The organism is Polynucleobacter sp. UK-Kesae-W10 (assembly GCF_018881575.1).
Taxonomy (GTDB): Bacteria; Pseudomonadota; Gammaproteobacteria; order Burkholderiales; family Burkholderiaceae; genus Polynucleobacter.
Window position 1 is genome coordinate 114,913 of sequence record NZ_JACVQB010000006.1, and the last position, 56,209, is coordinate 171,121.

Below are 56,209 nucleotides of genomic sequence, written 5' to 3' on the forward strand. Positions count from 1 at the left end.
CTGGGCCACTTCTGTAGGATCGGTGACATGTTTCTCTGCAAACTTTTTCACTTGATTGAGTACGGCGGTTTTTAATCCAGAGAAAGAAAAATCCAGATCACCTGAATGCAGCATAGGCCTTGGTAAATCAAATACTCCTGGCCGACCTTTTTCAGCCAACTTAGAAATCGCTGCGCCACCTGGGTAATCCAGCCCCAATAATTTGGCGGTTTTATCGAATGCTTCGCCAGCCGCATCATCCAAGGTTTCACCTAACAGTTCGTATTGACCAATGCCCGATACCTTCATGAGTTGGGTATGACCCCCAGAGACCAAAAGGGCGATAAACGGAAATTGCGGCGCGGTTTGCCCTAAAAGCGGCGAAAGGAGGTGGCCTTCGAGGTGATGAACCCCAATCGAGGGCAAATTGAGGCCCTGGGCAAGTGATTTGGCAAAGGCGCTGCCAACTAGAAGGGCGCCTGCCAGACCGGGCCCCTGAGTGAAGGCCACAGCATCAATATCGGCCAATGTGAGCCCAGATTGGGCCAAAGATTGGTCCAAAAGGGGCAAAACCCGACGAATATGGTCTCTTGAGGCCAGTTCAGGGACTACTCCCCCGTAATCCCGGTGCATAGCGATCTGAGAGTGCAAACCCTGGCCCAGAATGCCTAAAAACGCAGGTTTGCCCTCTTCCCAGGGGGTGGTGTTGTATAAAGCCACCCCGGTTTCGTCACAAGAAGTTTCTATTCCTAAAACAATCATTTTTTTGCTTGGTCGTGCTAGAATCGCAATTCAGTTAATTTTTCGATATCTATCGAGCATATACGAGTTAAATAAGTATGACTACAGTCCGCCTCCGCGAAAACGAACCATTTGAAGTGGCATTGCGCCGTTTCAAGCGCACCATTGAAAAAAATGGTCTTTTGACAGACTTGCGTGCCCGCGAGTTTTACGAGAAGCCAACGGCTGAGCGTAAGCGTAAAAAGGCTGCTGCTGCAAAACGCCATTACAAGCGTATTCGCAGCCAAATGTTGCCTAAGAAGCTTTACTAATAGAATTTAAAAGCTCTCTTCACCGAGAAGCTTTGAAACCCGCTGACGGTGAAACGCAGCGGGTTTTTGCTTTTTGAATTACTCAACGTAAGCTATATAGCTAGATACATTCAACATCAGGAATAAAGCCATGAGTCTGAAAGATCAAATTACCGAAGATATGAAATCTGCAATGCGCGCTAAAGAGGTTGCACGTCTTGGCACGATTCGCCTTTTATTGGCCGCCATCAAACAACGTGAAGTAGATGATCGCATTGTGCTCGATGATGCAGCCATTATTTCTACCATCGAAAAAATGATCAAGCAGCGCAAAGATTCCATCTCTCAGTTTGAAAAAGCGGGGCGCGATGACTTGGTTGCCGTAGAGTCTGCAGAGATGGTGATTTTGCAAGCGTACTTGCCAGCACAAATGTCAGATGCGGAAGTTGAAGCTGCAGTAGCTGCAGCAGTAGCGTCTACTGGCGCCGCAGGCCCGCAGGATATGGGCAAAGTCATTGGTGTTCTGAAGGGGCAGTTGGCTGGTAAGGCGGATATGGGCAAAGTCTCCGGCTTGGTTAAAGCCGCACTGGCGAAGTAAGTTTAAAAACATTTAGGCCAATCAGAAAAATAGTTTCATACTCATCGTATGGCACTCATTCCACAATCCTTCATTGCTGATCTTTTAAATCGGGTCGACATCGTGGATGTAGTTGGGCAGCACGTTAAGTTAAAAAAGGCTGGCGCAAACTATCAAGGTCTGTGCCCCTTTCATTCTGAGAAATCCCCTTCTTTTTCTGTCTCACCAACCAAGCAGTTCTATCACTGTTTTGGTTGCGGGGCTCATGGCTCAGCGATTAGCTTTCTCATGGAGTACTCTGGTCTTGGCTATGTAGATGCGATTGAAGAATTGGCGCGTTCTGCTGGTTTAGATGTGCCGCGCGAAGAGCGTACTGCTAATGATGTGGCAAGACAGCAGCAGACAATGGCCTTAAGTGAAGTCATGAGCGCAGCTGCGGATTGGTATCGTCAACAACTGAAAAATAGTCCGCGTGCTGTTGAATATCTCAAGGGGCGCGGTCTTACTGGTGAGATTGCAAAGCGTTATGCGCTAGGTTATGCCCCTGATGGTTGGCAAGGTCTTGAGGCGGTATTTGGGACCTATGCTAATGATGAAGTGGCTAAGACCCTGCTAGATGGTGGGCTGATCATCCAGGGCGAGCAAGCTGAGGGCGGCCAGCCCGTCAAACGCTACGATCGTTTTCGGGATCGCGTCATGTTCCCGATTCGCAATCCAAAGGGCCAAACCATTGGCTTTGGTGGCCGCATCTTGGATCAAGGTGAGCCTAAATATTTAAATTCTCCAGAGACGCCACTTTTTTCTAAAGGCAACACGCTCTACGGTTTATTTGAAGCAAGACAAGCCATTCGTGCCCAAGAATATGTTTTGGTGTGCGAGGGATATATGGATGTGGTGGCACTCGCACAATTGGGTTTCCCGAATGCAGTGGCTACTTTGGGTACGGCATGTACTGCTAACCATGTGCGCATGCTATTACGTCAGACCGATAAAATCGTATTCTCTTTTGATGGGGATGCTGCTGGGCAACGCGCAGCACAGCGTGCACTCGAAGCTTGCTTGCCACTCATCTCTGACGATAAAGAAATTCGCTTCTTGTTTTTGCCTACAGAGCATGACCCCGATAGTTATGTGCGCGCTTATGGCGCACCTGCTTTTGAAAAAGCAATTAAAGAGGCGATGTCGATCTCTAGTTTCTTTTTCAAAATTGCCAGTGAAGGTCATGACTTAACGACCCCAGAAGGCAGGGCCCATACGCATCATGCGGCTAAACCCCTTTTGCTATCAATGCCACCGATTGCATTGCGCACCCAAATCCTGCGTGAGTTAGCTATCCGAACTAACACCACGCCGGCAGAGCTTGAGGCATTTTGTGGTCTTACAGTAGTGCCTGCACCAGTACAGGTATCTTCATATCAAGCTGCGCAAGCAAGGGCGCAAAATAATCCAAGCAACTATGCTGGCAATAGCAATCGACAAGGTGCCCCTTGGCAAGCATCCAAAGGTTCTGCTAAACGTGTCGCCACACAAAACATCGAGCCACCCAAAGCGCCAACAGATTTAGCAGAGCAAATGTTGCGCGTCTTGATTCAGTTTCCGCATTTAGGAAAAGCGCTCGATAGCAATCAGCGCGCCTTGGTATTAAAAGCGGCTGAGCAAAGATCGGCTAACGCATTGGCGCTCATGAAAGATCTCTTATTGCAATGCGACTTAGTAGAATTGATTCCCGGTGAGGGCGGTAAACCGGATAGTTTTGGTGGAGGTGCTTTTGCGATGTTCCAAGATCAGCTATCTCGTAGTGAGCTGGCCCCGATGTATGAAGTACTTCGTAAAAGAGTCATGGGTTCTGATTTGGAGCTCGATGGCGCGGTAGCGGACCTGCAAGGGAGTCTAAAAAAGCTGGAGTTAGCTCAGCTCAAGCAGGAAATGACAGAAATCGCCCAAAAGATTGCTGGAGGCACAGCCAATGACCTTGATCGTGCCCGTTATCGTGAATTGGGCGAAAAGCTCAAATCCGCCTAAGAATTTACTGATACACCCCTAGAAATCCCCGAAAAATACCCCATATTTTTAGGTAATCAGGGGTTAAAAAAGTCGCAATCGACTATAATCCTCTGTTCCCAAGAAAAAAACGAATTAATTCAGCCACTTGCGCTTTATTTTCATGAAATTTGGGGTAAGTGGACCACGGGGCTGTGCTTCATCAGTCAAGACCAACAACAGTAATGTGAGTAAGTGCTAATAAATGCCGAATATCAAGACCAAAAAACCAGCTAAACCAGTAGTTAAGGCTAAGGCTCCCGTTAAACCAGCACCTAAAGCAAAGACACCGGCTAAGCCAGTGAAAGCTGCTGCTAAGCCAGCACCTAAGGCGAAGACTCCAGCCAAACCTGTGAAGGCTGCTGCTAAACCAGCACCTAAGGCGAAGACTCCAGTCAAACCTGTCAAGGCTGCTGCTAAACCAGCACCCAAAGCAAAGGCACCAGTGAAGCCAGTGAAAGCGGCCGCTAAGCCAGTAAAGGCAGCAGCAAAACCTGTAGCGAAAGCAAAGACTCCCGCTAAGCCAGCGCCAAAAGTGCCAGCGAAGCCAGTGAAGGCGGTTGCTAAACCCGCCCCAAAAGCACCAGTAAAAGCAACTGCTCCAGCTAAGCCTGTTAAGGCTGCTGCTCCTGCAAAGCCTGTGAAAGCAGAAGTCAAAGAGCCTGCTAAGAAGACAAAAGCAGAAGAGGCTAAAGAAGCAAAAGAGTTAAAGGGTAAGAAGGCTAAAGCTACTGAAGAAGTAGTAGTGGTGGTTGAAGAAGAGAAGAAGCGTGGCCGTAAGGCAAAGGCGGATGCTCCTGCTGATGCTGCCGAGCCAGTGTTGACCGACCGTCAAAAGGCTCGTGAGCGTAAAGCGAAAGAAAAGGCGCTCTTAAAAGAATTCGCGGCACAACAGTTGGGTACTGAAGAGCAACAAGAATTACGTCGTGCTCGCTTGAAGACATTGATCAAGATGGGTATGTCCAAGGGTTACTTAACCCATGGTGAGATGAATGACGTGATGTCTGATGAGTTGTCTGATGCGGATGCATTGGAAACTTTGATTAGCTTATTAAACGACATCGGTATTACCGTTTATGAACAAGCTCCTGATGCTGAAACCTTAATTCTGTCGGATAACGCGTCTGCTGCAGCGTCTGAAGAAGAGGCGGAAGAAGAGGCGGAAGCAGCGCTTTCTACAGTTGATTCAGAATTCGGTCGTACAACTGACCCGGTACGTATGTATATGCGTGAAATGGGTACAGTCGATTTGTTGACTCGCGAAGGCGAGATTGTTATTGCCAAGAAGATTGAGGCTGGTCTCAAAGACATGGTGATGGCATTGGCGGCATGTCCTGTCACGATTGCCGAAATTTTGACGAACGTAGACAAGATTGCTTCCGGCGAAATGGAGATTGACCAGTTTGTTGATGGTTTGGTCGATCCCAATGCTGAAGATATTAAGCTGGGACCAGAAGAGCCAGAAGTCGATCCCGATGCTGAAGAGGGTGATGAAGAAGGTGGTGAAGATGAAGGCGGCGGTGGCGGCGGTGGCGCTGCAACAGCCAATGCCAAGCAGTTGGAAGAACTCAAGCAAATCTCCTTAGAGAAGTTTGCAATCGTGCGCGCTCAAGCCGACAAAATGCGTCGTGCATTTGATAAAGACGGTTACAACTGTCCTGCTTATATCAAGGCGCAAGATGCGATTCGTGCCGAGTTGTTAGGTTTCCGTTTAACTGCTAAGAGCGTTGAGAAGCTATGCGACACCATGCGTTCCCAGGTGGATCAAGTTTGGAAACTCGAGCGCGGTATCGTGAGCTTATTAGTTGACAAAGTTGGCGTTAATCGCGGTGAAGTATTAAAAGACTTCCTGAAGATGTCCATGAACCTCACTTGGACCGACAAGTTACTCAAAGAGAACAAGCCTTACAGCGCACTCTTGCAACGTAATGTTCCGGCAATTCAAGAACTGCAACAGAAATTGATCGACATCCAGAAGAATGTTGTCATTCCGTTACCAGAGTTGAAAGAAGTCAATAAGCAAATGATTGCAGGCGAGAAACGTGCTCGCGAAGCGAAGCGTGAGATGACAGTAGCCAACTTACGTTTGGTGATCTCTATTGCTAAGAAATACACCAATCGTGGTTTGCAGTTCTTGGATTTGATTCAAGAGGGTAATATTGGCTTGATGAAGGCGGTAGATAAGTTTGAATACCGTCGTGGCTATAAGTTCTCTACCTATGCAACATGGTGGATTCGTCAAGCAATTACCCGTTCGATTGCTGACCAGGCGCGTACGATCCGTATCCCTGTTCACATGATCGAGACTATTAATAAGATGAATCGTATCAGCCGTCAAATCTTGCAAGAAACTGGTCATGAGCCAGATGCTGCTACTTTGGCCCTGAAGATGGAAATTCCTGAAGATAAGATTCGTAAGATCATGAAGATTGCTAAAGAGCCAATCTCCATGGAAACACCAATTGGTGATGACGAAGATTCACATTTGGGCGACTTCATCGAAGATGGAAATACCTTGGCTCCAGCTGAAGCTGCATTGCATGACTCTATGCGCGATGTAGTGAAAGATGTGTTGGATTCATTGACACCACGTGAGGCAAAAGTATTGCGTATGCGTTTCGGTGTTGAGATGAGTACTGACCACACTCTCGAAGAAGTCGGTAAGCAGTTTGACGTTACTCGTGAGCGTATTCGTCAAATTGAGGCGAAGGCCCTGAGAAAAATGCGCCACCCAAGCCGTAGTGACAAACTCAAGACCTTCCTCGAAGAAGATTGAACCAAAGACTAACGGGCCCATAGCTCAGTTGGTTAGAGCAGAGGACTCATAATCCTTTGGTCCCAGGTTCAAGTCCTGGTGGGCCCACCAGTAATGCAAACAACTTAGGAAGAAATTCCTAAGTTGTTTTTCTTTCTGTGCAATAAGGTGTGTAAGCAATCTCCACACATCTTCCGCTGCAACCCCAATAGATATATAGGTCTGCCATTAGAGCAACGAACTAATTGTTGCCCATGATTTGTAAGTGCTCAAGGACTGCTATCGGCTATTAATTGACATTTGAAAGCCGTGGGTTGCAACACTCTGTAGTGTAAAAAGAAGCCATAGACTCGGGTAATGACTTGAGTCCAGCTAATACAACTGCTTTTGAGATGGTTCAAGCTACCAAATTGATCTCTAAACAGCTCGGCCTGTTGGAGTAGTTTCAAGTAAAAATACACAGCCGAAGACTCAACCTTATTGTGTTCGACCTGGCCTCTTCATGACATCAGGAACTACTTTGAATAGATGCGCAGCACAATGTCTTTAACTATAGTCTTGTGAGCCTGGGTGCCGGCAATGGGATTTTCTTCCAAAAAAGGGGTGATTATTGCGGTTAGAGATGTTCGGTTAAGGAACGGCCACTCTTCTTCAGAAATATCGCGTATGGTTCCGGTAGTGTTGCGCTGAATACAGGCTCTAACGTACGGATACAAAACCTTAGAATAGGAGGAGTAGAACTCTGGTTTGCTTGCATTTTGATAGTACAAGGACAGAGTCTCTTTTTTAGCTGCTATTGGCTTTTGATTCCACTCAGCAAATGTTTGGTCAATCATTTTGTCAGCAGCCATATCTAGGGTCACTTCAGGCCCTAGACCTTCTAGCAATGTAATTAATGAATTTAGTCTTCGGCGAACTTTTCGTATTAACAAACTTGCAAAGATACTATCAACAGAAGGGAAGTGGTGATATATCGCTCCAACTGAGACAAAAGCCTTTTTGGCTATCGACTGGACGTCGATCTTTTTCGATGGAGTCTGGACCATTAAATCCTCAACTGCATCAAGTATTTTCTCGACGCGTACCTGGCTGCGATCTTGCTTGGATTCGTTAGTAAGGTAGTAATCAGAATTGCTCATAAATTTTAGATCTGAATGGATTTAAGTAATTCTATCGGCAAATTACAAAACATTCAGAAATTAATACCGAATGAATTCGATATATAGGTTGATAAGCCTTTACTTATATGGGTTTTTAGTAAATTCATTACCGAATAAAAATACGCTAATTTTGACGAAAAGTGTGAGTAATATTCTTACATAGAAACAGTATGACCGGAGCGAGAATTGAAAAAAATTATCGTAGGTTTAGCAGCAATGGGCATTTTTGGGTATGTAAATGCTCAAACAAAGGATGAGATTTACAAAAACCTAGCTCAAAAAATTCAACACAGTCAATCGAACTTGCAAACAAGTTTGGTCCGAGCATCCACGTGGCCTGTTCCAAGTATTGATGGTGGTGAAGCGGCTGCTCTGGCAGCGGTTGATCGAATGGAGCAGTCGCAGAGAGGTAGCCAAATGCAGTTAACTCAAATGTATATGCAGTACTGCCAGTAACAAAAAATGAACATCAAAATAAGTAAAGAACCCGATGCTAATCCTGATGCAGACTCCAATGTCAATGCTGAGGCAAAGATAGATTCTGGTCTTTGGGCCATTCTTTCGATGGCTGCATTGCATGGCATTTCAGCTGATGCCTCCAAAATCACTCATGATTTTGGCGCCAAGCTGACAAATCAGCAAATACTGTTGGCTGCTCGTGATCTCGGTATGACTGCGAAGCTTATTAAGCAGGATGTTAGTCGGATGAATAAAGCCCCCTTGCCGGCTGTTGCCATTAGTAAAGAGGGTGAATATTTCATCGTTGCAAAGCTCATTGAAGAAAAGCTGCTGATTCAGCATCCAGGGCAGGCGCCGTTACTAATCACTTTGGATGAATTATTTTCTTTGTGGACTGGTGAATTCATATTTTTTACGAGCAAGGCGAGCTTTGCTGGCGCAATGGCGCGCTTTGATTTCACTTGGTTTATTCCGGCTATTGTGAAATACCGAAAATTATTGGGTGAAATATTGATCATTTCACTCGCATTACAGCTTGTTGCCCTAATTACTCCAATGTTTTTCCAGGTCGTGATGGATAAGGTTTTGGTCAATCATGCAATGAAAACTCTCAATGTCATTGCTATAGGCTTAATTTGCTCCATGGTATTTGAGGCCGCCCTCAATGGCATTAGAACCTGGGTCTTTGCGCATACCAGCTCTAAGATTGATGTGGAGTTAGGTGCAAGACTATTTCGTCATCTTCTCAATCTTCCCATTTCCTATTTCCAATCTCGTAGGGTAGGCGACTCTGTCGCTCGTATTCGAGAGTTAGAAAACATACGCTCGTTTTTAACTGGCAATGCCATGACTGTGGTTTTGGACATACTCTTTTCGTTCATCTTTCTGGCGGTCATGTTCTGGTATAGCCCTTTGCTAACCTTAGTTGTCCTCATATCAATACCCTTATATGTAGTCATTTCGCTTTTCTGTACCCCAATCATTCGTGATCGTTTAAATGAGAAATTTAATAAAGGCGCAGAAAACCAATCTTTTTTAGTGGAAACCATCAGCGGCATTGATACGGTGAAGTCAATGGCAGTTGAGCCACGATGGGTTCAAAAATGGGATCAGCAATTGGCGGGGTATGTCACTGCAGGTTTATCGGTAACCAATGTGTCAACTGTTGCAAGTGGCACTGTCGGCCTTATTAGCAAGGTCGTTACCGCGCTCATTATGTGGATTGGTGCAGGTCTTGTCATTGATAACAAATTAACCGTGGGTGAGTTAATCGCATTTAATATGCTTGCCACCCAGGTTTCTAGTCCAATCTTGCGATTGGCTCAGCTATGGAATGACTTTCAGCAGGTGGGCATCTCTATGAGCCGCTTGGGAGATATTCTTAATACGCATACGGAGATAGATGGTCAGAAAACTCGCCTTTCTCGCCTACAAGGAGCTATTAGTTTTGAAGGTGTTTCTTTCCGTTATCGGGCGGATGGAGTAGAAGTTCTCAGGAATGTGAATTTATCAGTATCCCCGGGGGAAGTCATTGGCATTGTTGGCCGCTCTGGTTCGGGTAAAAGTACCCTCACAAAATTGGCGCAGCGTTTATATGTCCCTGATCGAGGAAAAGTCTTGGTGGATGGCCAAAATATTGCCATCATAGATACGGCCTCATTGCGTCAGCAGATCGGTGTTGTTCTTCAAGAAAATACTCTGTTTAATCGTTCCGTTAGAGACAATATTGCCTTAAGTAATCCTAGCCTACCTTTTGAGGCTATCGTAGCCGCTGCGACGTTAGCAGGTGCACACGAGTTTATCTGTGAGCTCCCCGAAGGATATGACACCATGATTGGTGAGCATGGCACAGGTTTATCTGGTGGGCAGCGGCAACGTATTGCGATTGCTCGGGCCCTAATCACCAATCCTCGCATCTTGATTTTTGATGAGGCAACCAGTGCGCTTGACTATGAATCAGAAAAAATTATTCAAGACAATATGCGCTCTATTTGTCAGGATCGTACGGTTCTGATAATTGCGCATCGTTTATCAGCCGTACGCGATGCTAATCGCATCATCGTGATGGATAAGGGTCAAATTGTTGAAATAGGTTCACATCAAGAGCTATTAGAAAATCATGCAGGCATCTACCATCATCTTCATCATTTGCAAGATGGAGGCAAATCATGAGCTTGCGCCATCGAACAGAAGCAATCAAAGAGCTACTTGGGCGCTATCGCGAATCCTTTCTTTTTTGGTGGGAGCGTCGAAAACAATTGGATCTTCCGGATCTCAGAGCTCATGAAGCAGAGTTCTTGCCGGCAGCGCTTTCTTTGCAGGCTACACCAGTCTCGCCAGCGGGACGATGGGTGGCGCGTATTCTCATTGGCTTCATTTTTTTGATTCTATTGTGGTCAATATTTGGGAAGGTCGACATTATTGTCAATGGTCAAGGAAAGATCATTGCTGGGGGTTATACAAAAACCATTGCCTCAGTAGAAACGGCAAAAGTAATAGGACTCTTTGTTGAAGAAGGCCAGCATGTTAAGGCTGGAGATCTTCTCATTGAGTTAGATGCAAGAGGCGCTGATAGTGATCGTAATAAGGCAGAGGGAGATCGTCAATTAGCGCTATTACAAATGGAGCGTTCTAAAGCGCTCCTGAGTGCCATTCAAACAAGTACTCCTCCAACATTAGCCCCGATTCAGGGGGTAGATGAGGCGCACTATCAAAGTGCAGTAAGCCACATGAATGATCAATGGGGTGAATATTCTGCTAAACGAGCAAGGATTGCATCTCAAGTGAAGCGATATAGCGCTGCTTTACCTCTGGCTACACGTCGTGCTAATAACTACGCTGAATTGGCTAAGGATCACGATGTCTCTGAGCATGCTTATTTAGAAAAAGAGCAAGCACGTATTGAAATTTTGGGGCAGTTAGATGACGCTAAGACACAATTAGCATCACTGACTTCAGAGACCCGTAAAACACTACAAGACGAACTCTATCAAGCCACTCGTATTTGGTCTGGTGCAGCACAAGATGTCAACAAAGCGGCTGCACATAGTGAGCAGTTACGAATAATGGCCCCTGTTGATGGCACTATCCAGCAGTTAGCAGTTCACACCATTGGTGGCGTAGTGCCAGCAGCGCAAACAATTATGGTCCTAGTGCCGGACAGTCAGAATGTTGAATTAGAAGCCTATATTGAAAACAAAGATATTGGTTTCCTGAGAGATGGCCAAAAGGCACAGGTCAAAATTGACGCATATGAGTACACCAAGTACGGGACTGTTCCCGCAATAGTGAGTCATGTATCGAGAGATGCAATTGATTTTTCAAACAATGGTTCTGGATCGGTTTCCAATAAAGACCCGCAAACTAATAAAGAGGGTCCTAAAGGATTGCTTTATGCCGTTAAGGTCACCATTGATAAGCCAAGCATAGTAGTGGATGGCAAAGATATGCCATTAACCCCAGGCATGACTGCTAATGTTGAAATTAAAACAGGCGAACGTCGCATTATCGAGTATGTCCTCTCTCCTTTAATTACCCATGGTCGGGAGAGCTTGCATGAACGCTAAGCTACTTCATTTGATTTGGCCCTTCGTGTTTAGTGTTGCACAAGCCTCGCAAGATGTCGGCGTTCCTGATCTATGGATTGACCCCTTAGGGGCTGCCCCTCCAGTGTTGGCAAAGGGACCTTTTTTGCCTGATCAATCTCCCATTGTGTGTCCTGCACAGGTAGATCTAAATCAGCCCTTGGCTTTAAGTGAAGTTATCGACTTAGGTTTATGTAATAACCCGCAGATTAAGCAAGCTTGGGCAAATATCAAAATTCAAACCGGTGCTGTGGGTGAATCCCGCGCTGCATATTTACCAACATTAAATGCATCTTTGAGTCCGCAGCAAACTCAAGTTAATTACCCTCAGGCGACATATGCCAACAGTATTACTAATGGACAAAGTACATATGCCAATCTGAATTGGCGCTTATTTGACTTCGGCGGCAGGGGAGCAAATCGCGCATCAGCAAATTTATTACTGCAATCAGCGCTTGCTGCTCATGACGCTAGTATGCAGAAAGCTATGTCTACCATTATTGGTAATTATTTTGACACCTTAACTTCACAGGCTACTGTTAAAAGTAAAGAGTTATCTGTGCAATATGCACAGGCTGCATTGGACGCCACAATCCGGCGCGAGAATCAAGGAGTATCTGCTAAGAGCGATACTCTACAAGCTCAAACAGCCCTTTCAAAAGCGCAACTTGCTAGCAACCGAGCTCAAGGTGAATATCGTAAGACTCTGGCGAGCCTCATTTTTGCCATGGGTTTAAGTGCACAAACCAAAATAACAGTGCAGGAGCCGCAAGAGCAAACTCATAAACAAACCCAAAAAGATTTGGACGAGTGGTTACAGGCTGCGCAAAAAGAACATCCAGCCATTAAGGCGGCAAAGGCTAAATGGGGATCTGCTCAAGAAAAAATTACTACCGCTCGCTCGGAAGGTTTGCCAACTATCGATTTTTCAGGGAATTTTTATAAAAACGGTTACCCCAATCAAGGCTTGCAAGCGGTTAATTCAAATACGACTTCAGTTGGATTTGTTATCAATATCCCATTATTTGAGGGTTTTAGTAGAACTTATAAAATTCGAGGCGCTCAAGCCCAGGCCGAGAAAGCTGGGGCCGAGATGGAAGAGGTCGAACATCAAATTCTGATGGAAATTGTGAAGTCGTATTCAGACACAAGTTCATCCATTGTTAATTTGGATGCTTCTGAAAAGTTATTGCAGTCTGCCAACTCTGCCGTTCAATCCTCGGTCAAGAGATACAGCCTAGGGGCTGCTGATATTTTGGAATTACTCTCAACACAAACTGCCTTGGCAGAAGCTCAGCAGGAAAAAATTCGGTGTATTTCCGAATGGCGCTCATCACGTTTAAGACTATTGGCAAGTGCTGGGCTATTAGGAAAAGGGGGTATGCAATGATGCCTCCCTCCTGAAACTACGCAAACGGATTGTCTTAATCAACATAATTCATTTATAAGGAGTCTCAAATGACTACAACAACTGCAACGTATTCACCAACGGCTGTTTATACCGCTGGTATGACAGTGACGGAAAATGGAATTACTTATCAAGCAAACTATTGGGTGAGCGGTTCAGACCCAGCATTAAATAGTGGTACCTCTAGTTCAGGGCAGCCTTGGACTATCATCGCCGGTGGACCTACTAACCCTGCTTACTCGGCAACAGGGGTGTATACCGCTGGTCAGACGGTCACTCTGAATGGCGTCATTTATAAGGCCAATTATTGGGTTCAGGGTAAGGACCCGTCTAAAAATAATGGCGCGGCAAATACAGGTCAGCCTTGGACGGTTGTTTCCAGTGGATCTACAACTCCACCTGTAGTAACCCCGCCTGTGGTAACACCACCAGTGGTAACGCCGCCAGTAGTAACGCCTCCAGTAACTAGCGCTACAGATCCACTCATCTACTCTGCGACGGCTGTGTATACGGCCGGCCAACTAGTTACCTTTAACGGTAATACCTATAAAGCAAACTGGTGGGTCAGTGGAAGCGATCCCTCCACCCATAACGGAGGTTCAAGTTCTGGCCAACCTTGGACGCTGGTTGGGCCTACCAAAATTACGGCTCCTAATGCACCTATCAATTTAACGATGACAGGTGAGACAAATACCGCCGTTGGTTTATCGTGGGCAAGTGGTGGAGGTTTGCCAACAAGCTATATTGTTTTTCAGAATGGCGTGCAGGTAGCAACTACAAAAGATACAGCCATTGCAATCAATGGATTGAACCCTAGCACGACTTATACATTCTCGGTCGAAGCAGTGAATGCCCAAGGCGTATCCCCAAACACTACAAGTCTGACAACCACCACATTAACCGCTGCTCCAGCTGGACCAGTATTCTCGCCTTATGTTGATATGACATTGAACCCTGGTGAAAACATTGTCCAAATGGCCGCTACAGCGGGATTGAAAGCGTTGACGATGGCTTTTATCCAAAGCAATGGTAAAGGAGGAATTGGGTGGGCTGGTATCGATACTATTGCTAATGACTCGTTTCCAAATGGAGATAGCGTGCTTGCCGATGTGAAAGGCTTGCAAGCGGAATTAGTAAAAGTAACTATCTCATTTGGCGGTGCTGCAGGCATAGATCCGGCTGTAGCAGCTACATCGGCTACTCAACTCCAGGCTGAATATCAATCCGTTATTGATCGCTATGGTGTCAATTCACTCGATTTTGATATTGAAGGAGCGGCTATCGATAATGTCGCTGCTAATAAGTTGCGTGATCAAGCCTTGAAGGCTTTAGAGGCCGCTAATCCTGGCTTACAAGTAACCTATACCATTCCTGTTTTGCCTCAGGGCTTAGTAGACAATGGGCTGAATTTACTGAAGCAAGCCAAGGCTGATGGTGTGCGTATTGATATCGCCAATATCATGACAATGGATTACGGCACAACTGTCGATAATGGCGGCAAAATGGGTCAAGATGCCATTGATGCAATCAAGGCCACTGAAGTGCAGCTGAATAACTTAGGTATGCAATCTACCAAAATCGGAGCTACTGCACTGATCGGGGTGAATGACATTACCAGTGAAGTGTTTACGCTTGCTGATGCACAACAATTGGCTAGTTATGCGGCCACTGATGCAAGGGTAGCTGAACTCTCAATGTGGTCTTTGAACCGAGATAATGGTTCGGGTGCGGGTTCTACAACATCAAATGCAACCAATAGCTCATTGGCACAATCCCAATTTCAGTTTGCATCGATATTAGGCGGTCACAAATAGAATTAAAGCTAGCAAATGAATGGCCCAAAGAGAAATCTTTGGGCCATTTTCTATCTGAACCACTACACAAAACGCTACACACCGATAATCAGGCGCTGTAACCTCTTGAAATCCTAGAGGTTTTCTTTGGATATCTGCTCTCATAATCCTTTGGTCCCAGGTTCAAGTCCTGGTGGGCCCACCAATGAAATCAACGACTTAGGAAGAAATTCCTAAGTCGTTTTTCTATTTGTGTAGTTGGTGTGTAGCAAATATCACCAGTAGACCCCAATAGATATATGGCGCTAGCTCGGAGCAATGAACTACTTGTTGCCCTTGGTTTGTAAGTGCTCAAGGGCTGCTTTCGGCCAATAGGAGACCTTTAAACTATTGGAGGTAACACCCTTCTAAGGCGTAGGTCGCACGTTCGAATCGTGCTGGGCAGGCCAACTATCACCCTAGACTCATCCAAAGCAGCCATTTAGGTATTCACGACAAACCTCACCTGTTGTCCAATTTTGCTAAAACTTGTCCAAAAAGCCACATTCTTCTCCAGAATGTAGCAAGGGTGAGAAAGGCAAGCCCACAGACTTATATATGAATATAAGGGTGCTTGCGACGCTAACTTAAGTTTTGAAATCTAAGGCCTGGTTTAGGTGCATGGGCATCATGCTAGGTCTACGGTTTACTGTTAAATTAAGGTGCATTAGCTTTTGGGCTAATTTCTTAATCCTTTCCTTTCGGTGTACATGAAATCTCTTCACTCCATTCCAAATATTCGTTTAATTCTTTTGATATGTCTTGGTGGACTGGCTTCAACGAGTCAGGTAATGGCAGCAGCCTGTTCAACCTCGGTTTCTCCATACGCTGTTGATTGCGATGGCTCAAACGTAACTTGGACTGCGGGGTCCTTGGTAATAAACTCTGGAGTCACGCTATTGGATACGGGAAATTTTATTATTAATAACTCCTCCAGCACTTTTACCAATAATGGAACTATAGTCAATACTAGAAATGGCGACAATGCCTTTGTGACTACGGGTTCTGTTACATCAGTTACTAACAATGGCAATATCACAGGTTCTTTTTCTGCTTTTCAAAATAATGGCTCTGGAGTGCTGGGAACGTTTACCAACAATGGAACCCTGACGAGTGCAAGTTATGGGTTATATAACGGCGGAACAATAACAAACTTTGTAAATACATCCGTGATTACTGGTGGAAGCTACTCCATCTACAATGATAGAACTATAGACGTATTAACAAATAGTGGAACCCTTTCAGGAGGCGTTCAAAATTCCAGCACGATTAATACCCTGAACAACTCCGGAACAATTACAGGGACAGTAAGAGTTAGTGGCGGGTTTGGGTTCAGCGGTAGTGTTATAGGGACCCTGAATAACACCGGAACAATTACTGGTGGAGTTTTAATGATTAACGGAATGAGCAGTCCTGTTATGGGGACTCTGAATAACTTACAAGGCGCATCAAGCTCAGCCCTGACTTATTCAGGCAAGCTTCCAACGAACTACAATATCATCATCAACAGCCCTAGTAACTTTGGTCGGTTGGCAGTAAGTAGTGCATCAGGTATCACTACCTTTGGAATCTATACTGGTTCGATTGTTGCTAATGGTACCTATGCTGCAGTCTTATCAGGCCTTTCGGCTGGAAACCTAACGGCAACCACAGGGACTTTTGGTACTGGTACTTGGACTTTAAGCAATAGTTCTGGAAGTATTTGGGATTTAATTCTTGCTGGTTATGTTGTAGTTCCAACTGGCCCCTCCACCGCCGACACCCAACAATCCTTAGTCAACACTGCCTCAGCATTACAAAACATCTACACCCTCCAAAACACAGTGTTAGCTAATAGCTTCTCTTATGACTGTAATGAGTTTGGGGTTAATAATATTTGTGTGTCTGCTGGCGGGCGTAATACTGCAGTATCAGCAGCCAATGGTTTAAATAACACCAGTGCATTATTGATTGCCGCATATCGTCCTCATCCAAATTATCGTATTGGAGCTTATGCTGACCAGAACTTATCGGTTAACAATGCAGGTAGCACAGTTAATTTAGGAAATAACACACCACTGATTGGTTTATTTGGTGCTTGGAATGAGCGCTTAGATGGCACTGGTGCCGAGGTAAAAGTCTCTGCTGCCTATGGGCAAAAGAATACGACTGTGACTCGTGGAGTAGTCGGCACTGGTACAGCAGCTTCAGAGGCTGGCTCAGGCTCATCCCAGCTCAATAGTCAAGGCGCACAAGTGATGGCTAAGTATGGTTTTGGAATCATTGAGGATGTCATTGTGTCTCCATATATTGGCATGCGCTATACACAGAACAATATGGGGGGTTATACCGAGGGTGCATCAAGCTCAGTAACAGCCCCGCTAACTTACTCAGCACTCAATACCAATGCGACTACTGCCTTGGCTGGAGTAGGGGCTAGCTATAAAGTTATCCCAGCAGTTACTACCTTTGCCAGTGTTGGTGTAGAAACTGATACTAATACAGCCAATGGTTCTTATTACGGTACTAACAGCAATATTGCTGGTTTAACTCCTGTGAACTTTAACTCTAACCCTGTCAAGACCCGACCAACTGCTACGCTTGGTGCTTATTACAATATTGAGAAGAATCAAAGATTAGGCATCACTGGCATTTATAGGCAAGAGCCATTCCAAGCGGTTCAAACAACTACTGTGATGGCAACTTATACGGTTGGTTTGTAAGCGGTTAGCAAGCAAACTTTATAGAAGACCCGCTTCGGCGGGTTTTTCTTTGCGTGTCCGCTTTGGGTCGTTAGCAGCCCATTTCTATACAAGCGTTACTTAAAGTAACGCTCAGTGACCAAAAAGTACTTTGGAGCAACGAGGTGTTAGATGGTTGTTCCAAATATCCTGTGGTTATGAAAACCAAAGACCGAGAGACCACTTCTTTTAAATCCACAAATTTGCTTACACATTTGCTTACACGTCGACACTGACCACCCGCAGAGCCCCTGTTTATAATGGTCTACCTTGGGTGTCTGCTCTCATAATCCTTTGGTCCCAGGTTCAAGTCCTGGTGGGCCCACCAGTAATGCAAACAGCTTAGGAAGAAATTCCTAAGTTGTTTTTTTATTGAGTATTCATTTTATGAGTGAAACTCAAAAATGAGGGCTGGGATAGATTTGTTGAGAGAGATTTTTACCATTCTTATCAACTTTTACTAAAACCATATCGCCAACGTTCACCACTTTCCCTGCGTAAGCTTGAATATTGACGTGATGGGTTACCAAAATAAGAGGTATTTTGGGATGTTCATTGAGTTGTTTTTGAATCAATTTTTCTAAGGCTTGGGTTTGTTGTTTTTCAAGACTCATATCATCAAAAAAAGAGCCTAGCGCTGGAGAAGTGATTACTGCACCCTTGTTTAAAAGTGTTGCAGTGTCAAGGCAGCGACACCACGGGCTACTGAACACTCTTGCGGAGTTAATGCCTTGACTGCTAAGCCATTGACCAATGATGGCCGCCTGCTTTTTCCCTTGATTGCCCAAATTTCTTTGGGTGGAGCAATTCTCTAATTGGTAACCTGCTGGATCGCCGTATCCTGGGGCATCAGCATGGCGCATTAGCAGAACATGCTGCCCATCCGTCAGGGCGCTAGCTAGATTTGCCATTGCAGGTGAAGCAAGCAATCCTAGTAATGCACCTACTAGCAAAGGGGTGATTAGCTTATGTAATTTCATATTGTTGGCGTTTAATCGATGCTCAGTGTATTCAAAATTCTGAAATGATGCAGGATGACGTTGCGTGCATTGATGTCTCGGCAGACGCGCCCTATTTGTGTCACACTGATTTGGCCATTTGACTAAAAAATAAACGTACGGAGCTACATATGAATATCAGCAAAAAGCAGTTACTCATTGCATTATCTGTGGCAAGCCTCCTGTCTCTCGCGGCATGCCAGTCTATGGAGCAAGGCACTGGGCAAAAAGCGAGTGCGACATTGGATTCAAAATCGGGATCGCAGGCTAAAGGTGAAGTGAATTTTGTTTGGCAAGGCCATGACGTCTTGATCAACGGAAAATTCTCAGGATTAAAGCCAAACTCTGAGCAGGGCTTTCACGTTCATGAGAAGGGGGATTGTTCTGCGCCAGATGCAACAAGTGCAGGTGGTCACTTTAATCCTGAAACAAAGATGCATGGCATGCCTGATAGCGGCATGAATCACGCTGGAGATTTGCCAAATATCAAATCGGATGCAAATGGTAATGCTGTGTACTCAGCGAAGTTGCATGGTTTTTCAGTCAATACAGGCCCAACAGGAATTGTGGGTCGCGCTGTGGTAGTTCATAGAGACCCGGATGACTACAAGTCACAACCTGCTGGTAACTCCGGCCCACGCATTGCGTGTGGCGTTATTAAGTAAATTGGTGGTTGTCGTAATCAATATGGATGGAATGTATCCATACAGTCACCTTGGTAATGTAGGGTGACTGTATGAAGCTAATTCATAGGATTCGTCAGTTTTATGATGACATTGTGAGTGTCATCAGAGCAAATCTACGTTGACTCGCCAAAGACTCTGTAAGTATTTAGAGTCATTGAGTCTACTGAGATCCTAACCCCAAGAGAGCCAGATCCAGCACGCACGGGCAATTTTCGCAGGCCAATATCCATCGCCTTAATTTGATGATATTTGGCGCATGCCTCAATAATTCGGGTCATTACTCTTTCTTGAGTCTCGTAATGACCATCCTCTGCCAGTCTATCAATCTCAATTATTAAGGGATCGTAGTCAAAAACATTCTCCATCGCATCCTCTGAGATCAGTACTAGGGATGCATCAATCCAGAGGGTGAGGTCTAAAAGATGTTGCTTAGGAATAATTGCTCCCGGCCCATAGGTACCAATTTGGGCTTGGAGTTTAAGATCTCGTAATTCGATAGATGCTAAGGACATATACAACCTTTATTCAATTGAGCTATGGAAGGCTAGATTAGGTATTTCAAGTCAATATTTTTCTGAAAGTTAAATTAATGCGCGGGCTTGATACTGCTTTTGTTTTCAGCAGTGCATGTTGCCAAAATTGTTGGGTAGGACTGCGCATGATTAAAGTGCTGCCATTTTCTAAATAGAGGGAGACAATCGTCTTATCGTGTTTGTGCCGAAAGGCAAACTTGCGCTTGGCACCGAGACTTAAAGATGCTATCGGGGCGACTGGATCAAGCTCCTTCTCATCATCGCTATGCCAGCCCATGCCATCGTCGCCATCATGATAAAAATTAAGTAGGCATGAATTGAAGTTCGACTGAACCAATTCTTCTAATTGGTTCTTGAGCGATAGGAGCTCGGAAGTCCATGCTTGAGGAATCTTTTTGACGCCGGAGTAGGTGTAAGAGCAGTTGGGGTCTCCAACCCAGGCAACCAAGCGACGCGTGATGATCTTTTTGCCAAACATGATCAGTTGTTCTGGCTCCCATACAACCGATGTCTCAAGCCGTCTCATGAAGTGAGTGCTTTCATGCTCAGACAATAAATTCGGTACGTACTCTGTGAGTCCATCCTTGGGCAATATATTGAGCCCACATTCAACGTGTTTTGAGTCAAATAATGAGCTTTGCATGATGGAGGGGGTGGATGTGGCAAGCGCCATATCAATAAAAACTCTAGAATAGCCTTAAATTCAATTTCCTGGAGCGGTGCATTCGTGAATCAATATCTCTATACCTCTCTCATCAGTATGCAAGGCTCTAATCATGAAGGCTCCTGATAAACGATGCTGTGGCTCTGGCGTTTGCATTATTAATGATGCAGGTGAGTGCTGGTGTGGCCAAGTATGGAATGGTGAAAAAATGGCAGCGCCTAGCTTAAAGCTCAAGCCAATTCAACCTCCCATCCAAAATGCAGCTCAGGATCAGGAAGAGCCGGGTACTGAATGACTCAAATGGTTGTCTGATCTAAAGATTCAATCAATAAAATTACAGGAGATATTCATGATTCAAAAACTACGTATCAAGCTTGCTCGTTGGATTTTGGGAAAGCACTGTCCTTGCTATCAAATGGGCTATCACAATATGGTTGATTTTCAGCAGCGCAGCGCTGATCAGCTAGCTAAAGCCCAAGAGCGTAATAAGACTCAGTAAACCCCATTCACTTTGGCCATTGACATGACCGTGAAACGTTGGCAAATGCGCAGAAATTGTGCGTTGACACCAAAGCAATTACTGCAGTTCTACATTGTGTTGGTCTGCCTTTCGCTCATCGTGGCCACTGGGTTTTATTTGGCCGGAGTGTGGATGATTCCTATCTTTACCGCCTTGGAGCTCAGTGCGGTAACTATTGGCTTTTTCATCTACTGTAGACATGCGCTTGATAGCGAAACGATTGAGATTGATGGCAAGCGACTCATCGTGAAAAAGTTTATTGGCTACAAAGAAACGCTTTATGAATTCAATACTCAATGGGCAAAGATAGAGCAACCACTTGAGGGCGCTAAAACTTTTCAGATTCGCCAGTCAGACCTTGGCGTCGAGTTAGGCCAGTTTCTTCGCCATGAACAACAGATAGCTTTAATTCGGCAGGTCCGCGCTCATCTGGGGTGAGCGAGCATTACTCAGCCGCCATGCCATGATGATGCAAGAGAAAATCTGAATACAGAGCAAGAAATAGCCCAAGCTCTTCAATATGAAAAAGTAGTTTGCAAAAGGTGAAAGCATGACCGGCATGCCATCTTGCAAGGCGGTCTCCCTTAAGTAATCCATGCGAGGTATCAACAAATAGCTTGTAAAGGCAACCGAAAAAATAAAGCATAGCGATGGCAGGCGCACTCCTTTGAGTTGCTTAGTGCCGCGTTTAATTAACAGATTAGAGAGACTTAAGATTAGAAATGCACACCCCAGAAAATAGTATGAGAGGTGCTGTATTAAGAGGTCAGCAAGCATCCCCGCCGCCTGGGCATCTTCCATAGAGAGATAGGCAGCGATGCACCCAAGAGCTTGAGCGAGGGTAGCACCCGCCATGAGGTGGCTCAATATCTCTAGACAGTGAAGTGAGAGTGGGTAGCGGGTGCTGGGTTCTTCAACCATGGGGTAATAAGGGTTAATTAGTGCGATGCAGCACGAAGTTCGAATCAGTTTCATACTAGCCCCAATCTAATTTTTATGTCAAAAACACCATGGAAGTCACCAAAGCAGTCAAAGTAGCCCTTAATACTTTGGTTGATATCGCCAGTCACTCTAGAAATGGCCAGCTTGTCCCCGTTCCGGAGATTGCCAAAAGATTGCATCTATCGATTAGTCGTATTGAGCTCTTGCTGCGACCGCTACGAGAGTCGGGCATCGTTATTGGCATCAAAGGCCGATCAGGCGGCTATCAATTATTAAAAGACCCCCGCATGATTACGATAAAAGATATCGTTCTGGCGATGAATCTCATTAAAAAAAGAAAAGTAGAAGTGTCTGATATTGCAAAAGACCTGTATCAGTCACTAGAGGTATACATGATGAATTGCATTTCTAACGTTACCTTGGTTTCTACGATTAAAGATTACATTCCAAGCTTTAGTGAGGCACAAACTGCACCCGAGAGAAAGCCTTATTTTTCAGCTCAGTCTGAGTCAAGCTCAAAACAAGAAAAAAGAATGAGGGGGGAGATTCAAAAAGTCCTCAAGACCTCATTTAAGAAAGCGGAGGAGACTCCGCGTGGACCTAACTCTATCTTTAACTTTGCTGACTATCTGAATAAAAACTCACCAGTTAATTAAATCGAAAAAGTAATCTGACGTGAACGGCAAAGAGGTCTCGTATCCTGATTTAGCCTTTGTGGATATAGAAACCACGGGGTCCCATTTTGACCGCGACCGCATTACCGAGATTGGCATCAAAACACTATCTCAGGGCGGTGTTCGCATCTGGGAGCGCTTAATCAACCCCCAAACCTTCATTCCCCAAAATATTCAAAGGCTGACAGGCATCTCTCCGCAGATGGTTGAGCATCAGCCCGCATTTGATGAGATTGCAAGAGAGTTGAAAGAGGAGTTAGAGGGAAAAATATTCGTAGCTCACAATGCCCGATTTGATTATGGCTTTATTAAAGCGGCCTTTAAGAGAATCGGTATCGACTTTAAGCCGAAAGTCCTATGTACGGTCAAGCTCTCAAGGCTACTCTTTCCGGATCAGACACGCCACAATCTAGATACCATCATTCAGACTCATGGTCTTGAGGTCAGTGCTCGCCATCGCGCACTAGGTGATGCGGATTTATTGCTGCAGTTTTGGCGAGTATGCGAATCCAAGTTTGGAAAAGAAAAAATCAATGAGGCGATCAATCAATTGGTGGGCAATCCTAGTCTGCCGCCAAATATTGACAAGGCATTAATTGACGCTATTCCCGATGCGCCCGGCTGCTATATCTTTTATGGGGAAAATCAAACCCCGCTCTATATCGGCAAGAGCATTTCCTTGCGCAGTAGGGTGATAGGACACTTTCAAGGTGCTTTAACGCAACGCAAGGAAATGAAACTCTCTTTACAAGTTCGAGACATTGATTGGATTGAAACTAGTGGAGAGCTTGGCGCCCTCATTCTGGAATCGAGATTAATTAAAGAGCGTATGCCCAGTATGAACATTAAGTTACGTCGCTCAAAAGATCTCTGTGGCTGGAGTCTGGTTGAAGATAGCTCTGGCGTTTTGATGCCCACATTGGTAACGCAGCATCAATTAGCCCCTGGTTTGCAGGAGAACTTATATGGCTTGTTTTATAGCAAGCGTGAGGCGCACTCTTATTTGAAGGCGATCGCTAAAAAATATCATTTATGCGAGGCATTACTGGGGCTGGAGAAGAGAGTTGAGGGTAAATCTTGCTTTGGTTACCAAGTAAAGCAGTGCGGAGGCGCTTGTTTAAACCTGACTCCAATCACTTTACATAATTTACAGCTAAAGACGGCATTAGAGCTCTTTAAGGTGCAGGTTTGGCCTTATGCTGGACCAATTGCCATTAAAGAAGGTGGTGAGATGATCGTGCTGGATAAATGGTGTTATCTCGGTACTGCCATTAATCAAGATGAGCTTTATGAGTTAGCAGCATCGGGTGAGGTCGAGTTTGATCTGGATATTTATAAGATAGTAAAAAAGGCTTTATCGGGGTCTTATAAAAAGCAAGTAATGCCCATTCACGCTCAATAGAGATTCAAAGTAAATTCATGACAACTGCGATCTACTGGTTTAGGAATGATCTTCGCCTAGAAGATAACCCGGCATTGATGGCGGCCTGCGAGAGCGCAGAATTATTATTGCCCATCTATATTCATGATAAGCGTTTGGAGCGCAATACCGAGTGGGACTTCCCAAGAGTGGGCGTCCACCGCCGAGCATTTTTACAAGAATCTACTAATGACTTGAGATTGCAGCTGAGACTGCTTGGATCCGATTTAATGGAGTTATCGGGTAACTTCACAGAAGTATTTGAAAAGCTGAAAGTCGAGCTAGGCATAAGCCAAATTTACTGCGAACACATTGAGGCTCCTGAAGAATTAGAGCAAATCAGTGCCTTGCGTAATCTGGGGTTTGAAGTGAGCTCTCTATGGCAGTCAAGCATGCTGGATATAGAGGCATTGCCATTTGAGCCAAAGCAGATGCCTGATATCTTTACGCAATTTCGTCAGCAAATCGAAAAGAAAGGCCTTCGGTTCACAGATCCCATGGGTAGGATCAAGGCCCTCCCGCCTTTGCCAACTGGGGATTTAGATAGATTAGATTCAATGAGTCATTCTTCCGCTACGAAGACGCTGTTTTCTGGCGGAGCGAGTGGTGCACATGCTCACATTGGGCAGTACTTTGAGCGTCATCTTGTAGATACCTATAAGCAAACTCGTAATCAATTGATAGGTATGGATTACTCCAGTAAATTTTCTCCTTGGCTTGCCCTAGGAGCCTGCTCGGCAAGATCGATTGCTCAAAAACTGGCTGAGTATGAAACTCGCTATGGGGCTAATGATGGTACCTATTGGCTTTGGTTCGAGCTGCTATGGCGTGATTACTTTCGATTCTTACACTTTAAATATGGCTCAAGGCTATATGGCTCAAAAGGCTTGAGTGATACCAAGAGTCACCCATTTGATGATATGAAATTTAAGCAATGGGCCAGTGGAAATACTGGCAATCCTTTTATTGATGCTGGTATGCGTGAATTAAAGAAAACGGGATTTCTCTCAAACCGTATGCGTCAAATTGTCGCCAGTTACTGGATTTACGATATGAAGGGTGATTGGCGCTCTGGTGCCGCCTGGTTTGAATCCCACCTCATTGACTACGATGTGTATAGCAATCAAGGAAATTGGTTATACATTGCTGGTAAGGGTACTGATCCTCGAGGTGGCAGACCGTTTAATACTGCTAGGCAAGTCAAGGATCATGATGCGGACGGAAGCTATCAAAGCAAGTGGTTGCAAGATGCTGTGTAGTGCGCGGGTAAGTGATTGTGATTACTGCGACAATCATGTCTAGAAAAATCTCGGTACCCGGTCATTAACTCAGGCCCTCAAAATAGAATTTTAAAATATGAATATCAATGCAGATTACAGTCAGCGAGTAGTGATTCAGCATCATGACTTGCCTTGGATCCCAAGTCCAGAAGTCGGAGTTGAAAGGCGCATGCTCGATCGCATTGGTGATGAGGTAGCAAAGGCAACCTCAATCGTGCGTTATCAACCAGGCTCAAAATTTCAAACGCATACCCATCAATTTGGCGAAGAAATTTTGGTCTTAGATGGTATTTTCAGTGACGAGACTGGTGACTATCCTGCCGGTTCTTACATCATGAATCCCCCAGGATCCTCCCACGCTCCATTTAGCGATGTGGGCTGTACGCTGTTTGTAAAGCTCAGACACCTTGGACCCGATCAAGTGGAGCGCGAGATTGTCGATACCAACGCATCACCTTGGTATCAGGGGATGGTGCCGGGTCTGAATGTGATGCCTTTAATGCGGCAGGGCAGTGGATCTACCTTGGTTCGCTGGGCCCCACAAACGTATTTCAATCCCCACAAGCATTACGGTGGCGAAGAAATTTTTGTAGTAGATGGTGTATTTGAGGATGAGCATGGACGCTACCCAGCTGGCTCATGGATCAGAAGTCCTCACATGAGCTTGCATCAACCTTTTAGCAAAGAAGGTTGCACCATCTTTGTAAAAACCGGGCACTTACTTTAATTGCTTTGTAGCCTTAGGTCATTCTATAAGCATCCCAATTTTCATTTATAGTACTTAGCTCACGTGTTACGAATTTGCTTATTTCTATATCTATAAAGGTATACCTATGCCAAAGTTTGCCGCCAACTTAACGATGATGTTCAACGAGTATGAATTTCCTGCTCGCTTTGCTGCCGCTGCGAAAGCAGGATTTGAGGCCGTAGAGTTTCTTTTCCCTTATGACTACAGTCCTGCCGATGTCAGCAATTGGATTACTGAAAATAAACTCAAAAATATTCTCTTTAATCTTCCGCCGGGGGATTGGGCTGCCGGTGAGCGTGGGATTGCAGCTCTGCCTGGTCGTGAAGCGGAGTTTCGTGCTGGTGTAGCTAAGGCAATTGAATATGCCTTAGCGCTAGGAACACCTCAGTTGCATATGATGGCCGGTTTAGTACCTCCTGGCGCTGATCTTGCGCAATGTCGTAAAACTTACCTAGCCAATATGAAGTTTGCCGCTCAAGAACTAGCAAAGCACAAGCTCAGTTTATTGCTTGAGCCCATCAATACCCGAGATATGCCAGGTTACTTCTTAAATACTCAAGCGCAAGCGCATGAGTTGCGCGCTGAATGTGGCGCACCCAATGTTAAAGTGCAGATGGATTTCTATCACGCTCAAATTATGGAGGGTGACTTGACCACGACCTTTAAAAAGTATTTCAACGATATTGGTCACACACAGATTGCTAGTGTGCCCGCCAGAAATGAGCCTGATGATGGTGAAGTCAATTACGCATACCTATTTAAGTTACTCGATGACATGGGTTACGAGGGTTGGGTTGGTTGCGAATATCGCCCCAAAGGAAAAACAGAGGATGGCTTGGGGTGGTTCAAGCAATATAAGTAATGCTAAAGCAACCTATACGGTTGTTTTAAAGATATGATTGCTTGAAGTTGATTAGAAAAACCTGCTGCGGCAGGTTTTTTTGTGATGAAGCTATACATTCATGCATCAGGAGTAAGCATCTTGCACCAAGTTGATGAATTTTCCTAAAGAGAGTAGGGTTCTTCCTTAGACAATCAGTCTGGTAATTATAAAAACCAATTAGGAGGCAACAATGAGTTCAGCATCAATGAGTGGGCCGGTCTCTTCAGCGAGCCCTTTAAAGTCTAAGTGGGTGCAGTTAGCTTTAGGCGTCATCTGTATGATGGCAATTTCAAGTCCCCAATATGTATGGGCTTTGTTTACTAAACCCATTATGGGTCAGTTGGGCGTTACCTTAACTGAGTTGCAGGTCACTTTTTCCATACTGATTGTTTTACAAACGTTCTTTTCCCCGTTCCAGGGCTACTTAGTTGATAAGTTTGGTCCACGTTTATTACTCTCGATTGGTACGATTCTCACTGGTCTAAGCTGGGTACTTTCAGCTAACCTCACTACCGTTTCGCATCTGTACATTACCTATGGAGTTTTAGGTGGCCTAGGTACCGGCATTGTTTACATCGGTGTGGTTGGTTTGATGGTGCGCTGGTTCCCAAGCAATCGTGGTTTTGCAGTAGGTATGGTTGCTGCGGGTTATGGTATCGGCGCCTTGTTAACTACCTTCCCAATCTCCACCAGTCTTGCTGAGTCAGGCATTCAAAGCACCTTAACCTTCTTTGGCTACATTATTGGAGCAGTCGGTTTACTGGCTGCACAAGGTATTCGCGTACCACATGCCGATCGCGTGCAAACAGCTGGTCAAATTGAGGCGGCTGCTAGCGGCGTTGCTCCAAAAACCATGCTCAAGACGCCAGTGTTCTGGTTAATGTTTTTGATGATGTCCATGATGTCCACCTCTGGATTGATGGTCATTTCACAAATGGGTGCATTTGCTAAGGACTTTGGTATTACTACCATGACAGTATTTGGTATGGCTGCACTTCCTTTGGCCTTAACGATTGACCGCGTTACCAATGGTTTAACTCGCCCATTTTTTGGCTGGGTATCGGATAAGCTCGGTCGCGAGTACACCATGACGATTGCGTTTGGTCTTGAGGCGATTGCAATGTTCATTTGGGTATCTACTCGCAATGATCCACTCATGTTTGTCTTGATGTCGGGCGTGGTGTTCTTTGGTTGGGGTGAAATTTTCTCCTTATTCCCATCGACTCTGACCGATACATTTGGCCAAAAGCATGCCACGACCAACTATGGTTTCCTATACATGGCACAAGGCGTTGGTTCTATCATCGGCGGCCCTATTGCAGCCTATATTCATGGTGTTGCAGATAGCTGGATTCCAGTGTTTGGCATCATGATTGCCTTGGATGCTACGGCAGCTTTGTTGGCATTCTTTGTATTACGCCCTATGCGTGCAAAGTATATGAAATCGCGGGTTGCCTAAACGAAAGCGCATCTTGACTTAAGCGTTTCTGAATAAACAATGGGCTAGCAATTTGCTAGCCCATTGTATTTTTGCTTACTGTGTTTTAAAACGAGCTGACTGCACCATCACTGCGCGGATCCCAGCCGCCCTGAAGAGTGCCAGATGGGTCGCGAATAATACAGCCGGCGTGGCCCACAGTTTCATCAAAGTCATCGAGCATTTCGATTTCATGGCCAAGAGTATGCAAGGCCTTGACTACTCGAGGATCAAAGCGTGACTCTAGTTTTAGACTATCGCTAGTTTGACCCCAGGTTCGGCCTAACAGCCAACGTGGACGACTGATGGCATCTTGTGGATTCAATCCATAGGTAGCGGTACGCGTGAACACGGCGCATTGTGTTTGGGGTTGTCCGTCTCCACCCATCGTGCCGTATACCATCGAGCGTCCATCTTTAAATACTGCTAGAGCAGGGTTTAAGGTGTGGAATGGCTTGCGATATGGCTCTAAGTGATTGAGTGTTTTTGGATCGAGTGAGAAGCTGCAACCCCGATTTTGCCAATTGACACCAGTAGTGGGGAGCACAATGCCTGCGCCAAACTCGTGATAGATACTCTGAATAAACGATACGCAATTGCCATCACCATCAATCACGCCCATCCATATCGTATCGGCTGGGCCTTTGCCTTGACCCCAAGGGAGTGCTTTATTGGGATCAATATTCTGAGCTAGTTTCTTTAAAAAGGCAGGGGCCAAGAATGTCTGAGCATTGCGCTCCATGTAGGCCGGATCAGTGACATATTGATCGCGAATCTTAAAAGCTTGCTTGGTCGCTTCAACGCAGTGATGCACATATTCTGCACTATCGACTTTGAATCGCTTCAGATTGAGTTGATCCAAAATGCCGATGATCATGAGGGAGACAACGCCTTGCGTAGGTGGCGTCATGTTGTACACATTTCCTGTGCTGTGCTTGAGCTCAAGAGGATTAATGAGTTTTGCATGATGGCGATGTAAATCATCCAACCTCAGTGGACTACCAAGTTCAGTTAATTCAGCTGCTAGAGAGTCTGCTAAGTCGCCGCGGTAATAGTCATCCGTACCTTTTTTGGCAATCTGGCGTAAAACACTTGCCAGGCGCTCTTGCTTAAAGATGCTGCCAACGGTAGGTGCCTTGCCCTTGACTAAGAAAGTTTCAGCAAAGCCGGGAATGGGTTTGAGTTCTTCTAATTTCTTGGCAGTTAAGCTGGACTGGCTCAAGGTAACGGGTATTCCTGCTTCTGCGTAGTGAATCGCATCAGCCAAGAGGCGCGATAGCGGTAACTTGCCACCTAATCCTTGTTTAGAAAGCTGGTGTGCTGCGCCCCATCCAGAAATAGTTCCGGCTACAGTATTAGCAGCTACTGCACCACGAAACGGAATAGCTTTAGTAATACCGCGTTCGGCATACCATTGCTTAGTAGCTAAACCAGCGGCTGCACCGCAGGCATCAATACCGCCCATGGCTTTACCTGGGGCATGAATCACCCAAAAGGAATCGCCACCAATGGAGTTCATATGCGGATAGACAATCGCGATCGTGGCAGCTGCTGCGATCATGGCTTCTAAAGCATTGCCGCCTTCTCGCAAAACGGCTAATGCTGATTCTGACGCTAGAGAATGTGGCGCAACGGCCATTCCTCGGGTTCCCCACTTTGGTTGCATTGATTGGCCTCTATTTGTTGTAGTTTGAATAATTGGTGTTTTTGCTGAAATAACATTGTAGGGTTTAAGAGAGCCTGATGCACGGCCCTGATGCCCCATGTTGATTCATTGGGGATCGTGAATGCTTTTGGGGCGGCTGGTTACGGAATTTATCCCCGCTCAATTAACTGCTCAAATGCCTTTCCAAAAGCCTCGGGTGGCTGAGCCCCTTGCATAAGATATTGCTCATTGAGAATAATCGATGGGACGGAGCTGATGCCGGCGCTCGTATAAGTGAGTTCTTCTTCACGAACTGCATTGGCGAAAGTATCGCTGCTTAAAATTTCCTGCGCTTTGTTTGGATCCAGGCCAGCCCGAATAACAGCGTCGATTAAATTTTTATGATCATCTAAATCCACTGCTAAACAAAAGTAAGTATTGAGCAATTCTGTCTTTAGCGCAGCTTGCTTTTGTAAATCATATTCTTGGGCTGCCCAATGGATGAGGCGATGTGCATCGAAGGTGTTGTAAACCCGCTTGCGACCCTCGGGATGGAACTGAAATCCCGCTTCTAATGCTTTAGCGCGAATATTGGCTTGATTGGCCTTTACCTGCTCTGCTGTTAAGCCGTATTTTTCAGTCAGGTGCTCGATCGCATCTTGGCCGCCTTTGGGCATATGGGGATTGAGCTCGAAAGGACGAAAATGAACCTCAAAATTAGCTTGATCGCCAAACTGAGAAATCGCCTGGTTGAGGTTACCTAAACCTACGGCGCACCAAGGGCAGGCTACATCAGATACAAAGTCAATTTTGATGGTGGGTTTCATAAAGACGATTGTAGCCAGATCCCTGTTTTATGGGGATTGGTATCTATTGCCTACCCTCAAATGGCTTAGGTATAGTGCTATTTATCTGACTCTTCAACATCATTTAATGGCTATGAAAAAAATACTCTTCACCCTCACCCTTGCTATTGCTGCAAGCTCTCAATCCGCGGTGGTTTTGGCAGATCCTCCGGTCGCTCCATTTTATGAATCCGTGATCTCAATGAGTGCAAGTGGAAAATTGGGTCAGGTAATTAAGAAAGAATCCATCAAGACTTCTGTAAAAGGTGCCCAAGCCTGGAAGATTGCTTATATCTCCTCTGATGTCTATGGTCGACCAACCAAAGTAACTGGCTTGGTAGTAGCACCAATTGGTGCTGCGCCTAAAGAGGGTCGACCGATTATGTCCTGGGCTCATGGCACAACAGGTGCTGCTCAAAATTGTGGCCCCTCTCAAGTGCTTAATCCAGTAGTACCTCTCAATGAATATTTTTTAATTGGTGGTAATTCTTGGACGGATTATGGAATTCCTGCAATTGAAGAATTTATTCAAGCAGGTTATGTTGTAGTCGCAACCGACTATCAAGGGCAGGGCGGTGGCGGTAGACATCAATATGCTTTAGCTGCAACGAACGCGATGGATACGATTGATGCTGCCCGTGCAGCCAGCTCGATGAAGGAGACCGGTGCTGGTAAGAAGGCTGTTATTTATGGCTGGTCTCAGGGCGGTGGGGTAGCAGTTGCAGCCGCTAGCATGGCAGATTACTTAGGCAAAAAAGGCACTGCCGCTGACAACATTGAGCTCGTGGGTTCCGTGGCTTTGGCCCCTGATGATATTGCGATCATGATCCCGGGCGCGGATAAGGATCAGGCTATTGCGCAGAAATCCCTCAGTGGATTAATTCAAATGTTTACGGGCAATGTGTTTGATTTTTCTCATATGGCGATGAGCATGTGGGGAGTGCAAGCAGCTAATCCGAATTTGAAGCTCACCGATATCTTTACTGAGGATGGCGCTAAGGCGCTCAATGAAGTCATCAGTAATAAGTGTATGCATGCAGTAGCTGATACCTTGAACTTCAACTTCAGCAGTCAATACAAGACGCTATTAAGAGACCAAATCAACAATCCCCTCGAGTGGACTAAGACCATGATTCAGGGTAGCGTCATTCCCGCAAAACCGGTCACTCCAGTAGTCATTTATTGGGGCAATAAAGATGTCACCAATCCTCCGATTATGGGTAAGCTATATCAGGAGCAAATGTGCAAGCTGGGCGGTAATGTGAATCGGGTAGAGCTTGCAGGAAACCAATCCCACTTTACAACCCCAGGAGCATCTAAACCGCTTTACCTAAACTGGATTGCGGATCGCTTGGCTGGCAAGCCGGCCCCTAATAATTGCGCTCAAGCCGCACAACTGCCAAGTTAAACGGCATAGAGTAGTACCCTTCACGCCACCAATGCAGAGCCAGCATTGGTGGCCCTCATCCAGCTTTAATGTTCGCACTCTGAGTCCCATTGCCATGGATAATGGGCAATACATTATTGCTGCGCCATTTTTGGAATACCACCATGGAAATTAAAGTTAACTTTCTGGATAAGTTGCGTCTTGAAGCGAAGTTTGACGACTTCACAGTCATTGCTGACCAACCAATTCGTTACAAGGGAGATGGTTCGGCTCCAGGTCCATTTGATTACTTCTTAGCATCCTCGGCCTTGTGTGCAGCCTATTTTGTAAAGTTATATTGTGAAACCCGCAACATTCCTACCGACAATATTCGTCTCTCACAAAATAATATTGTTGATCCGGAAAATCGCTATCAGCAAATATTTAAGATTCAAGTAGAGTTGCCTGCAGACATCTCTGCGACCGATCGTCAAGGTATCTTGCGTTCTATTGAGCGCTGCACAGTCAAAAAGGTAGTGCAAGCAGGCCCAGAGTTTGTCATTGAGGTGGTGGAGAATCTAGATGCTGATGCCCAGGCGTTATTAATGGCTAAACCAGCATCTGATGCTGGTACTTATATTACGGGTAAAGATTTGCCGCTTGAGCAAACGATAGCGAATATGTCTGCCCTATTGGCCGACATTGGAATCAAGATAGAAATTGCCTCATGGCGCAACATCATTCCCAATGTTTGGTCCTTACATATTCGTGATGCCCATTCCCCCATGTGCTTTACCAATGGCAAAGGCGCTACCAAGGAGAGTGCTTTGGCTTCTGCCTTAGGCGAATACATCGAGCGTTTGAGTAATAACCATTTTTATGCTGGTACTTACTGGGGTGAAGAGCTTGCAAATGCAGATTTTGTCCATTACCCCAGTGAGCGTTGGTTTAAGCCAGGGCCTAAAGACGTTTTACCAAAAGAAATTCTGGATGCGTATTGCCTAAAGATCTACAACCCCGATGGAGAATTGCGCAGCTCTCATCTTATCGATACCAATTCAGGGAACGCTCAGCGCGGAATCTGTTCTTTGCCATATATAAGGCAATCGGATGGCCAGACAGTCTATTTCCCATCCAACCTCGTAGAAAATTTATTTGTTAGCAATGGTATGAGTGCTGGCAATACCCTGGCAGAAGCCCAGGTGCAATGTTTATCGGAGATTTTTGAGCGAGCCGTGAAACGTGAAATCTTAGAGGGTGAAATCTGTCTTCCAGATGTGCCTGCCGAAGTTCTCGCAAAGTATCCCAGTATCTTGGCTGGTATTCGGGGTCTAGAGGAGCAGGGGTTTCCGGTGTTAGTAAAAGATGCCTCGCTGGGTGGAGTGTACCCAGTAATGTGCGTTACCTTAATGAACCCGCGAACAGGTGGCGTATTTGCATCGTTCGGAGCACATCCCAGTTTAGAAGTTGCGCTTGAGCGCAGCCTCACGGAACTCCTGCAAGGACGTAGCTTAGAGGGTTTGAATGATTTACCAGCACCCACATTTGCAAGTGAGGCCGTGACAGAGCCTAACAACTTTGTTGAGCATTTTATTGATTCGAGCGGCATTGTGTCATGGAGATTTTTTAGTGCTAAAGCTGATTATGAATTTGTCGAATGGGATTTCTCGAGCGATAGCGCTAACTCCAATGCCGAAGAGGTAGATATCCTTTTTGGTATTCTAAAATCTATTGATAAAGAAGCATACGTTGCAGTCTATGATGAATTGGGTGCAACGGCCTGCCGAATTTTGGTGCCGGGATATTCCGAGGTGTATCCCGTAGAGGATTTAATTTGGGATAACACCAATAAGGCCTTGCTCTTTCGAACAGATATTCTAAATTTGACGCGCTTAGACAATGCTGCCTTAGCGGATTTGCTTGAGCGTTTAGAAAATAATGAATTAGATGAATACGGTGATATCGCCACGCTCATTGGTGTGGAGTTTGATGAGAATACCGTCTGGGGGCAGCTCACTGTCTTAGAGTTAAAGCTCTTAATCAATCTTGCCTTAGAGCAATTTGAAGAAGCGCATGAGTTGGTGGGTGCATTTCTTCAGTACAACGACAATACGGTAGAGCGAGGCTTGTTTTATCAAGCCTTGAACGTGGTGCTTGAGGTCGTCTTGAGTGATGATTTAGAACTAAAGGACTATGTGGTCAATTTCCGCCGCATGTTTGGCGATGTTCGGATGGATGCTGTACTAGGGTCAATAGATGGCACTGTGCGCTTCTATGGCTTGACCCCAACAAGCATGGGCTTAGAGGGTCTAGATCGTCACCATCGCATGATGGATAGCTATCGAAAATTGCATGCGGCCCGAGCAAAGTTTGTATCTGTAACTCGCTAGAGCATTAATCGGGGTGAATACTATCTACTCTAGGTAGATGGTGCGCTGCACTAACGATTACATCAAACTAACGTGATATTCTTTTTGTAAACCAATAAATCAATGGAGACAATATGAAATTCATCAGCAAGTTGATGCTGGGTCTGCTGACCTGTATCGGGTTTGGCCAAGTCTTAGCTGCCGGAAAATTCGAGATGACTGAATACATGATTCAGAGCGATACCCCTGGTATTTCTTTATATGTACGCAACAAGCATTTGGCAGGCATGAAGAAATTCTCGCCAGAAAAGACCTTGCTGTACGTTCATGGCTCGACTTATCCTGCTGAAACTGCATTCGACCTCTCGCTCGATGGTACGTCATGGATGGAATATATTGCCGCTCGTGGTTATGACGTTTGGTTAGTTGACTTGCGAGGTTATGGGAAATCTACTCGTCCGCCAGAGATGGACCAACCTGCTGATCAGAATCCACCGCTGGTACGTACTAATGTTGCAGTAAGCGATGTTTCTAGTGCCGTCGATTACATTTTAAAAAAGCGCAACATAGATAAATTAAATTTACTTGGCTGGTCATGGGGTACGACCATCATGGGTAAGTACACCGCAGAAAATAATCAAAAGGTCAATAAGTTGGTGTTATATGCACCGCAATGGCTGCGTCAGGGTGGTGCACCGCTGACGGACAAAGGTGGTCAATTGGGAGCCTATCGCGTTGCCTCAATGGCGGATGCGAAGAATCGTTGGTTAACTGGCGTTCCAGAGAATGCAAAAGCAACGTTGATACCAGAAGGCTGGTTTGAAAAGTGGGCTGCAGCAACCTTTGAAACTGATCCTTGGGGAAAAACACAAACACCGAAGAAGCTACGTGCTCCCAATGGAACTGTTCAGGATGCTCGCGAGTTCTGGACTGCCGGTATACCGGTTTACCAGCCACAGGATATTCGTGTGCCGGTAATGTTGGTTCATGCTGAATGGGATGCGGATTTACCTAGCTATATGATGTATGAGTATTTTACGAAGCTAGAAAATGCTCCATACAAAATCATGTTGCAAATTAGCGAAGGCACGCACACCATCATCATGGAAAAGAATCGCATGCTAATGTTCTCAGGAGTGCAGGAATTCTTGGATAGTAAATTTAGGCCAGAAAAATAAGCTTAAATTAGTAATGAGGGGGAAAAGATGAGTCGCAAAACTGCTCTAGTGTTCTCACTGACTTTATTAGCTGCATTCTGTGCATATGGAGACGAGTCACCCCCAGTAATTGATCAATCCCGAGTATTTCCTGTGCAAAAAAATCCGATCATCGAGCGTAGTCATCGACAGGATCAAAACAAGGATGAGGCAGTAGATGGGAAGTCTAAAAAGTCTGACCCCAAAGATACCAAGCTCAGTATCGATGGGAACGGTGGCTCTAGTAATCGCTCAGCAGGTGGGAAGGCTACCTTGCGACAGCGCATCCCATTTGATTAGCCTCTACCCACAAAAGGCATATTAGTGGCCATGATGGTCATATTGAGGATATTGCTCTCTAGCGGTAACTGAGCCATGTGGAGTACTGCTTGGCCAACATGTTCTACATCCATGCGAGGCTCAACCTTAATCGATTGATCTGCCTGAATAATGCCTGCAGCCATTCGCTCAGTCATTTCGGTTGCTGCATTACCAATATCAATTTGTCCGCAGGCAATATTAAATGGGCGGCCATCCAAAGAGATGGTTTTAGTTAGACCAGAGATAGCATGCTTAGTGGCTGTGTAAGGTGCCGACATCGGCCTTGGTGCGTGAGCAGAGATAGAGCCATTATTAATAATTCGGCCACCTTGTGGAGATTGTGCTTTCATCATACGAATTGCTTCTTGAGAGCATAAGAATGCCCCACATAAATTGGCGTTCACGACATCCATCCACTGTTGATAAGTTAAATCTTCCATAGGGATGGCGGGTGCTCCAATGCCAGCATTATTAAAGAGCACATCAATGCGCCCAAATTTTTCCTTGATTGCGGCAAACAGTTTTTTAACTTGGTCTGGATTACCTACGTCACAAGCAACCGCCAGACAATTGTCTGAGGTTCCACCAATATCGGTGATCGCTTTTTGTAACTTTTCTAGATTTCGTCCGGTCAGAACCACCTTATATCCCCCGTGTAATAGGGCTTTAGAGGCTGCTCTACCGATTCCTACGCCTGCTCCAGTAATGAGGGCGACTTTATTGTTTGCTGAGTTCATATTGTCTTTCTAAATTTTGTCTCAAATTTATTTTATAGTTTTGTAATGCCATGTCATGCAAGTCTACGCTAAATAATATGACTATGTAATGCGTCCCGGGCATCGAAATTTATAGAGTGTTAAAAACCTTATAAACTAACCTTTGCCTTATAAAAAAGATTTCTAAGTGCCAAAATTTCAAAAAATATACGTTTTAGGGGCTGGAGCCGTTGGCTGCTATTTTGGTGGCATATTGGCCCGCGCCAATTTTGACGTCACGCTCATTGCTAGGCCTGAGCGAGTACTAGCGTTAAATACCTTTGGACTAGAAATGGACTGTCAGTCTTTTAGGGAATTAGTCCATCCAAAAGCCAGCAGTGACTTATCAATCTTAGCGGATGCTGATTTGGTGCTTCTGAGTGTGAAGTCACCCGATACAGAGAAAGTGATACAAGACATTGCTTCAATATTGCCTCGGCATGCAGTAATCTTGAGCTTGCAAAACGGGGTAGAGAATATTGATATTGTTGCCAATATCTTATGTAATCCCGTCTATGCGGCAGTTGTTTACGTAGCGACTGAAATGATTGGCCATAAAACCCTGAAGCATCACGGTAGAGGCGAGCTCTTTATTGGCAAACCTCAGGCACTCACAAAACATGACCAAGAGAATTTGACTGGAATTTGTGATTTATTTGTGCGCGCACAGATTCCCTGTGAAATTGCTAGCAATATTAAAAAAGATATGTGGCTGAAGTTTTTGGTGAACTGCGCTTATAACGGCCTATCTGGTATTAAGCAGATGCCTTATGGCGAAATGATGCGTATCCCTGAAGTGGTTCAGCAGATTGAAAAAATTACCGAAGAATTTTTGGTAATTGCAGCATTAGAGGATATAGCTATTTCTGAGGCAGAAGCCAAAAATGCAAATGAATTGATTGCATCTTCTATGGCCACCCAACGTTCATCAACCGCACAAGATTTGGTCAGAGGGAAGAAAACCGAAATCGATTTCTTGAACGGCTATATTGTGCAATTGGGTAAAAAGCATGGTTTCCCGGTTCCCTATAACAAATCAGTGTATGACTCGATTAAGACCTTAGAACGGCCTTAGGCGCACGCACTTGCGCACCCTTTCGTAAAAATGATTTGGCTTAGACCGAACCCAGGCAATAAAGCGCTGAATTTCAGGGTGATTCTGAAGCGCCTCAACCGTATTGAAATGCGTTGCCAGTTCATTTTCAGTAAATAAAGCATGAATTTGGCGATGACAAATACGGTGTAGATATTCAGTAGCTTTACCCCCTTTGGATTTGGGAATGAGATGATGTGCTTCCTTTTGCGAGGGTGGGATAGGGCGACCACACAGCGGACAGGCTAAATCCATTGCTGTTGAATTTAGGGTGGGCTGTGTGCCAATCAGCTTCTGACGAATCTTGCCAATCATGGTTCGTTGCTGGGGGAATATGGAGTCATACCAGTTTAGTAAATAAGTCTTAAACTTGCACAGTGCCAAGATCTCCTGCCAAAACACTTTCTGAATCGGATATTTCTCGCCTCATTGAGATGGCTTGGGAAGACCGTACCCCATTTGATGCTATTGAGCAATCTTTTGGACTTTCCGAGTCGCAGGTGATTGCGTTAATGCGTGCTGAGCTTAAAAGAGGCTCATTTGAACTTTGGCGTAAGCGCGTTACTGGTAGGGCAACCAAGCATATGGCTTTACGCAGTAAGTTGGTTGAGCGCGCCTATTGCCCCACGCAATATAAACATAAATGAGTACACCTAAAAAGCTAGTGCTGATTCTGGGTGATCAACTAGATCTTCAGAGCGCCGCCTTAAAAGGGTTCAATTTTGAAACCGATCAAGTATTGATGGTGGAGTCTGTCCCGGAAGCCCAATTTGTATGGTCTCATCAAGCGAAGATTGCACTATTTCTCTCGGCAATGCGCCACTTTGCGCAGTCTTTACGAGAATTAAATTACCCCATTTGCTATATAGAAAATTCGCCGCTCTCGATCGTTGAGACTGTAAAAGAAACGCTACTTGCTAATGGGATCACGCATCTGGTTTGTGTTGAGCCGGGCGAATGGCGTTTAAAGCAAGAGCTTGAGGCCTTGGCCAAAGCTCTGAATTTTCAGCTCGATCTGCGTGAAGATGAACACTTTTTCTGTAGTCATCAAGAGTTCCGAGCATGGGCTGCAGATAAAAAGGAATTGCGCCTAGAGTACTTTTACCGCCTGATGCGCAAAAAGTACAACATCCTCCTGGAGGCAGATGGAAATCCTGTGGGTGGGCAATGGAACTTCGATCAAGATAATCGCAAGCCCTACCCAAAGGCCGGCCCTGGGATGATCGAAAGCCCTCTCTTGTTTGAGCCAGACGAGATTACGAAAGTGGTCATTGCTTTTGTTCAAGAAAAATACCCAGAGCACCCAGGATCGCTAGAATACTTTCGTTGGCCGGTAAACCGTGAGCAGGCTTTAGAGGCCTTGAACTATTTTGTGGAATACCGCTTGAGAAACTTTGGCGTCTTTCAAGATGCCATGTGGACCGATACCCCTTATGGTTGGCACTCCATTCTTTCTAGTGCCTTAAATATCAAGCTGCTCAATCCACGTGAAGTGATTGCTGCTGTTCTGCTTGCCTGGAAAAAATACTCTCTCGATTTATCGACGATTGAAGGTTTTATTCGCCAAATATTAGGTTGGCGCGAGTTTGTGCGGGGCATGTACTTCTTGGATATGCCCAAGATGGCACAAGATAATTATTACCAGCATCAAAGGCCGCTACCAAATTGGTATTGGACTGGTGAAACTAAGATGGCGTGTATGCAAGATGCTATTGGGCAGACGCTCAAATATGGCTATGCGCATCATATTCAACGTCTGATGGTGACCGGAAATTTTGCGCTTCTCGCAGAGGTATTGCCTTCAGCAGTATGCGATTGGTATCTTGCCATTTATGTTGACGCGATCGAGTGGGTAGAGCTACCCAATACCGCTGGAATGGCATTGTTTGCGAACGGCGGACGTTTTACTAGCAAGCCTTATATTGCGAGCGGCGCTTATATCAAGCGGATGAGTAATTATTGCGGCTCCTGCAAATATAAGCCTGAGGTTCGATTTGGTGAGCAGGCTTGCCCAGTAACAACCTTGTATTGGAATTTCTTGATTAAGCATCGGCAACAATTTGATGGCAATCCCCGTACTCGTCTGATGACGGCAAACCTTAAAAAGATCAGCGACTCTGATCAAGCGGCGATTACAGCCCATGCAACAGTATTGCTCAATAACCTTGACGACCTATAGGCAGCAAATGCAACAGTCTTTTAAAGGCAATAAAAGTTTTTTGCCAAGCAAAATATGTGTCGTATGTAAAAGAGAAATGACCTGGAGAAAGTCTTGGACCAAGAATTGGGAAGCGATTAAATACTGCTCAGATGCTTGTCGCAAAAAGGGTAGCAAGGCTTAGATTCTTGCGCATATTTTTACCAGGGTAATTTTTCTCCTGAGTAGGATAAAAAGCTCCCTGAATCTTTGGGTTCTATATTTTCAATTACACGCAATATGTCTGCTGCTGCATCTAATGCGGGTCTACCAATTTGCTGACCACGAAAAGGTTTTGAAAGCCTAGAGTTCACAGTGCCTGGATGTAGGGCGACAAGGGCGGTATTGGGTTTCGTTCGGGCAAACTCAATCGCTGCAGTTTTGATTAGCATATTGAGTGCCGCTTTAGAGCTGCGATAACTATACCAACCCCCAAGGCGATTATCTTCAATGCTGCCTACCTTTGCAGAGAGGCTAGCCATGATGCTTCCATCGGGATCTAGCAATTTAGAAAAATAGCGAATCGTTAAAGCAGGACCTATCGCATTGATTTGCATGAGCTCCATGAGTTGTTCAGCCTGCAAGTCATCCAACCTTTTTTCTGGCATCCACTGGTCGGTATGCAAAATGCCAATAGTGTTGATGATGAGTTGAAAAGGCCCCTCATTTAGCAGTGCATTGGCACAGGCTTCGATGCTCTGGGGGTCAAGGTAATTTATGGCAGGTGTGGATTGGCGGTGCACCCCTACAACCCCTAAACAATTAGGGTTATCTTGCAGAAGCTCTACAAAGGCTGCCCCAATGGTTCCAGATGAGCCAATAATGAGTGCGCGAAAGGGTGTAGATAGAATTTTCAAGGAGTCTTTATAGGGAGTTTGCTGTCCAGCCAGTTTATTGAATAAGTCTTACACTTGCACAATGGCAAGCGATCTACAAAAACTTACCTTGTTTTACGATGGTGCCTGCCCTTTGTGCCAGGCGGAAATACTGTTTCTATCTGATCGCAGGCAAGCAGGTCTCTTGGACTTTATTGATATCCATTCTGATCAATATGATCCAGCTAAGGTAGGTGTTTCATGTGAGCAGGCTTTAGCGGCAATGTACGGACAGTTTGCAGATGGCTCGCTGATACAGGGTGCGGCAGTTTTTCCGGAGGCCTATCGCAGAGCTAATCTCCCCTTTTTGGCTTGGCTGTTCTCCCGAAAGTCTTTGCAACCTATTTTGCAGGCCGCTTACCAAGTTTTTGCTAAGAACCGCCATGCCATTTCTGCCGCTTTGGGCCCAACTGCCTTACGTTGGGTTCGAAAAAAGAGGGACCTCAGTGCTTCATGAAATTCCGCACTAAATTTTTTCTCATATTGCTAGTTGCGCTTGCGCAGCTCGTACCCTCGGTTGTTTGTGCGCGAGAGATATCCTCTGTTGAGGAGGTATTGAATCCTGCCAAATTGCAAGGTAGTGGCAAACTCACTTGGTGGGGGTTTCATGTCTATGACGCGAGTTTTTATCGCTCTGGAAACTTAAACTCCCCTGAGTTTGCGCTTGATCTTCGCTATTACAAATCTTTCAGTGGCAATGCGATTGCTAACCGATCAGCAGAAGAAATGAGGAAGTTGGGCGTACCAGACGTGCAGGCACAAGCCTGGGGTAAGCAGTTAGCCAGCTTTTTACCGAACGTAGAACCCGGCCAAAACTTAACTGCGATTTATACGCCTAAGCAAGGTACAACGTTTTATTTTGAGGGCAAGCCGCTTGCTCAGATTGCCGGTGCAGACTTTCCGAAGGCTTTTTTTGGTATTTGGTTAGACGCAAAAACGAGTGCTCCTAAATTGCGCGAGCAACTGCTGAGTCAAAATTGTCCCCCGCCACTTTTTCAGGAGGCATGCAATCCATGATGCATATTCTTAAGCGCTGTAGCGCTATTGTTTTCTGTACTGTATTTTTAATTAGCTGTGCAGGTCCACAAGTCTCTCAATACGCTAATGAAAAACCAGCATTAGATTTAAGCGAATACTTCAATGGCACCCTAGACGCCTATGGCATTTTTACCGACCGAAGCGGGGCAGTTGTAAAGCGCTTTACGGTAGTCATCCAAGCCAACTGGCAGTTAGTCGACGGTAAGAAGGTGGGCACATTAGATGAGAGCTTTGATTACTCTGATGGAAGCAAGCAAAAGCGCATTTGGAAGATCACCGAAGTTTCCCCTGGTAAGTACATTGGCCGGGCTGATGATGTGGTGGGTGATGCCAATGGTGCCTCGGCTGGGAATGCCTTAAATTGGGCTTATACCTTAGCACTTCCCGTAGATGGCACCATCTATCACATGCAGTTTAATGACTGGATGTATCTGATTACCCCAAAAGTGATGATTAATCGAGCCAAGATGAGTAAGTTTGGGATTGATTTGGGAGAGGTCACCCTAAGCTTCTACAAACGATAGGGTGTCCTAGGCGCACTTACTTTTCTATTAGAATCATTTGATTTAAAAATAATCAAAAGCAATAATAGAAGACGCCCAATGAACACAAATAACCCAACACAAAGTCGCGTAGCTGTAGTCACCGGTGGGGCACGCGGTATTGGTTTAGCCATTGGCCAGTGGTTCCTAGATCATGCTTACCAAGTTGCCTTATTGGATATTGATAAGACAACGCTTGATAAAACCATGCAACAGTTTGCTGGGAATCAGAAGGTCATTGGCATTCATTGCGACGTATCTCAGCCTAAAGAGGTGGAGCGTGCTGCTCAAGAGGTGATCAAGCAATTTGGTCATGTCACAGCACTGGTCAACAATGCTGGTGTAGCAGTGTTTAAGCCGGTATTTGAGACCTCATTTGAAGAGTGGCGCCAGGTTCTTGGAACCAATCTCGACGGCGCGTTTATTTGCTCACAAGTATTTGGTCGCTTGATCGTTCAGCATGGCGGGGGTGCAATCGTCAATATTGCTTCAATTTCGGGATTAAGGGCAAGCACCCTCAGGGTTGCCTATGGCACCAGTAAGGCGGCATTGATTCAGTTAACTAAGCAGTACGCAGTCGAGTTGGGCAACGCTAATGTGCGGGTCAATGTGATTGCCCCAGGACCGGTAGATACGGAAATGGCCAAGCTGGTGCATAGCGTAGCGATTCGCTCGGATTATTACGACACTATTCCGCTGGGTCGCTATGGCACCCCTGAGGAAATGGCAAATACTGTCGGTTTTCTATGTAGTGATGAAGCAGCATTTATTAATGGACAGGTCTTGGCGGTAGATGGGGGCTTTGAGGCCACTGGCGTCGGTTTGCCAACCTTGCGCCGCAATACCCAAGCTACATAACCCAGTCCATTTGGTGTTTTCCCTCGACTTAGCCCACTTTATTAAAATCTAGCGGTATATTCAGTGGCAGAATAAATGCCTAAGAAATGGGCTTTTTTACCTCAGAAGAATTTAGAAAAACTATCCTTTGGAGACAATATGACATTTACGAGACGCGACTTTATTAAAACCGCGGGTGTTGCAGCATTACCTTTGGTAGCAGGCAATACATTTGCACAGAGTGCAGAATTTAATATGAAGTTTGGTAGCAACCTGCCTGCTACTCACCCACTGAATATACATGCCTATAAGATGGCATCAAAAATCAAACTCGAAACAAAGGGTCGTGTTGATATTCAAGTGTTCCCTTATAACCAATTGGGAAATGACACTGATATGTTGTCCCAGCTGCGTTCAGGCGCGCTTGATTTCATGACCTTATCACCCCTCATCTTGGGTTCTTTGGTACCACAAGCGCAGATCAATGGTGTAGGTTTTGCATTTAAAGATTACAAGCAGGTATGGGCGGCAATGGATGGTGAACTGGGTGCCTATGTACGCCGTCAGATTGCCAATACTGGCACGATCTTTGCATTCGATAAGATTTGGGATAACGGCTATCGCGAAGTAACCAATAGCGTACGCCCAATTAATAAACCTGATGACTTAAAAGGCATCAAGCTGCGTACGCCTCCTGGACCAATGTGGGTTTCTTTATTTAAGGCCCTTGGCGCAGCACCAACACCGCTGAACTTTGCTGAAGTCTATTCAGCATTGCAGTCCAAGGTTGTTGATGGCCAAGAAAATCCACTGGCCATTATTTACACTGCTAAGTTATATGAAGTGCAAAAGTATTGCTCAATGACCAATCATATGTGGGATGGCTATTGGTTTATGGGCAACAAGAAATTATTCGAGCAGTTACCACCAGATTTGCAAGCGATCGTCACGCGTAACGTTGCTGAATCGGCAGTATTGCAAAGAGCTGATGTGCGCAAGATGAATGATGGCTTGCAGGCTGAGTTGAAAGCAAAGGGTATGGCGGTAAACGATACCAACCCAGATCCTTTCCGTGAAAAATTACGACAAGCAGGTTTCTACTCAGAGTGGAAAGCCAAATTTGGTGAAGAGGCATGGTCCTTGCTTGAGAAATACACGGGCAAACTTGCGTGAGCTCTCCATCTTTAGTAAACGAGGCCCCTTTATCGGGGCCTTTCGGTAAATATGCATCTGTACTTGAAAAGGTCGTTGCTACCCTGGTTGAGTGGGTGGCAGCGTGCCTAGTTTTGGCATGCATTGGAATCCTTTTTTCAGGTGTTGTTGGTCGTTATCTATTTAACTCTCCCTTGGTTTGGTCTGATGAGTTAGCCTCGATTTTGTTTTTATGGCTAGCAATGATTGGATCGGTTATCGCCCTCAAGCGTGGCGAACACATGCGCATGACAGCATGCGTAAGCAAGCTAAGCGATCAGAAGAAGGCGTATTTTGAGGCTCTTGGAATTTTGGCCTGCTTTTTCTATTTGGCGATCATTCTGAGGCCTGCCTATCATTTTGCTTTGGATGAGCTGATTGTCACAACCCCTTCCCTAGAGGTCTCCAATCTTTGGCGTGCAGCAGCTATTCCGAGTGGCGTCATCTTGATGATGTTCTTTTGCTTATTTCGCTTAGCCAGAATTGCCACACTGAAAGTAGCTATTTATAGTGTGTTGATGTTAGCCGCCGGTTTTGCTGCTCTCTACTTTTGCTCTCCATGGTTTGGCAGCCTAGGTAAATACAATTTATTGATCTTTTTTGTGGGCGTTGCAGGCTTTAGTATTTTGGCTGGCGTGCCAATTGCCTTTGCATTTGGTCTAGGTACAGTAGCTTACTTAGGCTTAAGTACGCATATGCCATTATCTGTGGTGATCGGGCGTATGGATGAAGCCATGTCGCATATGGTCTTGTTAGCTGTTCCGCTATTCGTATTCCTGGGTCTCCTGATGGAAATGACAGGTATGGCTAGAGCAATGATTGCCTTCTTAGCCTCGCTCTTGGGCCATGTGCGTGGTGGCCTTTCTTATGTATTGGTTGGTGCTATGTATTTGGTATCAGGTATTTCTGGTTCCAAGGCAGCGGATATGGCAGCCATTGCGCCAGCCTTGTTCCCGGAGATGAAAAAAACTACGCCTCCTGGCGAGTTGGTTGCGTTATTGGCAGCAACCGGTGCGCAAACAGAAACCATTCCACCGAGCTTAGTGCTGATTACGATTGGCTCAGTCACCGGTGTTTCGATTGCCGCTTTATTTACCGGTGGTATGTTGCCAGCCTTAATTCTGGCTTTGATTTTGTGTGTATTAGTATGGTGGCGTAATCGTCACGTTCAAATTGCGCACGTAGCAAAACCAAAACCAATTGAAGTCATCAAGCTATGTTTGGTAGCCTTGCCTGCACTCGCATTGCCCTTTGTGATTCGTGCTGCAGTAGTGGAGGGGGTTGCTACTGCTACTGAAGTCTCAACGATTGGCATTGTCTATGGCTTGATCTGCGGCGTTCTGATCTATCGACAATTTGATATTAAGCGCATTGTGCCGATGCTGATTGATACCGCCTCATTGTCTGGCGCTATTCTATTAATCATTGGGGCGGCAACTGGCATGGCTTGGGGTTTAACGCAATCTGGTTTTTCACAGGTAGTGGCTCAAATCATGACGGACCTGAATGGCGGCCCGCATTTATTCCTATTTATTTCCATCATCGTATTTGTTGTTCTGGGTTCTGTCTTGGAAGGTATACCGGCGATTGTTCTCTTCGGACCATTGTTGTTCCCGGTAGCACGCCAGCTTGGAATCAATGAGGTGCACTATTCCATGGTGGTCATTCTGTCTATGGGTATCGGCTTATTTGCTCCCCCGCTAGGTGTGGGTTATTACGCCGCTTGTGCGATTGGCAAGGTCAATCCAGATGAAGGCGTGAAGCCCATTGTCGGCTATTTAATTGCTTTGGTGATAGGCACCTTAATTGTTGCATTTGTTCCTTGGCTATCTACAGGGTTTCTTTCGTAATCATTTGTCAAATTAGAATTCAATAAAAAAACCAAGCTTCGGCTTGGTTTTTTCTTTGTTCACTACATCATCTTGAAATCATCATTTCATTGTCAACCCAGTGATTTCTCCGAGCGTTGTAGGAATAAGGGGTGCAAAAACCTCGTTACTCTTGATAAAGAGGAGGTAAACATGAGCAAGATCCTCGTTTCTTTGCTTATTTCAGTAGTGTTGATGGGTGCTGTAGGCCCCGCAAACGCTCATGGTTGGCGAGGTGGTTATGGCGGTGGTTGGGCGCCTTTTGCAGTTGGTGCTGTTGCTGGAGCAGTGGTGGTGCGCAGTTACTACAGGCCAGCGCCTATCTACTATGGTCCTCCCGCCTATTACTATCCACGAGGGCATGCAGTTGCATTCTGTCCTGAAAACGGTCTGTACTACCCCCAAACACAAGCTTGTCCAAGTGGGTGGCAACGTGTAGTGAATTATTGATTCATTGCTATCCCGCTCAGGCAATTCCAGCGGGTTATCCCTGAGCAGAGATTGGCCTCCTGCATGTTAGATTGAGTTATGTAGTAGTGATAATGTATTTAAAATAATTCAATCTGGAGACAGTGATGAGATTAAAAGTATTAGGCCAACTATTTTTTGCTATGGCACTTTGTGGTTCAGTATCTTTGGGTGCTTATGCTCAGGCTGGAGCAAAAGACTTTGTCGTTGTTAAGCCTGATCAAGTAGTGTGGACGGATGCGCCCGCTGGCGTCAAAACAGCATTTCTTTATGGTGACCCAAATAAGCCTGGCATGTATGTAGTGCGCAATATTTTTCCGGAAGGGATCATGAGTTCCCCTCACTTTCATACGCAAGATCGCTTTGTTACGGTCATTAAGGGCACTTGGTATGCCGGTACAGATGCTAGTTGGGATCCGGCAACCACTGTGGGCCTACCTGCTGGCAGCATGATGTTCCACCCGGCTGGCGTAGTGCATTTTGATGGTGCCATGAAAGGCCCAACTGAAATTCAGATCATTGGTATGGGGCCGGTGAGCACAACCCCGGCATATCCCAATGAGCCACGTTTTGGAAAACCGCGCAAACTCAATTAATTCATCATTACCTTGTGTGGCGGCCTGATGTCAGGTTAATAAAAAACCCCAGAGTTTTTCTGGGGTTTTTTATTTAGCTCAAGGTAATTACGCCGCTATTTTGCTTGGCGCTTCTTCGCTCACCGAGTGGCGAATCAAGTAATCAAATGCGCCTAATGAAGCTTTTGCGCCTTCACCCATTGCAATGATGATTTGTTTGTAGGGGATCGTGGTGCAGTCACCAGCAGCAAATACACCCGGTACAGATGTCTCGCCTTTCGCATCAACAATGATCTCGCCGCGAGGTGAGAGGTCTACAGTGCCTTTGAGCCATTCGGTATTTGGGAGTAGGCCAATTTGAACAAAAATACCTTCAAGCTCAAGGGTGTGCTCTTGGCTATTTGTGCGATCTTGGTAGCGCAGGCCATTTACTTTGCTGCCATCGCCTATTACCTCTTTTGTGAGGGCGCTCTTAATGACCGTTACATTCGGTAGGCTAAAGAGCTTGTTCTGTAGCACGGCATCTGCACGCAACTGGCTATCAAATTCAATTAGGGTGACATGGCTAACAATGCCTGCGAGGTCAATCGCTGCCTCAACACCTGAGTTACCGCCACCAATCACGGCAACACGCTTACCTTTGAATAATGGGCCGTCACAGTGCGGACAGTAGGCGACACCTTTATTGCGATATTCTTGCTCGCCAGGCACATTCATTTCTCTCCAGCGGGCACCAGTACTAATGATGACGGACTTGCTTTTGAGTACTGCGCCATTAGCCATCTCCACTTCAATGCCGTTATGGGTTTTGCGTAACGCATCGGCGCGCTGCAAGTTCATGATGTCTACTTCATAACTCTTTACGTGCTGCTCTAATGCCTGAACCAATTTTGGGCCTTCGGTATGGGAGACTGAGATAAAGTTCTCAATACCCAAGGTATCCATTACTTGGCCACCAAAACGCTCGGCGACAATGCCAGTACGAATGCCTTTGCGGGCTGCATAGATAGCCGCAGCTGATCCAGCGGGACCGCCACCAACAACCAATACATCAAAACTATCTTTTGCATTAAGTTTGGCTGCCTCTTCTTCTGAGCTGCCGGTATCTAATTTAGCGATGATTTCTTCTGCGCCCATGCGGCCTTGGCCAAAGACTTCACCATTGAGAATGACTGTTGGAACAGCCATGATCTGGTGCTGGTCAACCAAGTTCTGGAAGAGGGCGCCATCAATCATTTCATGTTCAATATTCGGGTTGATAGCTGCCATCAAATTGAGTGCCTGTACAACGTCTGGGCAGTTGTGGCAAGACAAGGAGATGAAGGTTTGGAACTTTAACTTGCCATCGAGCTTGCGAATGCGCGCAAGAACATCTTCTTCGACTTTTGGTGGGTAACCGCTGGCTTGCAAAATTGCCAAAATAAAAGAAGTCATTTCATGACCCATTGGCAAGCCTGCGAAAGTGATGCGTGCTTCTTCGCCAACTTTGCTCACGGTAAAGCTGGGTAAATTGTTTGCGGTGCCATCGGTCTTGACTGAAATCTTGTCGGATTGCTCAGCAACTTCGTTTAAGAGTTCGAGCATTTGTCCTGCAGCGGGACTTTGGTCGAGGCTAGCAGTGAGTACGATCGGGGTAAGGATTTTTTCGAAATAGGTTTTGAGCTGGGCTTTGATGTTGCTATCTAGCATGGTGACATCCTTAATATTCAATTTCAGTGAGTCTATTGGGCAGGATCTTCTCCTCTCCAATAGACTCTCCGGAGAGAGTCTGATTGGTTATTGGCTGAACTACAGAATTAGATCTTGCCTACGAGGTCCAAAGATGGAGTCAAGGTAGCTGCGCCTTCTTTCCATTTCGCTGGGCAAACTTCACCTGGGTGAGCAGCTGTGTACTGGGCAGCCTTGAGTTTACGCAGTGTCTCAGATACGTCACGAGCGATTTCATTGGAATGAATCTCCGCAGTTTTGATCACGCCTTCTGGGTTGATGATGAATGTGCCACGCAATGCCAAGCCTGCTTCAGGAATATGCACACCAAAAGCATTTGTCAATGTATGTGTTGGGTCACCAACCAATGGGAACTTCGCCTTGCCTACAGCAGGAGAAGTCTCGTGCCAAACTTTGTGTGAGAAGTGGGTATCGGTTGTAACGATATAGACTTCAGCGCCTAATTTTTGGAACTCAGCATAGTTCTCTGCTGCATCTTCAATTTCTGTTGGGCAGTTAAATGTAAAAGCTGCTGGCATGAAAATCAAAACTGACCAATGACCTTTGAGGCTTTCGTCAGTAATAGTTACAAACTTACCATTATGGAAAGCTTCGGTTTTGAATGGCTGAACTGCTGTATTGATGATAGACATGGTGCTCCTTTTGTTAAATGAATTGGGTTAATCAAATTCGCAATACTTTGACAACGGAGTCCATTCTAGGGGCTATATTGATATTTGTATAATGAATAATTTAGATATAAGCAATCGATTTTATTGATAATTACCTTGAGCCGCTCTAAAGCGGTCATAATTGCTCAATTCCTGGTTAGAGCCGCTATTCCAGACTTATTCAGACTTACTTTTAGAGCCCTTATTTATGCGCAATCCCATCAAAACCTGTATTCAAGCACTGACAGTCACAACGCTCGCTCTGGCTCTACTGATGGGGTGCCAATCAACGGGTCAGGATGGCAAGCCACTTACTCCAGCGGAAATTCTGCAAAAGCGGAGCGCTACTCTTCAGATGGCGCATACCGGATTGGAAGCATTGATCAAGCAGAACCCGGCCGTGCAAAAAGAAATTGATAGTGCAGCAGGCTATGCGGTGTTTAGCGCCACAAATGTGAATATCGTGTTAATTGTTGTTGCGCGTGGTGAAGGCGTACTCTTTGATAAGCGCCGTAAAGAGCCTATCTTCATGCAAGCCCTGAAGACGGGTGAAGGCTTGGGTGCTGGCTATCAGTCTCAATATCAAATCGTCATTTTTAAAAATACTGCTGCAATTGATCAGTTTTTATTAACCTCGGTGGACGGTCATCGTGGTGGCGTGGATGTCGATGCAAACTTTTCAGCTGGTTCAGGCGGCACGATTCGCTCTTTCAATCCGGAGATTACTTTCTACACGGTTGGTTTATCTGGCTATGACTTACAGGCCAACTATGGCGGAACTTTATACCTTGTGGATCAGCAGTTAAATGATGCGGCAACCCTGAACAGTCTGCCTAAACCTACAAAAACCAGTAAATAAGCCCATTACCACCAGTATTGCCACAGCTCTACTGGTATTTCTCTATAGAAACCCTCTAGAACGAGAGTAGATTGGTATCAGTCTTCTACTATCTAAGGGGGTTCTCATGAGTAAGAATTCATTTAACGCTGCGGCCACTAAAGGCCAGCAAAAGGCGGTAGATGCCAGCCAGGCAGTCGGTCGTGTTGCCATGGAGAGTGCGCAAGCGATTATGGAAATTAATCAACAGGCTGCTCAAGAGTTTGCCGAATTGATTCAAATGCGTGTTTCTGAGTTAATGAAAACGCAAGATCCGAAAGCTAGCTTTGATTATGTTCATGCAGAGGTTTTGCAGGAAGCGGTCAAAGAGGTGACACATTATCACCAGCAACTCATGCAAGTGCTCAGAAGTGGCAATCAAGAATTGGCGGACATTGCCGAAGAGATGATCCAAACCTCTAAAGCGGATCTGATTCACTTTGTAAATGATGCAACCAATAACGCACCTGCTGGTAGCGAGGCTTATGTCTCAGTATTTAAAACCTCATTTAATAACGCCTTACAAAATTTTGAATTGGTCCGTGCAGCTATGGCGGACTCATTTGCAAATTTTGAGAAGAGCGTGGAGAGCGTGAGCAATCTGGCCGCCGCCAAGAGTCCTTCTAAGAAGAAGTAAGTGTCAGGCGTGAAGTGTCAAGACTATTTCAATGGCGCCTAATAGCGCTGTTGAAATAGCAGGGCAGTTTGAATAGTCTGAAAATGAATATCAATCGTGGAGTCTATGACTTTGCCGTAACCACCTGCCATCGAGAACGCAATTGGTATTTGTTTATCTAAGCCATATTGAAAGACTTGCTCATCCCTTAGGCGCATTCCTGTCTTGCTAATATGCAGTCTGCCCAGGCGATCATCTTCATGGGGGTCTGCGCCAGCCAAATAAATCAGAACATCTGGTCTAAAGCGATTGTCCAGCTCATCTAGACTCTGGTTAACTGCATGTAGGTAGCTGGCATCATCACAAGCATCTGGTAATCCGACATCCAAATCACTGGTTTCTTTTTTGAATGGAAAATTATTTTCCCCATGAATAGAAAGTGTGAAGATAGATGAATCGTGCTGCAAAATCGAAGCAGTACCATTGCCTTGATGAACATCAAAGTCAATGATCGCAATCTTGAGTTTGGCACTCACTTCTTTTTGTAAGGCCCGTGCTGCAATCGCTGAATCATTAAATACACAGAAGCCACTACCTTGATTGCGGTAAGCGTGATGTGTTCCTCCGGCCAAATTGCCAGAGATACCCTCAAGCAAAGCAGTTTTGGCGGCTGCGAGCGTGGCTCCAGCAGAGCGACGGGAGCGTTCTACCATCTTTTCGCTCCAAGGAAAGCCAATTTCTTTTTGTTCTTGCGCGCTGATATTTCCAGCGAGAATATTCATTAGGTACTGGGGATCATGAGCATATAGAATTTGTGTATCGCTCGCTGCGGGTGCCTCAATCAACTCTACCGCCGAGAGTGTGCCCACCAAATCCCGGAGGCGTGAATATTTTTCCATTGGGAACCGATGTCCCGCGGGCAGGGGCAAAACAAAATGATCTGAATAGAAAGCCTTCAAGGTTCGCTCGAGTATTTTTCTAGTAAGGCGAGAGAGACCTTTTCCAGGGTTTTGATATTGGTGCTCTCTAATTTCACCAGAGGTGCGCAATTTGCCTCAACCGCCTCAAGCCAGCGATTGAGACAGAGGCACCATTGGTCGCCTGCAATGAGCCCTGGAAATTGGTAATGCGGGGCGGGGGTAATCAGATCGTTGCCCCTGCTGAGACTAAATTGCAAAAAATCATCCGTTAGCACGGCGCAAATCAGATGGCTTCCCGCATCCTCGGCATTGGTCTTACAGCACCCATCTCTAAAAAATCCTGTTAATGGATCAAAAGAGCAAGGCACTAATGGTTGCCCTAGGACGTTGAGCGTCACTTCTGTTTTCATGCGATCTTTCTGTAATGGCGCTTTTAGATTGCGCTGTATATGGGGTTCAGGGGTGGTGGGCAAAAAATTCCCTTTTGTGTCACACTTTCTGCACCTAAACAGCTTGCTAAATCCAATTTTGCAATAAAACCAGAATTCACGGGCAACTCATGAGAATCGAAGATACCGACCCAGCAAGACATGCTGGAATTGAATACCCAATGGAAGTGGGTGCCCCGGTGTTCGCTCCTATTAAAGTAGTTGAAGAAAAAGACAAAGCTGTCAATGTGGCGCGCCAAAATGCCAAGCAAGAATATGAGCGCATCATGGAGCAGGCTGAAGTATTGATGAAGCAAGCAAAAGCATTACAGGCCAGATTAGATGCAACGGAAATGGTGCACAGCGCCAAATTTAGTTTTAATCCGATTCACGGAAAAATTTACCATCTGTATTACGACAGCAGAAATGCAACGAATGTCCTAATTCAAAATGGGCCACAGGAATGGAGTTGCGGTATTCCAGATGCCTGGACTTATTCCATGGCAGTAAAGAAGTTGGGTGATAGCACTTGGGCGGTAGTGGAAGAAAACGCCCTTGTTGTATGATATTTTTTTAAAACAAATATAAATAGGTGACATGTGACAAAAGCCAGAGTAGTTAGTCTAGATAAGTTGGGTAGCGCAGAGGTCATTCAAGTAATTGATAAGGAATTGCCGCCACCAGGTAAAGGTGAAGTGCAACTTCGTCAAACTGCCATCGGCTTCAACTTCATTGACGTCTATCAACGCTCAGGTGTTTATCCCCTGGAATTACCTACTGGTCTAGGTCATGAGGCGGTTGGTGTCGTTGAGTCCTTGGGTGAAGGTGTTACTGGCTTAAAGGTTGGCGATCGTGTCATGTATATGAATGCCGGCATTGGCGCTTATGCAAGTGCCCGTAATGTTGCGGCTGATAAATTGGTACCCGTTCCTGCAAACGTTTCAGACGAAGTAGCTGCTGCAGTATTTTTCAAGGCGATGACTGCACAGTACTTGGTTCAGAAAACGTATCAAGTCAAAGCGGGTGATATTGTTTTGGTGCATGCAGCTGCAGGCGGTGTTGGTCAGATTTTGGCAGGCTGGGCAAAAGCATTAGGCGCCTTTGTAGTAGGTACGGTTGGCTCAGAAGCTAAAGTTGCCGCCGCCAAAGCAGCGGGTTGTGATGCTGTAGTGGATTATTCCAAGCCAAACTGGGTGGAAGAAGTATTAAAAGCGACAGGCGGCAAAAAAGCCAATGTTGTTTATGACTCAGTTGCTAAAGATACTTTCTTGGGTTCTTTGGATTGCACGGCTCCTTTTGGTACTGTGGCGCTCTTTGGTGCTGCCTCCGGTCCTGCGCCAGAAATGCAGCCTGAGATCTTGAATAAGAAGGGTTGCCTATTCTTAACTAGACCTTCTGTGTTTCCACACAATGCCACACATGCACTCTTGCAAGAAAATGCCAAGGCAGTATTTGATGCCATTGCTAAGGGTTATGTCAAAGTGCAAATTGGTGCGAAGTTCCCGCTGGAACAAGCTGCTGATGCGCATCGCGCCGCGGAAGGTAGAAAAGTCTCTGGTGCGATTGTGATGATCCCCTAATTCTTTGTAAATTCGGTATTACAGAGCCCCGCACAAGCGGGGCTTTTTCATTGTGGTGACCAGTTGTAAGATAGTGAAATGAAACTACTTTTTAAATGGTCTTTTGTCTGCGCCTTAGTGATGGGTAGTAGTTTTACTTTAGCGCAAATTCCGGATACTCAGCGCTCCGAAGGTATTGCTTATATTTCTGGCGGGGTGGGTGAGGAAGAAACAAACGCTATTTTGTCTGAAGCAAAGCAGTGGCCTCTTCTGCTGGAGTTATCTCAAATTGAAAATGGTCGGGGTGTATGGATTTTTGGCGCTCAAATCAAAGTTATTAATAGTCAAAAGAAAGTAATTTTTGATGCCCAGGCAGATGGCCCTTATATGTTGATCAATCTGGAGTCAGGCGATTATCAAATTCAGGCAAGCTATCAAGGTGTAGAGCAAAAGAGAAGCATCAGTGTGAAAGCGGGTACACCACAAAAGATCGTGATTTTCTGGAAGTAATCATGGTGCGCCGCCATATAAAACAGGTTTGCCAATATCGGATATAGTTTTCTTATTCCAATAAAAAGATCACAGGAGACAAGATCATGAGAGAAGTCACATTGAAAAAGGCTGTTGTAAAGGCTTTATTGCTACCAGTTTTATTGGCTGCGAGTTCATTTGCTTTGGCGCAATCAGCAACCATCACTGGTGCCCAGGGCAAGACCGAGCTTTTATGGTTTGGTCAGGCAGGCTTTCGCATTAAATCCCCAGAGGGCAAGATGATCTTGATTGATCCTTGGATTACAGGCGGACCAAAAACCCCGCCGCAATATAAAAATGATTTATCTGCCATCGGCCCGATTGATTTGCTACTTGTGACGCATGCTCACGTTGACCACATTGGAGATGCTCCTGCTGTAGCTAAGGCAAACAACACCAAGTTGTACGGCCCTGCTGATATGGTCACACCATTAACTACTTTAGGTATCTTGCCTGCTGAGCTTGGTTGGCGCTTTAATAAGACAGGTCGCGTGACACCTTTGCCTGGTATCAAAGTCACTGCAGTCCAGGCAGACCATTCCTCATTATTGGTTTGGAAAAATCCAGCCACTGAAAAAATGGAATCCCATCCAGCAGGTGAACCAGTGGGTTACATCATCGAGCTGGAGAATGGTTTCAAGATTTGGCATATGGGCGATACCGGCTTATTTAGCGATATGAAATTTATTAGCGAGCATTACAAGCCAGATTTAGTATTGATTCCTATCGGCGGTAATTTCACAATGGCTCCGGATGATGCGGCGTATGCATTAAAGACTTGGATTAAGCCGAAAATGGTTATTCCAATGCATTACAACTCCAATCCAATGACCAAGGGTACTTTAGCTGAATTCCAGGCGGCCATGAAGGGCAGCAATATCAAAGTGATCCCAATGACTGAGGGTGAAACAGTTCAGTTTTAGGTTTTTCCCCAGTTTCAGCCAAAACCCCACAAGATTTGTGGGGTTTTTTTATTGCCTGAACTTGCAATTAGTTCGTATTAGTACTAAACTAGTTCTAACTAGTACTTTCTAGATCAAAAATATGAACTTTTTGCCAACCCTTCGAAATTTAGTGACTGCCTATCAAGCGTTTGAGCGCTATTCAGCGCCAGACCTTAAAGCATTGGGCTTGACGATGACGCAGTTTGATGTGATTGCCACCTTAGGCAATCAGCCCCCCATGACATGCAAAGAGTTAGGGGAAAAGACCTTGGTGACTAAGGGAACCTTGACTGGGGTATTGGAGCGCCTAGAGACAAAAGGTATTTTGGAGCGCAATATTAATCCTGAGGATGCGCGTAGCCAGAAGATTGGCTTAACAACCAGTGGGCAGCAATTGTTTGAGAG

General features: G+C 45.5%; 58 protein-coding genes and 1 tRNA gene (2 of these 59 running past the window's edge). 44 read left to right on the forward strand and 15 right to left on the reverse strand.

Annotated elements, in window-relative coordinates; translation table 11 throughout:
• A protein-coding gene (gene tsaD / locus ICN24_RS09565) for a tRNA (adenosine(37)-N6)-threonylcarbamoyltransferase complex transferase subunit TsaD (protein WP_216223404.1) crosses the window boundary here: on the reverse strand, positions 1–741 show its 5' portion. The gene continues 333 nt to the left of window position 1, outside the view; 741 of the gene's 1,074 nt are visible here — the first part of the coding sequence; its start codon is at positions 739–741; the stop codon falls past the left edge of the window.
• Positions 742–818: 77 nt separating this feature from the next.
• Here tsaD and rpsU point away from each other — a divergent pair, with 77 nt between their 5' ends.
• The 5 genes from rpsU to ICN24_RS09590 all read left to right on the forward strand — a co-directional run bounded on the left by rpsU (position 819) and on the right by ICN24_RS09590 (position 6,493).
• Complete coding sequence (rpsU, locus tag ICN24_RS09570) at positions 819–1,031, forward strand: 30S ribosomal protein S21 (RefSeq protein ID WP_011903537.1); 213 nt, start codon at positions 819–821, stop codon at positions 1,029–1,031.
• Between the two features lie 130 nt (positions 1,032–1,161).
• On the forward strand, positions 1,162–1,608 hold the full coding sequence (locus ICN24_RS09575) for a GatB/YqeY domain-containing protein (RefSeq protein WP_216223405.1): 447 nt from the start codon (positions 1,162–1,164) through the stop codon (positions 1,606–1,608).
• A 48-nt stretch (positions 1,609–1,656) separates the two neighbouring features.
• Complete coding sequence (gene dnaG, locus ICN24_RS09580; protein WP_216223406.1) at positions 1,657–3,609, forward strand: DNA primase; 1,953 nt, start codon at positions 1,657–1,659, stop codon at positions 3,607–3,609.
• Between the two features lie 223 nt (positions 3,610–3,832).
• Entirely contained in the window at positions 3,833–6,403 is a 2,571-nt protein-coding gene (rpoD, locus tag ICN24_RS09585; protein WP_216223407.1) for an RNA polymerase sigma factor RpoD, read from the forward strand.
• A 13-nt stretch (positions 6,404–6,416) separates the two neighbouring features.
• Positions 6,417–6,493: transfer RNA gene (locus ICN24_RS09590), tRNA-Ile, on the forward strand.
• Between the two features lie 404 nt (positions 6,494–6,897).
• On the opposite strand, the gene ICN24_RS09595 is transcribed toward ICN24_RS09590, so the two are convergent.
• Positions 6,898–7,521, reverse strand: a complete 624-nt coding sequence (locus ICN24_RS09595; RefSeq protein ID WP_216223409.1) for a TetR/AcrR family transcriptional regulator — start codon at positions 7,519–7,521, stop codon at positions 6,898–6,900.
• Positions 7,522–7,728: 207 nt separating this feature from the next.
• On the opposite strand from ICN24_RS09595, the gene ICN24_RS09600 reads away from it, so the two are divergent.
• The 6 genes from ICN24_RS09600 to ICN24_RS09625 all read left to right on the forward strand — a co-directional run bounded on the left by ICN24_RS09600 (position 7,729) and on the right by ICN24_RS09625 (position 17,527).
• A complete protein-coding gene (locus ICN24_RS09600) occupies positions 7,729–7,998 on the forward strand; it encodes a hypothetical protein (protein WP_216223412.1) in 270 nt (89 codons plus the stop codon).
• A gap of 6 nt (positions 7,999–8,004) precedes the next feature.
• Positions 8,005–10,173 carry a type I secretion system permease/ATPase gene (locus ICN24_RS09605; RefSeq protein ID WP_216223414.1) on the forward strand — a complete coding sequence of 723 codons (2,169 nt, stop codon included), beginning with the start codon at positions 8,005–8,007 and terminating at the stop codon, positions 10,171–10,173.
• Complete coding sequence (locus ICN24_RS09610; protein WP_216223416.1) at positions 10,170–11,567, forward strand: HlyD family type I secretion periplasmic adaptor subunit; 1,398 nt, start codon at positions 10,170–10,172, stop codon at positions 11,565–11,567. The genes ICN24_RS09605 and ICN24_RS09610 overlap by 4 nt, the downstream gene beginning before the upstream one ends.
• Positions 11,557–12,975, forward strand: coding sequence for a TolC family protein (locus tag ICN24_RS09615; RefSeq protein WP_216223418.1), 1,419 nt, complete (start codon positions 11,557–11,559; stop codon positions 12,973–12,975). The genes ICN24_RS09610 and ICN24_RS09615 overlap by 11 nt, the downstream gene beginning before the upstream one ends.
• 68 nt (positions 12,976–13,043) lie before the next feature.
• Complete coding sequence (locus tag ICN24_RS09620) at positions 13,044–14,807, forward strand: carbohydrate-binding protein (protein ID WP_216223420.1); 1,764 nt, start codon at positions 13,044–13,046, stop codon at positions 14,805–14,807.
• A gap of 728 nt (positions 14,808–15,535) precedes the next feature.
• Positions 15,536–17,527, forward strand: a complete 1,992-nt coding sequence (locus ICN24_RS09625) for an autotransporter outer membrane beta-barrel domain-containing protein (protein WP_216223421.1) — start codon at positions 15,536–15,538, stop codon at positions 17,525–17,527.
• 416 nt (positions 17,528–17,943) lie between these two features.
• On the opposite strand, the gene ICN24_RS09630 is transcribed toward ICN24_RS09625, so the two are convergent.
• Positions 17,944–18,525, reverse strand: coding sequence for a histidine phosphatase family protein (locus ICN24_RS09630; RefSeq protein ID WP_216223423.1), 582 nt, complete (start codon positions 18,523–18,525; stop codon positions 17,944–17,946).
• A 149-nt stretch (positions 18,526–18,674) separates the two neighbouring features.
• On the opposite strand from ICN24_RS09630, the gene ICN24_RS09635 reads away from it, so the two are divergent.
• A complete protein-coding gene (locus ICN24_RS09635; RefSeq protein WP_216223424.1) occupies positions 18,675–19,208 on the forward strand; it encodes a superoxide dismutase family protein in 534 nt (177 codons plus the stop codon).
• Positions 19,209–19,342: 134 nt separating this feature from the next.
• Here ICN24_RS09635 and ICN24_RS09640 read toward each other — a convergent pair whose 3' ends face one another.
• Together ICN24_RS09640 and ICN24_RS09645 are read right to left on the reverse strand one after the other, a co-directional pair.
• A complete protein-coding gene (locus ICN24_RS09640; RefSeq protein ID WP_216223425.1) occupies positions 19,343–19,741 on the reverse strand; it encodes a dihydroneopterin aldolase in 399 nt (132 codons plus the stop codon).
• Positions 19,742–19,787: 46 nt separating this feature from the next.
• Positions 19,788–20,435, reverse strand: coding sequence for an alpha-ketoglutarate-dependent dioxygenase AlkB (locus tag ICN24_RS09645; protein ID WP_255532643.1), 648 nt, complete (start codon positions 20,433–20,435; stop codon positions 19,788–19,790).
• A gap of 103 nt (positions 20,436–20,538) precedes the next feature.
• On the opposite strand from ICN24_RS09645, the gene ICN24_RS09650 reads away from it, so the two are divergent.
• Genes ICN24_RS09650 through ICN24_RS09660 form a run of 3 tightly spaced genes read left to right on the forward strand, consistent with a single transcriptional unit; the run spans position 20,539 to position 21,384 of the window.
• On the forward strand, positions 20,539–20,721 hold the full coding sequence (locus tag ICN24_RS09650; protein ID WP_216223426.1) for a hypothetical protein: 183 nt from the start codon (positions 20,539–20,541) through the stop codon (positions 20,719–20,721).
• Positions 20,722–20,775: 54 nt separating this feature from the next.
• Complete coding sequence (locus ICN24_RS09655) at positions 20,776–20,925, forward strand: hypothetical protein (protein ID WP_216223428.1); 150 nt, start codon at positions 20,776–20,778, stop codon at positions 20,923–20,925.
• 24 nt (positions 20,926–20,949) lie between these two features.
• Positions 20,950–21,384 (forward strand): DUF2244 domain-containing protein, encoded by a 435-nt coding sequence (locus ICN24_RS09660; protein ID WP_216859943.1) that lies wholly within the window; start codon positions 20,950–20,952, stop codon positions 21,382–21,384.
• Here ICN24_RS09660 and ICN24_RS09665 read toward each other — a convergent pair.
• Positions 21,352–21,921 carry a hypothetical protein gene (locus tag ICN24_RS09665; protein WP_216223433.1) on the reverse strand — a complete coding sequence of 190 codons (570 nt, stop codon included), beginning with the start codon at positions 21,919–21,921 and terminating at the stop codon, positions 21,352–21,354. The two genes, ICN24_RS09660 and ICN24_RS09665, sit on opposite strands and share 33 nt — an antisense overlap.
• 35 nt (positions 21,922–21,956) lie before the next feature.
• Here ICN24_RS09665 and ICN24_RS09670 point away from each other — a divergent pair, with 35 nt between their 5' ends.
• From ICN24_RS09670 to oxlT, 6 genes are all read left to right on the forward strand, one after another.
• Entirely contained in the window at positions 21,957–22,544 is a 588-nt protein-coding gene (locus ICN24_RS09670) for an Rrf2 family transcriptional regulator (protein ID WP_216223435.1), read from the forward strand.
• Between the two features lie 19 nt (positions 22,545–22,563).
• Positions 22,564–23,964 (forward strand): exonuclease domain-containing protein, encoded by a 1,401-nt coding sequence (locus ICN24_RS09675; RefSeq protein WP_216223437.1) that lies wholly within the window; start codon positions 22,564–22,566, stop codon positions 23,962–23,964.
• A gap of 17 nt (positions 23,965–23,981) precedes the next feature.
• Entirely contained in the window at positions 23,982–25,241 is a 1,260-nt protein-coding gene (locus ICN24_RS09680) for a DASH family cryptochrome (protein ID WP_216223443.1), read from the forward strand.
• A gap of 97 nt (positions 25,242–25,338) precedes the next feature.
• Positions 25,339–25,989, forward strand: coding sequence for a cupin domain-containing protein (locus ICN24_RS09685; protein ID WP_216223445.1), 651 nt, complete (start codon positions 25,339–25,341; stop codon positions 25,987–25,989).
• Between the two features lie 106 nt (positions 25,990–26,095).
• A complete protein-coding gene (gene otnI / locus ICN24_RS09690; RefSeq protein ID WP_216223446.1) occupies positions 26,096–26,872 on the forward strand; it encodes a 2-oxo-tetronate isomerase in 777 nt (258 codons plus the stop codon).
• Positions 26,873–27,083: 211 nt separating this feature from the next.
• Positions 27,084–28,352: an oxalate/formate MFS antiporter gene (oxlT, locus tag ICN24_RS09695; RefSeq protein WP_216223449.1), complete on the forward strand. Its 1,269-nt coding sequence runs from the start codon at positions 27,084–27,086 to the stop codon at positions 28,350–28,352.
• An 85-nt stretch (positions 28,353–28,437) separates the two neighbouring features.
• On the opposite strand, the gene ICN24_RS09700 is transcribed toward oxlT, so the two are convergent.
• Both ICN24_RS09700 and ICN24_RS09705 read right to left on the reverse strand, forming a co-directional pair.
• Positions 28,438–30,036, reverse strand: a complete 1,599-nt coding sequence (locus ICN24_RS09700) for a gamma-glutamyltransferase family protein (RefSeq protein ID WP_216223451.1) — start codon at positions 30,034–30,036, stop codon at positions 28,438–28,440.
• 149 nt (positions 30,037–30,185) lie between these two features.
• Complete coding sequence (locus tag ICN24_RS09705; protein WP_216223453.1) at positions 30,186–30,842, reverse strand: DsbA family oxidoreductase; 657 nt, start codon at positions 30,840–30,842, stop codon at positions 30,186–30,188.
• A 112-nt stretch (positions 30,843–30,954) separates the two neighbouring features.
• On the opposite strand from ICN24_RS09705, the gene ICN24_RS09710 reads away from it, so the two are divergent.
• From ICN24_RS09710 to ICN24_RS09725, 4 genes are all read left to right on the forward strand, one after another.
• A complete protein-coding gene (locus ICN24_RS09710; RefSeq protein ID WP_216223454.1) occupies positions 30,955–32,268 on the forward strand; it encodes an alpha/beta fold hydrolase in 1,314 nt (437 codons plus the stop codon).
• A 143-nt stretch (positions 32,269–32,411) separates the two neighbouring features.
• Positions 32,412–34,616, forward strand: a complete 2,205-nt coding sequence (locus ICN24_RS09715) for an OsmC domain/YcaO domain-containing protein (RefSeq protein WP_216223456.1) — start codon at positions 32,412–32,414, stop codon at positions 34,614–34,616.
• Between the two features lie 113 nt (positions 34,617–34,729).
• The gene (locus ICN24_RS09720) at positions 34,730–35,773 is read left to right on the forward strand and encodes an alpha/beta hydrolase (protein ID WP_216223457.1); all 1,044 of its coding nucleotides are present in this window, start codon (positions 34,730–34,732) and stop codon (positions 35,771–35,773) included.
• A gap of 27 nt (positions 35,774–35,800) precedes the next feature.
• Positions 35,801–36,091, forward strand: a complete 291-nt coding sequence (locus tag ICN24_RS09725; protein WP_216223458.1) for a hypothetical protein — start codon at positions 35,801–35,803, stop codon at positions 36,089–36,091.
• Here ICN24_RS09725 and ICN24_RS09730 read toward each other — a convergent pair.
• Entirely contained in the window at positions 36,088–36,849 is a 762-nt protein-coding gene (locus ICN24_RS09730) for an SDR family oxidoreductase (protein WP_216223459.1), read from the reverse strand. The two genes, ICN24_RS09725 and ICN24_RS09730, sit on opposite strands and share 4 nt — an antisense overlap.
• A 166-nt stretch (positions 36,850–37,015) precedes the next feature.
• On the opposite strand from ICN24_RS09730, the gene ICN24_RS09735 reads away from it, so the two are divergent.
• Entirely contained in the window at positions 37,016–37,942 is a 927-nt protein-coding gene (locus ICN24_RS09735) for a 2-dehydropantoate 2-reductase (RefSeq protein WP_216223460.1), read from the forward strand.
• On the opposite strand, the gene ICN24_RS09740 is transcribed toward ICN24_RS09735, so the two are convergent.
• Entirely contained in the window at positions 37,928–38,275 is a 348-nt protein-coding gene (locus tag ICN24_RS09740; RefSeq protein ID WP_216223462.1) for an HNH endonuclease, read from the reverse strand. The genes ICN24_RS09735 and ICN24_RS09740 overlap by 15 nt on opposite strands.
• Positions 38,276–38,337: 62 nt before the next feature.
• Here ICN24_RS09740 and ICN24_RS09745 point away from each other — a divergent pair, with 62 nt between their 5' ends.
• Genes ICN24_RS09745 through ICN24_RS09755 form a run of 3 tightly spaced genes read left to right on the forward strand, consistent with a single transcriptional unit; the run spans position 38,338 to position 40,302 of the window.
• Positions 38,338–38,607: a TIGR03643 family protein gene (locus ICN24_RS09745; RefSeq protein WP_216223464.1), complete on the forward strand. Its 270-nt coding sequence runs from the start codon at positions 38,338–38,340 to the stop codon at positions 38,605–38,607.
• Entirely contained in the window at positions 38,604–40,139 is a 1,536-nt protein-coding gene (locus tag ICN24_RS09750) for a cryptochrome/photolyase family protein (RefSeq protein WP_216223466.1), read from the forward strand. The genes ICN24_RS09745 and ICN24_RS09750 overlap by 4 nt, the downstream gene beginning before the upstream one ends.
• A 7-nt stretch (positions 40,140–40,146) precedes the next feature.
• The gene (locus ICN24_RS09755; protein WP_216223468.1) at positions 40,147–40,302 is read left to right on the forward strand and encodes a DUF2256 domain-containing protein; all 156 of its coding nucleotides are present in this window, start codon (positions 40,147–40,149) and stop codon (positions 40,300–40,302) included.
• Positions 40,303–40,318: 16 nt separating this feature from the next.
• On the opposite strand, the gene ICN24_RS09760 is transcribed toward ICN24_RS09755, so the two are convergent.
• Positions 40,319–41,014 carry an SDR family NAD(P)-dependent oxidoreductase gene (locus ICN24_RS09760; protein ID WP_216223471.1) on the reverse strand — a complete coding sequence of 232 codons (696 nt, stop codon included), beginning with the start codon at positions 41,012–41,014 and terminating at the stop codon, positions 40,319–40,321.
• 61 nt (positions 41,015–41,075) lie between these two features.
• On the opposite strand from ICN24_RS09760, the gene ICN24_RS09765 reads away from it, so the two are divergent.
• The 8 genes from ICN24_RS09765 to ICN24_RS09800 all read left to right on the forward strand — a co-directional run bounded on the left by ICN24_RS09765 (position 41,076) and on the right by ICN24_RS09800 (position 47,572).
• Positions 41,076–41,489 (forward strand): thiol-disulfide oxidoreductase DCC family protein, encoded by a 414-nt coding sequence (locus ICN24_RS09765; protein WP_216223475.1) that lies wholly within the window; start codon positions 41,076–41,078, stop codon positions 41,487–41,489.
• Entirely contained in the window at positions 41,486–42,049 is a 564-nt protein-coding gene (locus ICN24_RS09770) for a chalcone isomerase family protein (RefSeq protein WP_216223476.1), read from the forward strand. Before ICN24_RS09765 ends, ICN24_RS09770 begins: the two co-directional genes overlap by 4 nt.
• Entirely contained in the window at positions 42,046–42,594 is a 549-nt protein-coding gene (locus ICN24_RS09775) for a DUF3833 domain-containing protein (RefSeq protein ID WP_255532644.1), read from the forward strand. Before ICN24_RS09770 ends, ICN24_RS09775 begins: the two co-directional genes overlap by 4 nt.
• A gap of 78 nt (positions 42,595–42,672) precedes the next feature.
• Entirely contained in the window at positions 42,673–43,470 is a 798-nt protein-coding gene (locus ICN24_RS09780; protein ID WP_216223482.1) for an SDR family NAD(P)-dependent oxidoreductase, read from the forward strand.
• 138 nt (positions 43,471–43,608) lie between these two features.
• The gene (locus ICN24_RS09785; RefSeq protein ID WP_216223483.1) at positions 43,609–44,622 is read left to right on the forward strand and encodes a TRAP transporter substrate-binding protein; all 1,014 of its coding nucleotides are present in this window, start codon (positions 43,609–43,611) and stop codon (positions 44,620–44,622) included.
• Positions 44,619–46,490: a TRAP transporter large permease subunit gene (locus tag ICN24_RS09790; RefSeq protein WP_216223485.1), complete on the forward strand. Its 1,872-nt coding sequence runs from the start codon at positions 44,619–44,621 to the stop codon at positions 46,488–46,490. Before ICN24_RS09785 ends, ICN24_RS09790 begins: the two co-directional genes overlap by 4 nt.
• A 171-nt stretch (positions 46,491–46,661) precedes the next feature.
• Positions 46,662–46,958: a hypothetical protein gene (locus ICN24_RS09795; protein ID WP_216223488.1), complete on the forward strand. Its 297-nt coding sequence runs from the start codon at positions 46,662–46,664 to the stop codon at positions 46,956–46,958.
• A 125-nt stretch (positions 46,959–47,083) separates the two neighbouring features.
• Entirely contained in the window at positions 47,084–47,572 is a 489-nt protein-coding gene (locus ICN24_RS09800) for a cupin domain-containing protein (RefSeq protein ID WP_216223492.1), read from the forward strand.
• 87 nt (positions 47,573–47,659) lie between these two features.
• Here the strand turns inward: ICN24_RS09800 and ahpF are convergent, their stop codons facing one another.
• On the reverse strand, positions 47,660–49,240 hold the full coding sequence (gene ahpF / locus ICN24_RS09805) for an alkyl hydroperoxide reductase subunit F (protein ID WP_216223493.1): 1,581 nt from the start codon (positions 49,238–49,240) through the stop codon (positions 47,660–47,662).
• A 107-nt stretch (positions 49,241–49,347) separates the two neighbouring features.
• Positions 49,348–49,911 carry an alkyl hydroperoxide reductase subunit C gene (ahpC, locus tag ICN24_RS09810; protein WP_216223494.1) on the reverse strand — a complete coding sequence of 188 codons (564 nt, stop codon included), beginning with the start codon at positions 49,909–49,911 and terminating at the stop codon, positions 49,348–49,350.
• 226 nt (positions 49,912–50,137) lie between these two features.
• Here ahpC and ICN24_RS09815 point away from each other — a divergent pair, with 226 nt between their 5' ends.
• Together ICN24_RS09815 and ICN24_RS09820 are read left to right on the forward strand one after the other, a co-directional pair.
• The gene (locus ICN24_RS09815) at positions 50,138–50,788 is read left to right on the forward strand and encodes a hypothetical protein (protein ID WP_216223496.1); all 651 of its coding nucleotides are present in this window, start codon (positions 50,138–50,140) and stop codon (positions 50,786–50,788) included.
• A 106-nt stretch (positions 50,789–50,894) separates the two neighbouring features.
• The gene (locus ICN24_RS09820; RefSeq protein ID WP_216223497.1) at positions 50,895–51,443 is read left to right on the forward strand and encodes a phasin family protein; all 549 of its coding nucleotides are present in this window, start codon (positions 50,895–50,897) and stop codon (positions 51,441–51,443) included.
• 38 nt (positions 51,444–51,481) lie between these two features.
• Here ICN24_RS09820 and ICN24_RS09825 read toward each other — a convergent pair whose 3' ends face one another.
• Both ICN24_RS09825 and ICN24_RS09830 read right to left on the reverse strand, forming a co-directional pair.
• Entirely contained in the window at positions 51,482–52,321 is an 840-nt protein-coding gene (locus tag ICN24_RS09825; protein ID WP_370623128.1) for a histone deacetylase, read from the reverse strand.
• A 56-nt stretch (positions 52,322–52,377) separates the two neighbouring features.
• The gene (locus tag ICN24_RS09830) at positions 52,378–52,752 is read right to left on the reverse strand and encodes a DUF2237 family protein (protein ID WP_216223680.1); all 375 of its coding nucleotides are present in this window, start codon (positions 52,750–52,752) and stop codon (positions 52,378–52,380) included.
• A 149-nt stretch (positions 52,753–52,901) separates the two neighbouring features.
• Between ICN24_RS09830 and ICN24_RS09835 the strand changes: the two genes are divergently transcribed.
• The 5 genes from ICN24_RS09835 to ICN24_RS09855 all read left to right on the forward strand — a co-directional run.
• Positions 52,902–53,336, forward strand: coding sequence for a DUF2452 domain-containing protein (locus ICN24_RS09835; protein WP_216223501.1), 435 nt, complete (start codon positions 52,902–52,904; stop codon positions 53,334–53,336).
• Between the two features lie 33 nt (positions 53,337–53,369).
• Entirely contained in the window at positions 53,370–54,350 is a 981-nt protein-coding gene (locus ICN24_RS09840; protein WP_216223503.1) for a zinc-binding dehydrogenase, read from the forward strand.
• A gap of 78 nt (positions 54,351–54,428) precedes the next feature.
• The gene (locus ICN24_RS09845; protein ID WP_216223505.1) at positions 54,429–54,839 is read left to right on the forward strand and encodes a carboxypeptidase-like regulatory domain-containing protein; all 411 of its coding nucleotides are present in this window, start codon (positions 54,429–54,431) and stop codon (positions 54,837–54,839) included.
• Positions 54,840–54,925: 86 nt separating this feature from the next.
• Entirely contained in the window at positions 54,926–55,783 is an 858-nt protein-coding gene (locus ICN24_RS09850; protein WP_216223513.1) for a metal-dependent hydrolase, read from the forward strand.
• 121 nt (positions 55,784–55,904) lie between these two features.
• Positions 55,905–56,209: the 5' portion of a MarR family winged helix-turn-helix transcriptional regulator gene (locus ICN24_RS09855; RefSeq protein WP_216223516.1), read on the forward strand. Its footprint extends 109 nt past the window's final position; only the first 305 of its 414 coding nucleotides appear in the window; the start codon lies at positions 55,905–55,907; its stop codon lies beyond the right edge, outside the window.

Coding starts and splice junctions, on each gene's coding strand:
- rpsU (WP_011903537.1), top strand. CDS start 819: ATGACTACAGTCCGCCTCCGCGAAAACGAACCATTTGAAGTGGCATTG.
- ICN24_RS09575 (WP_216223405.1), top strand. CDS start 1,162: ATGAGTCTGAAAGATCAAATTACCGAAGATATGAAATCTGCAATGCGC.
- dnaG (WP_216223406.1), top strand. CDS start 1,657: ATGGCACTCATTCCACAATCCTTCATTGCTGATCTTTTAAATCGGGTC.
- rpoD (WP_216223407.1), top strand. CDS start 3,833: ATGCCGAATATCAAGACCAAAAAACCAGCTAAACCAGTAGTTAAGGCT.
- ICN24_RS09595 (WP_216223409.1), bottom strand. CDS start 7,521: ATGAGCAATTCTGATTACTACCTTACTAACGAATCCAAGCAAGATCGC.
- ICN24_RS09605 (WP_216223414.1), top strand. CDS start 8,005: ATGAACATCAAAATAAGTAAAGAACCCGATGCTAATCCTGATGCAGAC.
- ICN24_RS09610 (WP_216223416.1), top strand. CDS start 10,170: ATGAGCTTGCGCCATCGAACAGAAGCAATCAAAGAGCTACTTGGGCGC.
- ICN24_RS09615 (WP_216223418.1), top strand. CDS start 11,557: ATGAACGCTAAGCTACTTCATTTGATTTGGCCCTTCGTGTTTAGTGTT.
- ICN24_RS09620 (WP_216223420.1), top strand. CDS start 13,044: ATGACTACAACAACTGCAACGTATTCACCAACGGCTGTTTATACCGCT.
- ICN24_RS09625 (WP_216223421.1), top strand. CDS start 15,536: ATGAAATCTCTTCACTCCATTCCAAATATTCGTTTAATTCTTTTGATA.
- ICN24_RS09630 (WP_216223423.1), bottom strand. CDS start 18,525: ATGAAATTACATAAGCTAATCACCCCTTTGCTAGTAGGTGCATTACTA.
- ICN24_RS09635 (WP_216223424.1), top strand. CDS start 18,675: ATGAATATCAGCAAAAAGCAGTTACTCATTGCATTATCTGTGGCAAGC.
- ICN24_RS09640 (WP_216223425.1), bottom strand. CDS start 19,741: ATGTCCTTAGCATCTATCGAATTACGAGATCTTAAACTCCAAGCCCAA.
- ICN24_RS09645 (WP_255532643.1), bottom strand. CDS start 20,435: ATGGCGCTTGCCACATCCACCCCCTCCATCATGCAAAGCTCATTATTT.
- ICN24_RS09650 (WP_216223426.1), top strand. CDS start 20,539: ATGAAGGCTCCTGATAAACGATGCTGTGGCTCTGGCGTTTGCATTATT.
- ICN24_RS09655 (WP_216223428.1), top strand. CDS start 20,776: ATGATTCAAAAACTACGTATCAAGCTTGCTCGTTGGATTTTGGGAAAG.
- ICN24_RS09660 (WP_216859943.1), top strand. CDS start 20,950: ATGACCGTGAAACGTTGGCAAATGCGCAGAAATTGTGCGTTGACACCA.
- ICN24_RS09665 (WP_216223433.1), bottom strand. CDS start 21,921: ATGAAACTGATTCGAACTTCGTGCTGCATCGCACTAATTAACCCTTAT.
- ICN24_RS09670 (WP_216223435.1), top strand. CDS start 21,957: ATGGAAGTCACCAAAGCAGTCAAAGTAGCCCTTAATACTTTGGTTGAT.
- ICN24_RS09680 (WP_216223443.1), top strand. CDS start 23,982: ATGACAACTGCGATCTACTGGTTTAGGAATGATCTTCGCCTAGAAGAT.
- ICN24_RS09685 (WP_216223445.1), top strand. CDS start 25,339: ATGAATATCAATGCAGATTACAGTCAGCGAGTAGTGATTCAGCATCAT.
- otnI (WP_216223446.1), top strand. CDS start 26,096: ATGCCAAAGTTTGCCGCCAACTTAACGATGATGTTCAACGAGTATGAA.
- oxlT (WP_216223449.1), top strand. CDS start 27,084: ATGAGTTCAGCATCAATGAGTGGGCCGGTCTCTTCAGCGAGCCCTTTA.
- ICN24_RS09700 (WP_216223451.1), bottom strand. CDS start 30,036: ATGCAACCAAAGTGGGGAACCCGAGGAATGGCCGTTGCGCCACATTCT.
- ICN24_RS09705 (WP_216223453.1), bottom strand. CDS start 30,842: ATGAAACCCACCATCAAAATTGACTTTGTATCTGATGTAGCCTGCCCT.
- ICN24_RS09710 (WP_216223454.1), top strand. CDS start 30,955: ATGAAAAAAATACTCTTCACCCTCACCCTTGCTATTGCTGCAAGCTCT.
- ICN24_RS09715 (WP_216223456.1), top strand. CDS start 32,412: ATGGAAATTAAAGTTAACTTTCTGGATAAGTTGCGTCTTGAAGCGAAG.
- ICN24_RS09720 (WP_216223457.1), top strand. CDS start 34,730: ATGAAATTCATCAGCAAGTTGATGCTGGGTCTGCTGACCTGTATCGGG.
- ICN24_RS09725 (WP_216223458.1), top strand. CDS start 35,801: ATGAGTCGCAAAACTGCTCTAGTGTTCTCACTGACTTTATTAGCTGCA.
- ICN24_RS09730 (WP_216223459.1), bottom strand. CDS start 36,849: ATGAACTCAGCAAACAATAAAGTCGCCCTCATTACTGGAGCAGGCGTA.
- ICN24_RS09740 (WP_216223462.1), bottom strand. CDS start 38,275: ATGATTGGCAAGATTCGTCAGAAGCTGATTGGCACACAGCCCACCCTA.
- ICN24_RS09750 (WP_216223466.1), top strand. CDS start 38,604: ATGAGTACACCTAAAAAGCTAGTGCTGATTCTGGGTGATCAACTAGAT.
- ICN24_RS09755 (WP_216223468.1), top strand. CDS start 40,147: ATGCAACAGTCTTTTAAAGGCAATAAAAGTTTTTTGCCAAGCAAAATA.
- ICN24_RS09765 (WP_216223475.1), top strand. CDS start 41,076: ATGGCAAGCGATCTACAAAAACTTACCTTGTTTTACGATGGTGCCTGC.
- ICN24_RS09770 (WP_216223476.1), top strand. CDS start 41,486: ATGAAATTCCGCACTAAATTTTTTCTCATATTGCTAGTTGCGCTTGCG.
- ICN24_RS09775 (WP_255532644.1), top strand. CDS start 42,046: ATGATGCATATTCTTAAGCGCTGTAGCGCTATTGTTTTCTGTACTGTA.
- ICN24_RS09780 (WP_216223482.1), top strand. CDS start 42,673: ATGAACACAAATAACCCAACACAAAGTCGCGTAGCTGTAGTCACCGGT.
- ICN24_RS09785 (WP_216223483.1), top strand. CDS start 43,609: ATGACATTTACGAGACGCGACTTTATTAAAACCGCGGGTGTTGCAGCA.
- ICN24_RS09795 (WP_216223488.1), top strand. CDS start 46,662: ATGAGCAAGATCCTCGTTTCTTTGCTTATTTCAGTAGTGTTGATGGGT.
- ICN24_RS09800 (WP_216223492.1), top strand. CDS start 47,084: ATGAGATTAAAAGTATTAGGCCAACTATTTTTTGCTATGGCACTTTGT.
- ahpF (WP_216223493.1), bottom strand. CDS start 49,240: ATGCTAGATAGCAACATCAAAGCCCAGCTCAAAACCTATTTCGAAAAA.
- ahpC (WP_216223494.1), bottom strand. CDS start 49,911: ATGTCTATCATCAATACAGCAGTTCAGCCATTCAAAACCGAAGCTTTC.
- ICN24_RS09815 (WP_216223496.1), top strand. CDS start 50,138: ATGCGCAATCCCATCAAAACCTGTATTCAAGCACTGACAGTCACAACG.
- ICN24_RS09820 (WP_216223497.1), top strand. CDS start 50,895: ATGAGTAAGAATTCATTTAACGCTGCGGCCACTAAAGGCCAGCAAAAG.
- ICN24_RS09825 (WP_370623128.1), bottom strand. CDS start 52,321: ATGGAAAAATATTCACGCCTCCGGGATTTGGTGGGCACACTCTCGGCG.
- ICN24_RS09830 (WP_216223680.1), bottom strand. CDS start 52,752: ATGAAAACAGAAGTGACGCTCAACGTCCTAGGGCAACCATTAGTGCCT.
- ICN24_RS09835 (WP_216223501.1), top strand. CDS start 52,902: ATGAGAATCGAAGATACCGACCCAGCAAGACATGCTGGAATTGAATAC.
- ICN24_RS09845 (WP_216223505.1), top strand. CDS start 54,429: ATGAAACTACTTTTTAAATGGTCTTTTGTCTGCGCCTTAGTGATGGGT.
- ICN24_RS09850 (WP_216223513.1), top strand. CDS start 54,926: ATGAGAGAAGTCACATTGAAAAAGGCTGTTGTAAAGGCTTTATTGCTA.